We start from the raw sequence: 56,504 nt of genomic DNA, 5'->3' as shown, positions 1-56,504 counted from the left end.
TGCCGCGACGCTGCCCTCCTCTCCCATTATTTATGGTTGCATCGCTTTGTCGGTTGTCTCTCTGATAATACAAAACAAAGCAGGTGCATTCACTGAATTACTTGTCATCGCCTTCTGGCTAATGGTGATTTTTATATATCTCATAATTACGTTCACTGTGCTGCTGAACGCTACGCCAGATTTCGACGATTTGGTGTTTTACTACGAGTGTTATTTAATTCTTTTTTTCTGCGGTTCGCCGTTGTACCTCATTATGAGAATGATTTGAACAACCGCACGGTTGCGCTCCACACTCTCTCCATAAAACTGCCATTTCCGCTAAACAGGCGAGTTGTAGACTTCCTGCCAACCCTTATTGCTCAAAATACACTCACTTAAAGAGTCTGAAACCTGTTACCCAGAATGAATAACCTTAATAACAATCGTCGTTCTCCAGATACAGCTGGCGTTATGTACTCACTTAAAAAACTCGCGGTACGTCACCGGAAAAAACTGGTTGTGACTTTTTTCCTTGTCGTGGCTGAAAACGTGATGTTTTTGCTGTATCCCGTTCTGGCAGGCATCGCGATTAATGCCATTCTTGCGGGTAAGACACTTAACGCCGCACTGTACGGACTGATGGTGCTCTGTATGTGGATCATAGGTGCGACAAGACGGAGTGTTGATACACGAACGTTTGCTCGTATTTATGCCGGGCTTGCGGTCTCCGTTGTGCTTTCACAGCGGAAATACCAGCTTAACCATTCGGCTATCGCCGCCAGGGTCACACTCTCGCGCGAGTATGTGGATTTCTTTGAAATGCACTTGCCCCTGCTTATTACCTCGCTGAGTTCTCTCTTTGGTGCGGCAATCATGCTGTTATTTATCGAATTCTGGGCCGGCATCATGTGCTGTGCAATCGTCATCATTCTGATGGGATTTGTCTCGGAATATGCCCGTAAAAATGAATGGTTATTCATGCGCCTGAATAATCGTCTTGAGAAAGAAGTTGATTATGTTCATAAGGCAGGCACCGCCACCCTTCACCGCCATTACGTCACGCTTGCACGTTTACGCATTGCGTTATCGGACCGGGAGGCGTGGGGCTATTTATGGGTGGGTATACTCGTTGCCCTGCTTTTTACGCTGACCATTATCTGGATGACGCAATCGGCTGGCATCACCGCCGGACATATTTATTCCGTGATGACATACATGTGGATGTTCGCGACAAGTCTCGATGACGCCCCGCAGCTTCTTGAGAAATTTTCTCAGCTCAGGGATATCGGTAAACGCGTATCAGCCGATGACGAAATTCACGTATCTGGACGTTAATTTAATGCCTCATTTTTTTATTGAACGCCCCGTATTCGCCTGGGTAGTGGCGCTTTTTATTGTCCTGACGGGTGTCCTGTCTATACCCCGGTTGCCGGTTGCGCAGTATCCGGCGGTGGCACCGCCGGGGATCATTATTTCTGTCACTTATCCGGGGGCCAGCCCCGATATCATGAATACGTCCGTGGTGTCGCTCATCGAGCGTGAAATATCGGGCGTGGATAATTTGCTCTATTTCGAATCATCCAGCGACACAACCGGTTCTGCATCTATTACCGTGACCTTTAAGCCCGGCACAGACATTAAGCTGGCACAGATGGATCTTCAAAACCAGATCAAGATTGTAGAGCCACGTTTGCCGCAGGCGGTCAGGCAAAATGGCATCAACGTCGAGGCGGCCAATTCCGGATTTTTAATGATGGTGGGGTTGAAGTCCACAACCGGCAAATTTGAAGAGGCGGATTTAAGCGATTATTTTGCCCGCAACGTCAGCGACGAACTACGCCGTGTGCCGGGAGTCGGAAAAGTCCAGCTGTTTGGTGGCGAAAAAGCGCTGCGCATCTGGCTGGATCCCATGCAGCTGCACAGTTACGGGCTTTCGGTGAGCGATGTTCTTACCGCTGTAGGTCAGCAAAATGCCCTTGTTTCGCCGGGGAAAACGGGAGACGAACCGGCAACTGCAGGACAAGGCGTAACCTATCCCATCACAGTGAAAGGGCAACTCACTTCTGTAGAGGCTTTCAGAAACATTACCCTTAAAGCAGATGCGTCTGGCGCAAGGCTGAAACTGTCCGACGTTGCGCGGATTGAGTCTGGCCTGCAAAGTTACGCTTTCGGTATCCGTGAAAATGGGGTGCCGGCAACGGCTGCGGCAATCCAGTTGTCACCAGGCGCCAATGCGATGAGCACGGCGTCAGGCGTACGTGCACGTATCGACGAACTTTCTCAGGTGTTGCCGGAAGGAATGGCGTTTACGGTTCCCTTCGATACCGCACCGTTTGTAAAGCTGTCCATCATGAAGGTGGTGCAAACCTTTGTGGAAGCGATGGTCCTTGTCTTTCTCGTTATGCTGCTGTTTTTACATAAGATACGCTGTACGCTTATCCCCTCGATTGTGGCCCCCGTCGCGCTGCTGGGCACCTTCACAGTGATGCTATTGAGTGGATACTCGATCAATATTCTGACCATGTTCGGCATGGTGCTGGCGATAGGGATTATCGTGGATGACGCCATTGTGGTCGTGGAGAACGTTGAACGGCTGATGGAAGAAAAAAACCTTTCTCCGCGCGACGCTACCCGGGAGGCCATGGCCGAAATCACCCCGGCAATTATCGGGATCACGCTGGTACTTACCGCTGTCTTTATACCCATGGGTTTTGCTGAAGGGTCCGTAGGCATTATTTATCGACAATTTTGTATTTCCATGGCGGTATCCATACTGTTGTCGGCATTTCTTGCCCTCACGCTGACTCCCGCGCTTTGTGCGACGTTGCTTAAGCCCCACAGCGCGCAAAAACACGGTGGCGGCAGGTTCGCGGTAGGCTTTAACGCCCGTTTTCATACCCTGACGACATGGTACGAATCCGGCCTGGGCGCGGTTCTGAAACGAACCGGCCGAATGCTGCTTCTGTATGTTGCGCTTTGTGCTGCGCTATTTTTTGGATTGTCTTCGCTGCCCTCATCCTTTCTGCCGGACGAAGATCAGGGCTATTTTATGTCCTCTATTCAGCTTCCCTCTGATGCCACAATGCAGCGCACCCTGAAAGTAGTAAAAACATTTGAACAGGAAATTGCGACCCGACCGGATATTGAAAGCAACATTATGATCCTGGGTTTTGGGTTTTCAGGATCAGGACCGAATTCGGCCATGGCGTTCACCACGCTGAAGGACTGGAAAGAAAGGCACGGCTCTACAGCCGAGGATGAAGCCGACCATATGCAGGCCAGTATGGCAAACGTCTCTGATGCCGTAATGATGAGCCTGCTCCCGCCTGCCATTTCGGATATGGGCACCTCGTCGGGCTTCACCTGGTACGTGCAGGACAGAGCGGGACTGGGCTACGAGGCGTTAAAGCAGGCGGCCGATGCGCTGGTGCTGAAAGCGAATCAACGCCCTGAACTGAGTGGCGTGTATATCGACGGCCTGCCGGAAGGCACTAGCCTGGCGCTTCAGATTGACCGGGAAAAAGCGGAAGCTCTGGGCGTCTCATTTGATGAAATCAACCAGACGCTCTCCGTCACCATGGGTTCAAACTACGTTAATGACTACACGAACAATGGGCGTGTTCAGCAGGTGATTATCCAGGCCGATGCGCCTTACCGAATGCAACCTGAGCAGATCCTGAAATTATCCGTTAAAAACCGCCAGGGGCAGAGGGTGCCAGTGTCAACGTTTGCGACGCTCTCCTGGAACGTTGCACCGCAACAACTAACGCGTTATCAGGGGTATTCTGCTATCCGCATTACCGGCAGTGCGGCCACAGGTGAATCCAGCGGTACCGCAATGAAAGTTATGGAGAATTTGTCCAGGGATTTACCTCAGGGCTTGGCGGGAGAATGGGCCGGGAGCTCATTGCAGGAAATAAAATCCCAGTCGCAGCTCCCGGGTCTGATCGTCCTGTCGATTCTGGTGGTGTTTATGGTGCTCGCTGCCCTGTATGAGAGCTGGTCAATACCTTTTGCCGTCATGCTGGTGGTGCCATTGGGACTGATCGGTGCAGTCATGGCCGTGTCTGTTGCCGGCATGACGAATGATGTTTTCTTCAAGGTCGGCCTTATCACCCTGATAGGCCTGTCTGCCAAGAACGCCATATTGATTGTGGAGTTTGCCAGACAGTTGCATCGTGAAGGGAACCCTCTGGTGGCGGCAACGATACAGGCCGCAAGCCAGCGCCTGCGCCCTATTCTGATGACATCGTTAGCCTTTACGTTGGGAATGGTTCCCTTAATGCTGGCCAGTGGCGCAAGTGACAGCACACAACACGCCATCGGCACCGGTGTCTTTGGCGGCATGATTAGCGGTACGCTTCTCGCGATCTTCTTCGTCCCGGTTTTCTTTATTGTCATCGCGCGTTTCATAGAAAGCGACAGGAAAGGGTCACTATCGTGAGGGATCGCGCATCCACGCTGGTTGGATGAGGCGAAGCTGCTGCCGGGTGATATACTGGACGAATGCTGAAATTTTGAACCCACGCCTCACCTTCTGGGGCATTCGTCTTTGGCGATCGGCGAGAAATATCGTGACATAAGGGGCTGTGAGTGGGCTATAATTTCGAGCTAATTTCGAATGATTTTGAAATACTGCCTGTAACGCTATGAATTACAAGGCAAAATAAGCAATGAATATAAGGATTAAAGCTATGGGTTTTCTTTCCGGTAAGCGCATTCTGGTGACTGGCGTTGCCAGCAAACTGTCCATCGCATACGGCATCGCACAGGCAATGCATCGTGAAGGCGCTGAGCTGGCGTTCACCTACCAGAACGACAAGCTGAAAGGCCGTGTTGAAGAGTTTGCCGCGCAGCTGGGTTCCAGCATCGTTCTGGAATGTGACGTTGCACAAGATGAAAGCATCGATGGCATGTTTGCTGAGCTGGCAAAAGCATGGCCGAAATTCGACGGTTTCGTTCACTCCATCGGCTTCGCGCCTGGCGACCAGCTGGACGGTGACTATGTGAACGCGGTTACCCGTGATGGCTTTAAAATCGCTCACGACATCAGCTCCTACAGCTTCGTTGCGATGGCTAAATCTTGCCGCGCGATGCTGAACCCGGGCGCAGCGCTGTTGACCCTGTCCTACCTGGGCGCGGAACGTGCTATCCCTAACTACAACGTGATGGGTCTGGCTAAAGCGTCTCTGGAAGCCAACGTACGCTATATGGCGAACGCAATGGGTCCTGAAGGTGTGCGTGTTAACGCCATCTCCGCGGGTCCTATCCGCACCCTGGCGGCGTCCGGCATCAAAGATTTCCGTAAAATGCTGGCGCACTGCGAAGCGGTTACCCCGATTCGTCGTACTGTTACCATTGAAGATGTGGGTAACTCTGCTGCATTCCTGTGCTCTGACCTGTCCGCGGGTATCTCCGGTGAAGTGGTTCACGTTGACGGCGGCTTCAACATCGCTGCAATGAACGAGCTGGAAATTAAATAAGCTCAGACTCTCTTCCCGCACGGGAAGAGAGTTTTCCCCCGCACCATCCCCTCGTTATTCCGTTCTGCTATTTGTTATCACCTAACAATATTTTTCCCTTTATCTGCGTTACGCCAGGATATTGATCGCCATTTTGAGATCAAGGAACGCCCATGGAACAACGCCGTTTTTCCGGCAAAGGCCACTGGTATCACGAAACCCAGTCAAACCACGCGCAGTCGGATGCGCTGCCCCTGGTGCCCGAAGCCGCTAACGTTGACGATCGTTTTTTGCTCGATTTAGCCCTGCCCGATGAGATTGTCGCCGCCTGTACCGGCTGGCTTGCCCCTGCCAGAGCCTTATGCCATCAGCTGTTTCCCCTCTCACTTCCCGTCAATCGTCTGCGAACGCTCAGCGCCTATGACCGGTTAAGTACCGCGTTGACGGTTGCGCAGGCCTGTGGCGTTCAGCGGCTATGCAACCATTATGCCGCCCTTCTTGCTCCGCTGCCGGGTCCTGACTCCTCCCGCGAAAGTAACCGGCGGCTGGCGCAAATCACGCAGTATGCCCGTCAGCTCGCCAGCTCACCGGATGTCATTGATGACAAGGCGCGAAACCAGCTTGATGAGGTGGGTCTCTCTACCTATGACATTGTGGTGATTAACCAGATCATCGGCTTTATCGGTTTTCAGGCGCGCGTGGTTGCGGTCTTTCAGGCTCTGCTTGGCCATCCCGTTCGCTGGTTGCCGGGCCATCATATTCAGCCGCACGCCCTGCCAGCGTGCGCCGGTAGGTGGATAGCGCTTCTTCCCGTGGTCGAGCTTCGCTATGCTAGTGCGCATCAGCTTGAGTCCCTCTCCCGCTGGCAGGCAGAACCTGCGCTTGAGGCGCTGACACCCGTCCTGTGCCATGAACCGACCTTGCTCGACCTGACGGGAGAGATCCTGATAAACAGCCGGGAAGAGAGTGCGCTTTCCCCGCCGTCGCTTTTGGCAGCAGTCGACTTGCTGACACGCTCGCCGGACCGCTTTAGTGCCGCGCAGTTTACCCCACTCATGGAAGAAGGACTGACTGTCGCCCAGGCGATCAACCGCCTGTCTCAAAGCGCGTTTGAGGGCTGGCTTAATCGACTAAAAGTCGCGGCTGGCAAAGCGGAATAACCACACGCATTCCCCAAAGACCGCTTGCTGTAGAAGTGAGAATCGCGTAAAACTGTCAGCCGCTCAATGGCTACGAAAATAGAACATTATGTTTCAGGACAACCCGCTGCTAGCGCAGCTTAAACAGCAACTGCATTCCCAGACGCCGCGTGCAGAAGGGGTCGTGAAAGCCACGGAAAAGGGCTTTGGCTTCCTTGAAGTTGACGCGCAGAAAAGCTACTTCATTCCGCCACCGCAGATGAAGAAAGTGATGCATGGCGATCGCGTCATGGCCGTCATTCATACAGAGAAGGAACGTGAATCCGCTGAGCCGGAAGAACTGATTGAACCGTTCCTGACCCGCTTTGTCGGTAAGGTACAGCGAAAAGACGATCGTCTTTCTATCGTGCCGGATCATCCCCTGTTGAAAGATGCCATTCCCTGCCGGGCCGCCCGCGGCGTTGAGCATGATTTTAAAGAAGGTGACTGGGCCGTAGCAGAAATGCGCCGTCATCCTCTGAAAGGCGACCGTGGTTTCTATGCAGAACTGACGCAGTTCATTACCTTTGGCGATGACCATTTCGTCCCGTGGTGGGTCACGCTGGCGCGCCATAATCTTGAAAAAGAAGCGCCGAACGGCGTAGCGACTGAAATGCAGGACGAAGGTTTGACGCGCCGCGATCTCACTGCGCTGGAATTTGTCACCATCGACAGCGCCAGCACAGAAGATATGGACGATGCGCTCTACGCTGAAGAGAGCGCCGATGGCAAACTGCATCTGACCGTCGCCATTGCCGATCCTACCGCCTGGATTGCACAAGGCAGTAAACTGGACGAAACGGCCAAAATCCGTGCGTTTACCAACTACCTGCCAGGCTTTAACATCCCGATGCTGCCGCGCGAACTGTCAGACGATCTCTGCTCGCTGCGCCCAAATGAAGTGCGCCCGGCTCTCGCCTGCCGCATGACCATCGCCGCGGATGGGACGATTGAAGACGATATCGAATTCTTTGCCGCCACCATCGAATCCAAAGCCAAGCTGGCCTATGACAATGTCTCTGACTGGCTGGAAAACACCGGCAGCTGGAAACCTGAATCCGATGCCATTGCGGCGCAGATTCGTCTGCTGCACCGTATTTGCCTGAAGCGTGGCGAATGGCGTACAACCCACGCCCTGGTGTTCAAAGATCGTCCGGACTACCGTTTTGTTCTCGGTGAGAAAGGCGAAGTGCTGGATATCGTAGCCGAGCCGCGACGCATTGCTAACCGCATCGTCGAAGAAGCGATGATTTCCGCCAACATTTGCGCCGCACGCGTGCTGCGCGACAAGCTGGGCTTTGGTATTTACAACGTTCACACCGGATTCGATCCGGCCAATACCGAAGCGCTGGCAGCCCTGCTGAAGAATCACGATGTGCATGTTGATCCGGAAGAAGTCCTGACGCTGCCAGGATTCTGCAAGCTTCGCCGCGAGCTGGACGCACAGCCATCCGGTTTCCTTGATAGCCGTATTCGCCGCTTCCAGTCCTTCGCTGAAATCAGCACCGAACCAGGCCCGCACTTCGGCCTCGGTCTGGAAGCTTACGCCACCTGGACATCCCCAATTCGTAAATATGGCGACATGGTTAACCACCGTCTGCTGAAAGCGATTATCAAAGGCGAAACGATTGCACGCCCTCAGGACGACACGACCGTGCAGATGGCAGAGCGTCGCCGTCTGAACCGCATGGCGGAACGTGACGTTGGAGACTGGCTGTACGCGCGTTTCCTGCAGGATAAGGCCGGAACCGACACCCGCTTCGCTGCGGAGATTATTGATATCAGCCGCGGCGGGATGCGTGTCCGTCTGGTGGATAACGGTGCTGTCGCCTTTATCCCTGCCCCATTCCTGCATGCCGTTCGTGACGAACTGGTCTGTAGCCAGGAAAGTGGCACCGTGCAGATTAAAGGTGAAACAGTTTACAAAGTCACTGAGGTGATTGACGTAACTATCGCTGAAGTCCGCATGGAAACCCGCAGTATTATCGCGCGACCAGCTGTCTGATAACCCGCTAAATTGTCGGCCATTTCCGTTCGGGAAGGCCGACAATTTTTCTTTTTAACCCGCCCCACAAATTCATCATTTTTTCTGACTATTTTCCGATTCCCCCCGCCCAAAATGGCCATAATTATCTACAGTAAAAGAGTGCCGTCATATTCGGTCACCTGAATAGCTGGATGCTCAGTATTCTTTTTTGGCAGACTCGTTTTATTATAAGAAAGCAGGGAAAAACAATACGTTCACTTCGGTTTTACCGCTGTTTCACAACGGAAAAGTCGACTGCAAATGAATAATTTGTGCGCTAATGAGTAGCAGCGGGAGAAATCATGATCGACGATCTTGAGCAGAATTTGCTGTTTCGTTACATGGGTACTCACAGTCCGTGGTGGCGATTGTCGGCAGACAGCAACGCTCTGCACCTTGCCGCCAGCGAAAATGCCGATGCGACTCAGGTGGTGACGCTGGACGATGAACAAGCCACGTTGATCCGCCAGTTAACGGTAATTACCTCCAGCATTTCAATGAACCTCTCCCTGTATGGCGAAGAGGTTCCCGTGCATCTTGTCGGCCGCAAAATCACCCGAAACGAGTGGGCCGGCACGGCATCGGCCTGGAACGATACCCCCTCCGTAGCACGCGATCTCGCTCAAGGACTCTCCTTCGCGGAACAGGTGGTTTCGGAAGCGAATTCCGTCATTGTGATTCTCGATCAGCACGGCAATATTCAGCGTTTTAATCGCCTGAGCGAAGAGTATACCGGTCTGAAAGAGCAGGAAGTGATCGGTCAGAACGTGTTCAAATTGTTTATGAGTCGCAGCGAGGCGGCAGCCTCGAAGCGAAATATCACCGGTTTCTTCCGTAACGGCAGCTCCTACGAAGTTGAACGCTGGATCAAGACGCGGAAAGGACAACGCTTGTTTCTGTTCAGAAACAAATTCGTTCACAGCGGCAGCGGTAAAAACGAAATATTTCTTATTTGCTCCGGCACCGACATTACCGAGGAACGTCGGGCGCAGGAGCGCCTGCGCGTGCTGGCCAATACCGATACCATCACCGGTTTACCCAACCGCAATGCCATCCACGAACAGATCTCAGACGCCATCAACCATCGGGGCGAAACGCAGGTTGGCGTGGTGTATCTTGACCTGGATAACTTCAAAAAGGTCAACGATGCCTACGGGCATATGTTTGGCGATCAGCTCTTACAGGCGGTTGCACTCGCCATTCTGAGTTGCCTTGACGAGGGGCAGGTTCTGGCCCGGCTCGGCGGCGATGAGTTTATCGTGATGGCCACGAATACGTCTCAGGGCGCGCTGGAAGCTATGGCGTCGCGCATTCTGACCCGCCTGCGCCAGCCGTTCAGAATCGGGCTGATTGAGATATATACCGGCTGTTCTTTGGGGATCGCCCTCGCGCCGCAGCACGGGAACGATCGGGAAAGTGTGATTCGCAATGCCGATACGGCCATGTACACCGCCAAGGAAAATGGCAGGGGTAAGTTCTGCGTCTTCTCCCCTGAAATGAACCAGCGCGTATTTGAGTATCTTTGGCTGGACACCAATCTGCGTAAAGCGCTGGATAACGATCAGCTTCTGATTCACTACCAGCCTAAAATGACCTGGCGCGGTGAGGTCAGAAGTCTTGAGGCGCTGGTCCGCTGGCAGTCGCCGGAGCGCGGCTTGATCCCACCGCTGGAATTTATCTCTTATGCCGAAGAGTCCGGTTTGATTGTGCCGCTGGGGCGCTGGGTGATGCTCGACGTGGTTCGTCAGGTGGCGAAATGGCGTGACAAGGGGATTAACCTGCGCGTGGCCGTGAACGTCTCTGCACGTCAGCTTGCCGACCAGACGATTTTCAGCGATTTAAAGCAGGCGCTTAAGGATCTGCATTTTGAGTACTGCCCTATCGACGTCGAGTTAACAGAGAGCTGTCTCATCGAAAACGAAGAGCTGGCGCTTTCGGTGATCCAGCAATTCAGCCGACTCGGGGCACAAATACATCTGGATGACTTTGGTACGGGCTACTCTTCCCTTTCCCAGCTGGCGCGTTTTCCTATTGACGCCATTAAACTCGATCAATCTTTTGTCAGAGATATTCATAAGCAGTCCATCTCCCAGTCTCTGGTACGCGCCATTGTCGCAGTGGCACAGGCCCTGAATCTGCAGGTGATCGCCGAGGGGGTGGAGAATGCAAAAGAAGACGCCTTTCTGACTAAGAATGGCGTCAACGAACGGCAGGGTTTCCTTTTTGCTAAGCCGATGCCCGCTGCCGCATTCGAGCGATGGCTAAAACGCTATCAGGCGCGACAACAGCGCTAGCTGGCCTTGCGTAAGCCCGCCGCATGATGGCGGTTTTGCAGCATCACCAGACGCTCCATGTAGGCGATATCTTTCGGCTCAAGGCAGAATGCGGCATCGACCCAGTCTTCGGTAATATCCATCAGCTCACTGCGTGGCAACTGCAGAACGCGCGTACGAGCACGCAGCATGGCTCTTACGCCGTTCAGTTTTGGCCGCAATGTGTCGATGAAGGTCCTGACCGAGACGTAGCTTTGCCCGGGTTCATACAGCACATCCACCAACCCGTGCTGCTCGTACCATTCTGCCGTGTGGGACTCCCCTTTGTAGATGAGCTCCTCCGCCAGCTTCATGCCTGAACGTCGTGCGACCAGCGAATACCCCCCCATCCCCGGGAACAGATTAAAGGCAATTTCCGGGAAACCTAACCGGGCATCACGCTGAGCCAGGACAAAATGGTGCGCCAGCGCTGCCTCAAATCCGCCGCCTAATGCGCTGCCTTCGACCATTGCCAGCGTGATGGCCCCCGTATCAAACCCTCTTGATGCCGCATGGACGCAATCAACACAGGCGCGGGCATAGGCCCGTAACGCTTCACGCCGCCCGTTCTGAATGCACTCGACGAAGAACTGCAAGTCCCCTCCCACGTTGTACATTTCAGGAACAAGCGAGCCGGTAACCCAAAAATCGACCGCAAAACCCGACTGACGGACCAGCCAGGAAAGGTTCATGATCTCCTCAATTAAGGCATGGTTGAAGCAAGGACGCGGCTGAGCCCGCAGCATCATCCAGACGGTGCGTCGCTCCGCCTCGTAATACCCTGAGAGCTGCGTGAAACGTTCAGTATCGGTAAACAGTGTACAGGTAGGCTGATTGATAACTGTCATAGTCCAATTCCTCATATAAAAAAGCGCCTTGCGCGCAGTTTTAGACTAATCCACCGATTAAGCCTGCTATATGAGGGGGAATAAATTTATCACTTTCATTTATGTAATTTCGTTATCGCATTTTTTCCCTTCTCTTTTGACCCCATTTTCTGCATCATTGAAATTATTCACTTTTCGCTCCCGGGGAGAGATTATGTCTACTATTGATCCACAAGCTGTAGCACAACGTATTGATACCGTGCTGGATATTCTGGTGGCGGGTGATTATCACTCTGCGATCCGTAATCTCGAGATCCTGAAGTCTGAACTTCTTGCTCAGAATGGCGCTGACAACGCCCCCGAAAACAAACAGCCAAAAGCGCCGTGGGAAGTGTAATCCCACCGTTTCCGACCTCGTTTCGCTTTATTAAATGGATGCTATGAATTCCCGACAACAACTCATTTTGCAGATGGTCATCGATCAGGGGCGTGTAAGCGTGGTCGATCTCGCTAAAACCACCGGCGTCTCCGAAGTCACCATTCGTCAGGATCTTAATCTGCTGGAAAAACAGAGTTACCTGCGCCGTGCGCATGGTTATGCCGTGCCGCTGGACAGCGACGACGTTGAGACGCGCATGATGAATAACTACGCGCTTAAACGTGAACTGGCAGAGTTTGCCGCATCACTGGTAAACCCTGGCGAGACGGTCTTTATTGAAAACGGCAGCAGCAACGCCCTTCTGGCACGGACGCTCGCGGAACAAAAAGACGTGACTATCATCACTGTCAGCAGCTATATCGCCCATTTACTCAAAGAGACGCGCTGTGAGGTCATTTTGCTGGGTGGCATTTACCAAAAGAAAAGTGAAAGCATGGTGGGCCCGCTGACCCGGCAATATGTTCAGCAGGTGCATTTCAGTAAGGCCTTTATCGGCATTGACGGCTGGCAGCCGGAAACAGGTTTCACCGGCCGGGATATGATGCGCACTGACGTGGTGAATGCCGTACTGGAAAAAGAGTGTGAAGCCATTGTGCTCACTGACAGTTCCAAATTTGGCGCCGTCCATCCTTACACAATGGGTCCCGTCTCACGCTTCAGTCGCGTCATTACCGACGAACGGTTAAGTGACGAGCATCGTAATAAGCTGGAAGAAGACGGTCTGATTGTCGATATTATTAAAACTTCCGCCTGAGTCCATTTCGCGCCCGTCATTCGGGCGCATGCATATCCCTTCGTCTGAGACGATTCCTAACGCCCCTTTAAGAGTTTTTACCTGTTTAACCCGCATTAAAGTCGTAAAATTAATGTTAGCGATATAACAGGAAGTGACTATCACTTGCGTGATTACGTAACGCCTGCGCGACCAGCTTTCACGGAAAAAAGAATAATTAGGTATTCGTTTTGTCTATACTTAACGTGTACCTCTTTCCGTGAATCGATAATTCAGGAGAAAGTATTATGACCTTAACCAGCAAAAAATTAGCCGCCGCTGTTCTGGCAATCACTGTAGCAATGTCCCTGAGCGCATGCTCTAACTGGTCTAAACGTGACCGTAACACCGCCATTGGTGCCGGTGCAGGTGCACTCGGTGGTGCAGTCTTAACAGATGGTAGCACGCTGGGTACATTGGGTGGCGCTGCTGTCGGTGGTATTATCGGTCACCAGGTTGGCAAATAATTATTCTATAAGCCTTCCCGACATCGCGATTTAGCGTCGCATTTCAGGTCTGACTTACGCACGTATATATCACGAGCCACGGCATTTGCCGTGGCTCATTTATTTTAACCGCCTGCCAATTTGACTTTCATGCCCTTTGCTTCAAGCAGCGATTTAATTAAATCGCGTTTATCACCCTGAATTTCAATAATGCCGTCTTTCACGGCACCACCGCAGCCACATTTCTTTTTCAACTCAGCCGCCAGTTTTGTTAGCTCAGCATCATCCTGGTCAATTCCTGAGATAAGGCAAACCCCTTTCCCTTTTCGTCCACTGGTTTGACGCTGGATACGCACAATGCCGTCGCCCTTCGGACGTTCAACTTTGGTTTTCGGCTCATCTATGCGCCCGCCCTCCGTTGAGTAGACCAGACGACTGTTGGAATCGGTCATTACGCCCCCTTTTTCAATGATGCGTTAATTGCCTTGAGCGTCTCTGCCGGGTTAGCAGACTGCGTTACTGGCCGCCCGATAACCATATAATCCACACCAGCAGCCAGCGCCTGCTCAGGCGTCATAATACGGCGCTGATCGCCCACGTCGCTGCCAGCCGGACGAATACCCGGCGTGACCAGTTTAAAATCTTTGCCCAGTTCTGATTTGAAGCGGACCGCTTCCTGTGCGGAGCAGACGACGCCATCCAAACCGCAGTTCTGCGTCAGACGCGCAAGACGCTCGGCATGTTCGGCAGGTGACAATGTCACGCCAAGATCGCATAAATCACTTTCGTCCATACTGGTCAATACGGTCACCGCAATCAGCAATGGCGCATCTTTCCCGAACGGCAGGAGGGCTTCACGTGCGGCAGTCATCATTCTCGCTCCGCCCGACGCATGGACGTTGACCATCCATACACCCAGCTCTGCGGCGGCGGCAACGGCGTGCGCCGTGGTATTCGGGATGTCATGGAACTTGAGATCGAGGAAGACATCGAAACCACGCTGCTGCAGATCGCGGACGATTTGCGGTCCAAACAGAGTGAACATCTCTTTACCAACTTTCAGACGGCAATCGCGAGGATCGATACCGTCGACAAAGGCCAGTGCAGCGTCACGCTTATTGTAATCAAGCGCAACAACAACAGGAGAATCCGTAATAACGCGGGAAGTGGAGGAAGTAACAGACGTCATGACCAGCCCTTTTCGTCTATGGGCGCGCAGCGGCGCGGAACAGATAAACGGCCAGCATTCTACCTGCCGCCGCCGCAAATTGACAGAATCCATTTGCGCCCCTGCCAGGCTGGCACACCGCACGGTGTTAAGGAAGGGGTAAAAATCATCAGTATGTTGTAACTAAAATGGGGTGTTTTAAAAAATTACTGGCCGTCAAGACCACGGATTGGCTTGATGGTGGACCAGGCCCGGCAGGAAGGACAATGCCAGTAAAGCGTATACGCGGTAAAACCACACTTCTGGCAACGGTAGCGCGGTTTACTCCGCACCTGCTCGCCGACCATGTCGCGCAGCACCATCAGGCTCTCTTTGGCGCGCCCTTCTTCTGCGTCGTTCAGGTGGTAATCCATCAGTTTATGGAATACCCGCATCGTCGGATGACGCTGTAGCTGACGGGTAATATACACCTGTGCGGTGTCGGTCCCTTCGTACTGCTCAACCACGTCTGAGAGCATCAGCTCTGCGGTTGCGCCGGTATTCTCTTCCACGCAACGGCGCAGGAATGCTACCCACTCTTCTTGCTTACCCAGCTGTTGATAGCAGGTTTGCAGCATCTCCAGCGTTTCACTGACCAGCTCTTTGTCCTGGTCAATCACCCGAAGCAGGCTTTCAACGGCTTTGGCGTAATCGCCACTCGCCATAAAAACGCGTCCCATCATGATAGAGATACGCGCGCTATTACGATCTGCTGCTGCACCTTTCTTCAGCAACGCCATGGCTTTGTCCATGTCGTCGTTGCCCATCTGCTGAAGGGCAAGTTCACAGTAGAAATGGGCTATCTCAACACGCTGCTTATCTTTACCCAGCTTCACCAGCCGCTCGGCAGTATCAATGGCTTTTTGCCATTCGCTGGTGGCCTGATAAATTTGCAGTAATTGCTGCAACGCACCGATACGGAAATCCGTTTCATCAATCAGCTGCGAGAACATATCTTCAGCGCGGTCGTACAGCCCGGCAGCCATGTAATCGCGCCCCAGCTGCTGGACCGCGAGGAGACGTTGTTCGTAGGTCAGCGAGGCGCTTTCCATAAGGGTCTGGTGGATACGGATGGCACGGTCAACCTCGCCACGCGAGCGGAACAGGTTACCGAGCGTGAGATGGGCTTCGACGGTCCCCGTATCCTCTTTCAGCATATCGAGGAACAGGTCTACCGCTTTGTCCTGCTGATTGCTCAGGAGGAAGTTCACCCCCGCAACGTAGTCGCGAGAGAGACGGTTAGCCTCATCCTGCTTTGTTTGTTGCGCACTTCTGCGGCCCATATACCAGCCATAGGCAGCGGCTACAGGCAAAAGCAGAAACAACAACTCCAGCATCGTCGATTATTCCTTCACGACCGGCACACCAGAGCTTTCCGGAATGTCGGACGCAGGCGCAATGTTATGCTCAAGTCGTTTAATTTTACGTTCAGCGCGTGCAAGAGAAACACGGACTTTCAGCCAGAACAGACCGCAAACCAGCCAGCCAATGGCAAAGCCTGCAGCAAACAAGACCGCAAGCAGACTTGATACGCGATACTCGCCCTGCGCCAGCAGATAGTTAAACGTCACCTGTTGATCGTTTTGTGCACCCAATGTGACTGAAATGACAAAAATCGCCAATACCAGTAAGAAAATGAGTAAATATTTCACATTACTTCCCGTTATGTGGTTCAAGCGAATAAAGTGTGTTCAACTTACCGCAATCAGCCTTATAAACTACCATTTTAGCGACGGGCGCGAAACGGAAAAAGTGACGCACACGTCATGGATTTATGGGCGAAATGCGCAATATCAACCGTCAGGCGTCGCTTTGGTCCCTTTCGGCGATTTCTTCTTTCTCTTCAGGCGGTGGCGTAAGCGGGCCACAGAGTCGTTCCGCAAGCCAGGTTGCCAGCGTCACCAGCAGCCATGAGATCAGCGTAGCGACCACCAGGTCCCGTGGCCAGTGCATCCCCAGCAGCAAGCGGCTGCCCATCACTCCCGTTGCCCAGATCAGTAATATCCCGATGGTAACCGTTCGACGTCGTGGCCAAAGCAGCCCAACAGCCAACAGCGCCCAGCTGGCCGCAAACATCGTGTGGCCGGAAGGAAACGCGAAGCCCGTCTCTTTTTGCCAATGTTTACGCAAGAACTTCGGAATATCCTGCTGTTCCGTAAGCTGTTCTTTCACCAGTGCACCGCGATCTTTACGCTTTAAATTGTAGAACTCATCTACCGGAATATGGTGTGTTTTTTCCAGCCAGACGACAAACGGTCGTGGCTCCTGAACATGGTCTTTCACCCAGGACTTAACGCCCTGACCAATAACAATCGCGCCACCCAGGATAGCAAAGAGCATCAGCGCCGCGCGCAGACGAAAACGCAGGCACCACAGGAACCAGCCACAGAGAATGATATGGGTGATAATTCCCCACGGTTGCGTGACCGTCTCCGTTACCCAGTACAACGTTTTCAGCCACGTGGCATTCTGCCCGGGCTGCCACATCCAGCCGGAGACCCATACGGTCAAAGGCATAATCAGTAAAATGGCCGCGCCTGCTGCCGTACGTCTGGCGATTGAAAGCATGTCTTCTCCTTTTACGCTAAGCCTCACAATCATAACTGAAATTCATCCGATGGGTGGAGATGTCGGATCGTGCGTTTAACGTTCATATAGCATGGTGCCCATTAGGCGAACGTGCTGAGCTTGTGGCAAAATGAACAGATACAGAAAGTAAAACAGGCGCAAGACACGAAACGTGTCAGCCTACTCTGGAGAATCACATGCAGCTTAAACGTGTGGCAGAAGCCAAACTGCCAACCCCATGGGGCGATTTCCTGATGGTGGGGTTTGAAGAACTGGCAACCGGACAGGATCATGTTGCGCTGGTCTACGGCGATATTTCAGGGCAGACGCCGGTGCTGTCCCGCGTCCATTCGGAGTGTCTGACCGGCGATGCGTTGTTCAGCCTGCGCTGTGATTGCGGTTTCCAGCTGGAAGCTGCCCTTTCTCATATTGCCGAAGAAGGCCGCGGTGTGTTGCTCTATCACCGTCAGGAAGGTCGTAATATTGGCCTGCTGAATAAAATCCGCGCATACGCGCTGCAGGACCAGGGCTACGATACGGTAGAAGCCAACCATCAGCTCGGTTTTGCCGCCGATGAACGTGACTTCACCCTGTGTGCGGACATGTTCAAGCTGCTGGGCGTCGACGAGGTTCGTCTGCTGACGAACAACCCGAAAAAAGTGGAAATCCTCACCGAAGCGGGAATCAACATTGTCGAACGTGTGCCGCTGATTGTTGGCCGCAACCCGAAAAATGCCCACTATCTTGATACTAAAGCCGCCAAGATGGGCCATCTGCTGAAAGAGTGAAAGTAAAAAGCCCGGCATAAGCGCCGGGCTTTTTTATCAATCGAGCATCTTACGAATCACATAGTGTAAAATGCCGTCGTTCTGGTAGTAGGTAAATTCGGTTGCCGTATCAATACGGCACCGGCAGTCCAGTACCTCCGTCTTCCCGTCAGCTCGCGTCAGCTTCACCGGCACCGTTTTACCCGGCTGCAGGTTTTGCAGACCACTAATATCAATCTGCTCTTCTCCGGTCAGCCCCAGCGTTTTACGGGTTACGCCCTGCGGGAACTCAAGCGGCAGGATCCCCATGCCGATGAGGTTCGAGCGGTGAATACGTTCAAACGATTCGGCGATCACCACACGAACGCCCAGCAGCCGCGGCCCTTTCGCCGCCCAGTCACGGCTGGAACCGGAACCGTACTCTTTCCCGGCAATCACCGCCAGCGGCGTACCTTCCTGTTGATATTTCACGGCTGCATCGTAAATCGACACGACGTCCGTCCCCGGCAGATGGCGCGTCATCCCCCCTTCCACCCCCGGAACCATTTCATTACGAATGCGAATGTTGGCAAACGTGCCCCGCATCATGACTTCATGGTTACCGCGGCGCGAACCGTAGGAGTTAAAATCGCGGCGCTCCACTCCCCGGCTTTGCAAATAACGGCCCGCCGGGCTGTCGGCTTTGATACTCCCCGCCGGAGAGATATGGTCAGTGGTGACAGAATCCCCCAGCATGGCCAGGATGCGCGCCCCATGAATATCTTTAAGCGGCGCAGGCTCGGCGAGCATCTCATCAAAGAACGGAGACAGACGAATATAGGTCGAGTCATCCTGCCAGTCATAGGTGTCCGACCCCACGACATTGATGGTTTTCCATTCTGGCGTGCCTTCGAAGACCTCCGCATACTCTTTGCGGAACATCTCGGTAGAGACCTTTTCAACGGCCATCGCAATTTCACGCGAGGACGGCCAGATATCTTTCAGGTAGACGGGATCGTTCTTGCGGTCGTGACCAATCGGATCGGTCACCAGGTTAATGTTCATGTTCCCGGCCAGCGCATAGGCCACCACCAGCGGCGGCGAAGCAAGCCAGTTGGTTTTGACCAGTGGATGAATACGCCCTTCAAAGTTACGGTTGCCGGAAAGAACGGCGCCTACCGTCAAATCGCCCTGCTTGATCGCCGTTTCAATGGGCTCAGGCAGCGGTCCGGAGTTACCAATGCAGGTCGTACAGCCATACCCCACGAGGTTAAAGCCCAGCTCATCAAGATAAGGCGTCAGCTTAGCCTGCGCCAGGTAATCCGAAACCACTTTGGAGCCCGGCGCCAGCGAGGCTTTGACCCACGGTTGAGGTTTCAGACCCAGTTCAACCGCTTTTTTCGCCAGCAGACCGGCCGCCATTAAAACACTGGGGTTTGAGGTGTTGGTACAGGAGGTGATGGCGGCAATCACAACCGCCCCGTCCGGAAGTTGATATTGATGGCCGTTCAACACATAGTCGATGGGACGATGGTCTTTCTTCGCCACGTTGACTTCCAGCTCATTGCTGGCCGCAAAGGCTTTCGGCACGTCTGTCAACGCGACGCGATCCTGCGGACGTTTTGGCCCGGCGAGGCTTGCCTCAACGCTGCCCATATCAAGCTCAAGCGTACTGGTAAATACCGGTTCATCGCCCGGATTGCGCCACATGCCCTGCGCTTTGGTATAGGCCTCTACCAGCGCCACCTGCTCTTCGCTGCGTCCGCTCAGACGCATGTACTCCAGCGTGACGTCATCAATTGGGAAAAAGCCACAGGTTGCGCCATATTCTGGTGCCATGTTGGCAATGGTCGCGCGGTCAGCCAGGGGCAGCGAATCCAGCCCGTCCCCGTAGAACTCAACAAATTTGCCCACCACCCCATGCTTGCGCAGCATTTGCGTAACGGTAAGTACCAAATCGGTCGCGGTAATGCCTTCTGACAGTTTTCCTGTCAGCTTAAAGCCCACGACATCCGGAATCAGCATGGAGACCGGCTGACCGAGCATGGCGGCTTCCGCTTCGATTCCGCCGACACCCCAGCCCAGCACGCCGAGGCCGTTAATCATGGTGGTGTGGGAATCTGTACCCACCAGCGTATCCGGATAAGCCACCCACTCTTTGTCCTGTAATTCGCTCCAGACAGCTTTACCAAGATACTCAAGGTTAACCTGGTGGCAAATACCCGTGCCCGGTGGAACCACGCTAAAGCGGCTGAATGCCTGCTGGCCCCACTTCAGGAAAACATAACGTTCGTGGTTACGCTCCATCTCCAGACGGACGTTCTCGCCAAAGGCATCGTCATCACCGAAATGGTCAACGGTCACGGAGTGGTCAATCACGAGGTCAACGGGGGAAAGCGGGTTCACTTTGGCCGTATCGCCGCCGAGGCGTTTAACCGCCTCGCGCATCGCGGCGAGATCCACCACGGCGGGCACACCGGTAAAGTCCTGCATCAGGACCCTTGCCGGGCGGTAGGCGATTTCTCTGTCGGCATGGGCATGCTTCAGCCACCCCGCCAGCGCCTGGATATCATCGAGCGTGACGGAATCACCGTCCTGCCAGCGCAAGAGGTTTTCCATCAGAACTTTCAAGGACTTGGGTAAACGCGAAATGTCCCCAAGCGTTCTGGCAGCCAGCGGCAGGCTATAGTAATGCCAGGTTTTATTTTCTGCCTGTAATGTGTCCTTACTGGCTTCGCGTAGGGTTAACGACATAAGCTCCTCCTTAATTACAGAGATGTCCTGACAATCATCAGGGCCGTAATTAAAGATAACACAAAGATGTCGTAACGTTTTGATAACAACCCGAATTGATAAATTTAGGAATGGTCCAGAGGACGTCAAAACAAAAAACCCCGCCGCAGCGAGGTTTTATCATTTAGCGGATGGCCAGCCAGATGAGCTGACTCCAGAACAGGATCGACAGGGTAAACACGCCAATCCATGACCAGTATTTGTGAGACGTCATGTTATTCATCATAGGGACACCAGGCATTATTTATTAAACATTCCGAGGCAGGTCCTCAGTGCGATATTGCTGATGTGTATTTATTAAAGAGTACAAAGGTGCATAGTCGTTATTCAGACCCAATGCATCATTACGCAAAAAACTAAATTATTGTTTTTTGGGTTCGTCTTCCGCGAACACATCAATAAAGGCTTGCTGCTGCGGCGTCAGTTTCCAGGATGCAGGCACAACTGTCGCAGGAGCCTTACGTCCTTTGTGGACAGTGTCATGACGCTGACACATCTGTTTTACCGTTTCTGTACGTACCGTCACTGCCATATTCAACCCCAATATTTCCAGGCCAGGAGAGCAACCATCAGCCAGAACAGGGCGGAGACGAGAAAGACCGCCAGCCAGGCTTTACGCTTGAGCGCAGGATCCCTTTGCGGTTCTTCACTTCCTGAAGGCATTGCTAACCTCATACAATCGATATCGCTTATCATTTAGGACCAAACAATTGGTACAATTAATCATCTGTTGAGATAAATCCTAAAGAAACTTTAGCCGAAAAGCCAGTGAATTTACGCATCCGGAGGTATGAAATATTCATTCTTTTGACCACAAATAAATATTTGAAAAGAAAAATTTGCATAGCCGTTAATTAGTTTCTATTTTTGTCGCCAATTCACGACATTAAAACCATACAAAATAAAAGGATAATGACAATATATGGCAGGGAGAGCGCAGATGATGATAATTCTAATTTAGCTTTAAGGCGGTATTTCGGTATCTTTCCGTTAGGGAAAGATACCGGGTGTGATTATTTTGCGGGGAGTTTGATGTCTTTAAACATCTCTTCAATATCTTCATTTGAGCGTAATGCAACGGCGGTATCCACCACGTCACGCGTTAAATGCGGGGCAAAGCGCTGAATAAAATCATACATATAGCTACGCAGGAAGGTACTGCGACGGAAGCCAATTTTTGTGGTGCTGTGGCTGAAAATATCGTGTGCATCAAGACGTACCAGATCAGGGTCTGACACCGGGTCGACCGCCATGCTGGCAATAACGCCCACGCCCAGACCAAGCCGTACGTAAGTCTTGATGACGTCGGCATCGGTAGCGGTAAAGACAATGCGTGGGGTTAACCCGGCACGGTTAAAGGCGGTATCAAGCTCGGAACGTCCGGTAAAGCCAAACGTATAGGTGACTAACGGATATTGCGCCAGCTCTTCAATCGTCACCGACCCTTTCCCCGCCAGCGGGTGATCGGGAGTCACTACGATCGATCGGTTCCAGTGATAGCACGGAAGCATTACCAGATCGTCATACAGGTGGAGCGCTTCCGTCGCGATGGCAAAATCGGCATTCCCCTTCGACACCGCTTCAGCGATTTGCGTCGGTGACCCCTGATGCATATGCAAAGAGACGCGCGGATAACGCTCGATAAAGCCCTTAATGACGCCAGGTAACGCATAGCGCGCCTGGGTGTGCGTGGTGGCAATATACAGCGAGCCTTTATCTGGCCAGGTATGTTCTCCTGCAACAGATTTAATCGCATCGACTTTGGAGAGGACTTCACGCGCAATGCGAATAATTTCCTGCCCCGCTGGCGTCACCTGCGTAAGGTGCTTACCGCTACGGGCGAAAATCTGAATACCTAATTCATCCTCCAGCATGCGAACCTGCTTGCTGATGCCCGGTTGCGAGGTATATAGCCCCTCGGCAGTAGAAGAGACATTAAGGTTGTGATTCACCACCTCAACGATATAACGAAGCTGCTGTAATTTCATGCCAGACCATCCGATTTAGCGCATGCGGTCAATCGCTTAAGACGATTTGATAATAAGAAATGGGTTAACTATAACCACTATATCATTTATAGCCTGACTGTATAGTACGGAACAAAAAATAATAATAGGGTAATAAAAAAGGGCCGGAAGTCCGGCCCTTTCACAGGTAAGTGACGGTCAGGCAAGCTTATTTCTTGCCTTCAACCCATTTGCCATCGACAAAGAAGGCGGACCAGCCGGTCGCTTTGCCCTCTTTCTCTGCCGCCACGTACTGCTGCTTCGTTTTACGGCTAAAGCGAACCACCGTCTTATTGCCTTCAGGATCCTGCTGTGGCGCATCGGCCAGGTAACGCAGTTTTTCTGGCAGACGGTCACGGAAGCGGTGCAGTTCTTCAACCAGCGGCGCACGTGTTTCACGCGATTTCGGGAAGGTGTTGGCCGCCAGGAAGACACCCGCAGCACCATCACGCAGCACGAAGTACGCGTCGGATTTTTCACACGGCAGCTCTGGCAACGGAACCGGATCTTCCTTCGGCGGAGCCACTTCACCGTTGCGCAGAATTTTGCGCGTGTTTTTACACTCGTCGTTGGTGCACGCCATGTACTTCCCGAAACGCCCCATTTTCAGGTGCATTTCAGAGCCACACTTCTCGCACTCCACAATCGGGCCGTCATAGCCTTTAATGCGGAATTCACCTTCCTCAATCTCATACCCGTCACACGTTGGGTTATTACCGCAGACGTGCAGCTTACGTTTAGGATCGATCAGGTAGCTGTCCATCGCCGTGCCGCATTTTTTGCAGCGGCGTTTAGCACGCAGAGCGTTGGTTTCCGCATCCTCACCTTCCAGCACGTTGAGAACTTCGTTCTCCGGCACCAGGTTGATGGTGGTTTTGCAGCGCTCTTTTGGCGACAGCGCATAGCCGGAACAGCCAAGGAAGACGCCCGTGGTTGCCGTACGAATACCCATCTTGCGGCCGCAGGTTGGGCAGTCGATGCTGGTCAGAACCATCTGGTTAGGCAGCATGCCGCCCTCTTCAGGATCTTTCTCCGCTTTTTCAAGCTGGTTGGTAAAATCGCTGAAGAAGCTGTCGAGAACCTTCTTCCACTCCGCCTTATGGCTGGCAACCTCGTCGAGGCTGTCTTCCATTTGCGCGGTGAAATCGTAGTTCATCAACTCGCGGAAATTAGCTTCCAGACGGTCGGTGACGATCTCACCCATTTTTTCCGCATAGAAACGACGGTTTTCAACTCGAACGTAGCCGCGATCCTGGATCGTCGAGATGATTGACGCGTAGGTCGATGGACGACCAATACCGCGTTTTTCCAGCTCTTTCACCAGCGACGCTTCACTAAAGCGCGCAGGCGGCTTGGTGAAGTGCTGAGCAGGAACGAGATCAACCAGAGAGAGCTCATCTCCCTTGTTCACCGCTGGCAGCGTACGGTCTTCATCACCTTTACGCAGCGCAGGCATGACTTTTGTCCAGCCGTCGAAACGCAGGATACGACCGCGCGCTTTGAGACGGAAGTCGCCCGCACCGACGGTCAGCGTCGTGGAGTCATACTTCGCAGGCGTCATCTGACAGGCGACAAACTGACGCCAGATCAGCTGATACAGCTTCTGGGCGTCGGCTTCCATATCTTTCAGCGACTCGGCTAACACAGAGACATCAGAAGGACGAATCGCTTCGTGCGCTTCCTGAGAGTTCTCTTTGCTGGCGAATTGATTGGCGCTTTCCGGCAGGTATTTTTTACCGAAGTTATCACTGATATAACCGCGTACCATGTTTACCGCATCCTGGCTCAGATTCGTTGAGTCAGTACGCATGTAGGTGATGTAACCCGCTTCATACAAGCGCTGGGCCATCATCATGGTTTTCTTCACGCCATAGCCAAGGCGCGTACTCGCCGCCTGTTGCAGGGTAGACGTGATAAACGGCGCGCCAGGTTTACTGCTGGTCGGTTTATCTTCACGTTCCAGCACCTGATAGCGTGCTTTTTCCAGCAACGCGACGGCAGCCATGGTCTGGTCACGGTTTTCAGGACGGAAAGGCTTATCGTTCTGATGGCTCACCTGCAGTGGCAGAGCGTCACCGCCCGGCGTGGTCACATTGGCGTCAATTTCCCAGAATTCTTCCGGCACGAAGGCTTTAATTTCGCGTTCACGCTCAACGACAAGACGCACGGCGACGGATTGCACACGTCCTGCGGACAGGCCACGGGCAATCTTTTTCCACAGCAGTGGAGAGACCATATAGCCTACAACGCGGTCCATAAAGCGACGCGCCTGCTGGGCGTTGACACGGTCGATGTTCAGCTCGCCAGGCTTCTCAAACGCCTGACGAATCGCATTTTTTGTAATTTCGTTAAACACTACGCGACTGTAGCGTTTGTCATCGCCCCCGATCACTTCCCGCAGGTGCCATGCAATGGCTTCCCCTTCGCGGTCAAGGTCGGTTGCGAGATAAATGTGGTCTGCTTTTTCAGCCAGCTGCTTCAGCTCGTTAACGACTTTCTCTTTTCCGGGCAGCACTTCGTATTGTGCATCCCAGTTGTGCCATGGGTTAACACCCATGCGGTTGACAAGCGCGCTACGTTCATCCTTTTTAGGCTTTTTAGCCCCTTTGGTGGAGGTAGAGTCTGCGCTCTTTTTGCTGGCTGAGCCACTGGTCGGCAAATCGCGGATATGACCCACGCTGGACTTAACCACGTAGTCATTACCCAGATACTTATTGATCGTTTTGGCTTTTGCCGGGGACTCAACGATGACGAGAGCTTTACCCATATTCACCTTTACCTAATTTAATTCTTCCAGGAATACGCCGCACGTTGATTTCCCTTCCGCTGACGACGAGCCAATGATATTGCGGCTGCGTCAGGAGATATCAACCCCTTTGTCCTACCGGGTGTCTGAGGAAAGACGCCCAGGTGATTGAGTTATCGGGTATTTTTCTAACACCTCGTATAATTCGTGACGAGTTCCCGGTCGAATGTCAAGCAATTCTGTTGCCAGAATGACGAAAGCGCACACTCTACCTGATAAAATTCGTTACGCAACTTTATTAGCATGCAAAAGCAAATCCCGCCAACCTGCCCCCTGTATCTTATCCCCTCACAAAACAGGGAAAATTTGCCCCCAAAGCGCCCCCGGCGTAGACTATTGTCACTGTTTAAGGAGTGGATTATGCAGAATACGACCCAACCTATTGACCGAGCCTCTCTGCTTATCGAAGCAAATAAGCTTATCCGTGACCACGAAGATACCCTGGCGGGCATCGAAGCCACCGGTGTAGAGCAGCGTAATGGCGTGCTGGTTTTCAGCGGCGAATACTTCCTTGACGAACAGGGATTACCTACCCCAAAAAGCACCGCTGTGTTTAATATGTTTAAATACCTGGCGCATACGCTTTCTGAAAAATATCACCTGGTCGATTAATGCAAAACGCGAGGCATATGCCTCGCGTTTTTGCTTACAGCAGCGGTTTTTGTCCGCGCTGTAGCCAGCGAAGCAGCAGGCGATCTGCGCTTTCCGCTGCACTGTTGGTAAAGCGGTCCATCAGGCGCTTACGCTGGGTGAACCGCACGCCTATCAGCTCCCTTCCGTCCATCAGGTTGAGCAGCAGATCGTCGCTGGTCCCCACTTCATCTACCAGCCCTTTTTCCTGCGCCTGAATACCGTACCAGTGTTCGCCTGTAGCGACCTGCTCAATATCCAGCGTTGGGCGCATACGGTGTACGAAATCTTTAAACAGGTGGTGCGTTTCGTTGAGATCCTCACGGAATTTTTGGCGCCCTTCTTCCGTATTTTCCCCCAGCAGCGTCAGGGTACGTTTGTACTGACCCGCCGTGTGCAGTTCGATATCAATCTCTTTATTCTTCAGAAAACGGTTAAAGTTTGGGATCTGTGCGACCACGCCGATAGAGCCAATGATGGAGAACGGTGCCGCAACAATTTTGTCCGCTACGCAGGCCATCATATAGCCACCACTTGCCGCGACTTTATCTACCGCCACGGTAAGCAGGATCTGCTTTTCTCGCAGACGCTGTAGCTGAGAAGCGGCCAGTCCGTAGCCGTGCACAACGCCGCCTGGGCTTTCAAGACGCACCACCACTTGATCCTGCGGAGTGGCCACGGCCAGAACGGCAGTCACATCTTCCCGTAGCGAAGCGACTTCATGCGCATCCATACTGCCTTTAAAATCGAGTACATAGACGCGAGGCTTCGCGTCAGACTGTGGCGTTGCAAGCTTAGCTTTCGCCTTTGCGGCTTTGGCTTCCTGCTTGTGCTTTTTCTTCTGGGCCTTCAGCCATGCCTTCTGTTGATGGCTATCAAGCAGTGAGAGGGACATGTCTTCCTGCATCTCTTTGTACTGCTCGCTCAGACGGGTAATGCGTAACTCCCCACGCTGACGTTTGCGCTGCGTGAGATTGACAATCAGAACGGCAACGACCGCAATGGCAATCACCACCGTCGCGATTTTAGCCAAAAACAACCCATATTGAGAAAGTAATTCCACGCGTTCCACCTTGATTTAACCACGAATCTTTCACGGCAGTGTACAACAGCCCTGCCTTTGCGTCTCGCCCGTGACATTACCTGTGCGAGCCATCTTCAGGAATCCCCGGCCGACGGTTTAAATATTTGCAAATTGTTAATTTTACAGTAATACGTCCTGTAGACTGATTGAATTCTCACGCTAATTCGGGCATAAAGCCGAAAAGTCATTATGAAGGCGCCATTGAGTCACCGTGCGCCTGAGGAGTCACCGTGCACTATCAACCGCAAAAAAACCTGCTGCAGAACCGGATCATTCTTGTCACCGGTGCCAGCGCGGGTATTGGTCGCGAAGCGGCCCTGACGTATGCTGAATATGGCGCGAGCGTTATTCTGATCGGTCGCAACGAAGAAAAACTCAAAGGTGTCGCTCAGGAAATTGAAGCGGCAGGTGGCATACCGGCCCCCTGGTATACTCTTGATTTACTGACCTGTACGCCAGCGGTATGTCAGGAATTAGCCCAACGTATCAGCACCCATTATCCACGTCTGGACGGTGTGCTGCATAACGCCGGGTTGTTAGGCGAAGTTCGTCCAATGGATGAGCAGGATCCTGATATCTGGCAGCAGGTCATGCAGGTTAACGTCAACGGCACCTTTTTCCTCACCCAGGCCTTGCTTCCTTTATTACTCAAATCCGAGTCAGGCTCTCTGGTCTTTACCTCTTCCAGCGTAGGCCGTGAGGGGCGCGCAAACTGGGGGGCATATGCTGTCTCTAAATTTGCGACCGAAGGTATGATGCAGGTGCTGGCGGAGGAATATCAGAGCCGCCATCTGCGCGTAAACTGCATTAATCCGGGCGGAACACGCACCAAAATGCGCGCCAGCGCGTTCCCGACAGAAGATCCGCAGAAGCTGAAAACCCCGGCCGATATTATGCCACTCTATCTCTGGCTAATGGGCGACGACAGCCGTCGCAAAACCGGAATGACTTTTGATGCCCAACCGGGCCGTAAACCGGGGATTTCGCAATGAGTGAAGAACGTCACCAGCAGCGCCAGCAGCGTCTGAAAGAACAGGTTGATGCGCGCATTGCGTCAGCCCAGGACGAGCGAGGGATCGTCATCGTATTTACCGGCAACGGCAAAGGCAAAACCACCGCCGCGTTCGGCACCGCCACCCGCGCCGTCGGACACGGGCAAAAAGTGGGCGTAATCCAGTTTATCAAAGGCGAATGGCCCAATGGGGAGCGCAATTTGCTGGAACCTCACGGCGTTGAGTTTCAGGTGATGGCAACCGGTTTTACGTGGGACACGCAGAACCGGGAAACCGACACCGCAGCCTGCCTTGCTGTCTGGGAGCACGCCAAAAGAATGCTGGCCGATCCGACGCTCAATATGGTGCTACTGGACGAGATCACCTATATGGTCGCCTACGACTACCTGCCGCTGAATGCCGTGCTGGATGCACTGAAAAACCGCCCTGCACATCAGACGGTAATCGTCACGGGTCGTGGGTGTCATCGGGATATTCTGGAACTGGCAGATACCGTCAGCGAGCTGCGTCCGGTCAAGCATGCATTTGATGCAGGTATCAAAGCGCAGCCTGGGATTGATTACTAAAGAAAAAAGCCCGGTGCGTTCACCGGGCTTTTAGATTAACCGTTGTTATTCCGGCTGCCAGAGCGACGGTTGCTGCTGTTCACCTGGCTATGGCGTTTCACCGCACGACGGATCTGGTTCGCCTTCATACGACGACGATCTTTCTCTACCGCCACTTTTGAGGTGGTTTCCGGCGTTAGCCCCACCAGCTCGCGCAGGTAGTTGGTCTGGGTCAGATCCAGTTCGGTATAGCCGCCACGCGGCAGACCTTTTGGCAGCAGAATGTCGCCGTAACGAACGCGAATCAGGCGGCTAACCTGAACCCCTACCGCTTCCCACAGACGACGCACCTCGCGGTTGCGCCCCTCTGTCAGGGTGACGTTGTACCACTGGTTAATCCCTTCACCACCGGTAAATTTGATGGTTTTGAATGCTGCAGGACCGTCTTCCAGCTGAACGCCACGCGACAGGTCGCGCAGTTTATTTTCATCAACCTGGCCGAAGACACGCACAGCATATTCACGTTCCACTTCACGGCTTGGGTGCATCAGACGGTTTGCCAGCTCACCGTCGGTGGTAAATAGCAGCAGGCCGCAGGTGTTAACGTCCAGACGACCCACGGCAATCCAGCGCGCACCTCGCAGTTTAGGCAGACGGTCAAACACCGTCGGGCGACCTTCCGGGTCGTTGCGGGTACACAGCTCGCCTTCCGGCTTATAGTAAGCCAGCACGCGGCAAATCTGTTCAGCAGACTCTTTCACGGAGATAAGATGACCGTCGATGCGGATCTTAAGCCCCGGTACGATTTCTACGCGGTCACCCAGCGTGGCGATTTTACCGTCCACACTCACGCGGCCCGCTTCAATAATGGCTTCGATTTCACGGCGCGAACCGTGGCCGGCGCGCGCCAGCACTTTCTGTAACTTCTCGCTCATTGAGCTTCCTCAGGTGTCGCCTTCACAGGCGTCGAATCAGGTCAAAAGAGGGCCTGGCCCTGCTTTGATGGCCGCGTAGTATATCTGCTTACACCTCTACAAGAAAGGCTTAACATCGCCCACGCCTTCACGAATCACTTCTGGCGCATCTTCGGTTAAGTCGACCACGGTGGTCGGTTGCTGACCAAGATAGCCGCCGTGAATAATCAGCTCAACCACCTTCTCCAGACGATCTTTGATCTCTTCCGGGTCGGACTCGGTAAACTCACTTCCCGGCAGCATCAGCGAAGTCGAGAGCATCGGTTCGCCGAGGGTTTCCAGCAGCGCCTGCGCAATCGGGTTGGAGGGCACGCGCATCCCGATGGTTTTCCGTTTTTCCTGCAACAGGCGGCGCGGAACCTCTTTCGTCCCTTTCAGGATGAAGGTGTAGTTACCCGGCGTGTTGTTTTTAATCAGGCGAAACGCCACGTTATCAACATACGCATAGGTCGACAGCTCAGAGAGATCGCGACACATCAGCGTAAAGTTATGGCCGTCCGGAAGCTGGCGAATACGGCAGATACGCTCCATCGCCCCTTTGTCTTCAATTTTGCAGCCCAGCGCGTAGCCAGAATCGGTCGGGTAAACAATCACGCCGCCTTTGCGGACGATCTCCACGGCCTGATTGATCAGACGTGGCTGCGGGTTATCCGGATGAATATAGAAAAACTGACTCATACTTCCCTCTCTTCAATTTGCTGCGGCTGTTCCCAGAGCTGCCAGACCGGCTCAACGCCTGCCGGTAACCAAAGCTTGCGCCCCAGTTCAATCCAGGCGCAGGGCTGATGGAAATCAGAGCCCTGCGACCCTGACAGGCCGAACTGGCGAGCATAAGTCGCAAGCTGCGCACGCTCATTGGGTGCCTGCTGACACTGGGCGACTTCCATCGCCTCGCCACCGCATTCAGCAAAGTATGCCAGCAGTCTTTTCAGCCATTTAGCAGAAAGATTATACCGCCCCGGATGGGCCAGCACGGCCTTACCGCCTGAATGATGAATCACATCAATAGCTTGTTTTATTGTACACCACTGTGGCGGAACGTATCCGGTTTTCCCGCGCGCCAGATACTTTTTAAAAACATCCGCCATGGTCGTTGCCTTGCCCGCTTCAACCAGAAAACGGGCGAAATGACCGCGCGTGACTGCCCCACCGTTCGCGAGCGCTTGTGCCCCTTCCAGCGCGCCCGGAATATGCGCCTTTTCCAGACGCTCGCCGATCATCTCCGCTCGCTGGTTGCGGCGCGTTTTTTGTTCTTGCAAAAACGTTACAAGTGCCGGATGTTCTATATCGATGTTCAGACCAACGATATGAATTTCATGGTTTTCCCAGACGGTTGAGATCTCAACCCCGGCGACCAGATTCAGCGCCAGCCCGCTGCGGGCAATCTCAGCGCGCGCTGCCGGAATGGCATCAGTGGTATCGTGATCGGTTATCGCCAGCGTGCCGACGCGCATCTCAACCGCGCGATGAACCAGGGCTTCGGGTGTCAGCAGACCATCAGAAGCCTGCGTATGGCTGTGTAAATCATAAATAATGGCGTAGGTGGTATCGCTCAAAGCACTTCCCATAACAGGTTGGAGACATCCGAAACCGCCATGATACCGACTTAACGCGAAATTCTGAAATCAAGGGTTGACAACTCGCCACTGAACCAGTTAACTAGTACGCAAGTTCACACGAGAAAGGTATCTGAAAATGACAGCACATTTCACTCTGCACGGTTGGTGGCGCACTTCCTGATTTTCGGGCAGTGTCACGCGTCTGCGAAATGCAAACAGATACCCAGCCCGCTACCCAGCGGGCTTTTTTTTGAACAAAATAAATGAGAACAACAACATGCAAACAGCCAAACCCCATCTCGACCTGCTGACCTGCGAGGCGGCCTATCGCCACAACCCGACCGCGCTGTTTCATCAGGTGTGCGGCGCACGTCCGGCAACGCTGCTGCTGGAGTCTGCAGATATCGACAGCAAAGACGATCTTAAAAGCCTGTTGCTGGTCGACAGCGCGCTGCGCATTACCGCTTTAGGTGACACTGTCACCATCAAGGCGCTTTCTGACAATGGCGCATCGCTGCTGCCGCTGCTCGATGCTGCCCTGCCTGCGGGCATCGAGAATAAACGTCACCCGGACCAGCGAATTCTGCATTTTCCTCCGGTAAGCCAGCTGCTGGACGAAGATGCCCGCCTTTGCTCGCTGTCCGTTTTCGACGCTTTCCGCCTGCTGCAAAATCTGGTCACCGTGCCGGAAGATGAGCGTGAAGCGATGTTCTTCGGCGGACTGTTTGCATATGACCTGGTCGCCGGGTTTGAAGATTTGCCGGAAACCGAGCAGGGTAACCGCTGCCCGGATTACTGCTTCTATCTGGCCGAGACCCTGCTGGTGATCGACCATCAGAAAAAATACACCCGCATCCAGGCCAGCCTGTTCACGCCGTCCGCGGCTGAGAAAGAGCGCCTCGAAAATCGCATCGCTCAACTCCAGCAGCAAATGACGGAGGCGCCCCCTGCGCTGCCGGTACAGCGCGTCGAGCAGATGACGTGTGAGGTTAACCAGACCGACGATCAGTACGGGGCCGTGGTTCGCCAGATGCAAAAAGCGATTCGCGCCGGGGAAATTTTCCAGGTGGTGCCTTCCCGTCGTTTCTCTCTGCCCTGCCCGTCGCCGCTGGCGGCTTACGATGTGCTGAAAAAGAGTAATCCGAGCCCTTACATGTTCTTCATGCAGGACAATGATTTCACTCTGTTTGGTGCGTCACCGGAAAGCTCACTGAAATACGACGCTACCAGCCGCCAGATTGAGATCTACCCAATTGCAGGCACCCGCCCCCGCGGCCGTCGTGCCGACGGTTCACTGGATCGCGATCTCGACAGCCGCATCGAACTGGAAATGCGTACTGACCACAAAGAGCTCTCCGAGCATCTGATGCTGGTTGACCTGGCGCGTAACGACCTTGCGCGTATTTGCACGCCGGGTAGCCGTTACGTGGCCGATCTGACCAAAGTCGACCGTTATTCCTTCGTCATGCATCTGGTCTCCCGCGTGGTGGGTGAACTGCGCAGCGACCTCGATGTGCTGCACGCCTACCGGGCCTGCATGAACATGGGCACCCTGAGCGGCGCGCCGAAAGTGCGTGCGATGCAGTTGATTGCCGCTGCCGAAGGTCGTCGTCGCGGCAGCTACGGCGGCGCGGTGGGTTACTTCACCGCCCACGGCGATCTCGATACCTGCATCGTGATCCGCTCTGCCTACGTTGAAGACGGAATTGCCACCGTCCAGGCCGGCGCCGGGATTGTTCTCGACTCTGTTCCGCAGTCTGAAGCTGACGAAACCCGCAGTAAGGCTCGCGCGGTATTGCGCGCCATTGCTACCGCACATCATGCACAGGAGATTTTCTGATGGCTGACATTCTGCTGCTCGATAATATCGACTCCTTTACCTATAACCTGGCAGATCAGCTGCGTGCGAATGGCCATAACGTCGTTATTTACCGCAACCACGTACCGGCGCAGACCCTGATTGACCGTCTGGCGACCATGCAAAACCCGGTGCTGATGCTCTCCCCGGGTCCGGGCGCGCCAAGTGAAGCAGGCTGTATGCCGGAGCTGCTGACCCGCATGCGCGGCAAGCTACCGATTATCGGCATCTGCCTCGGTCACCAGGCGATCGTTGAAGCCTACGGCGGCTATGTCGGCCAGGCGGGCGAGATCCTGCACGGTAAAGCCTCCAGCATTGAACATGACGGCCAGGCGATGTTTGCCGGGTTACCGAATCCACTTCCGGTTGCGCGCTATCACTCGCTGGTCGGGAGTAATATTCCCGCCGGGCTGACGATTAATGCCTCGTTTGAAGGGATGGTGATGGCGGTACGTCACGATGCGGATCGCGTCTGCGGCATGCAGTTCCACCCGGAATCGATCCTGACGTCACACGGTGCCCGTCTGCTGGAGCAGACCCTCGACTGGGCGCTACAGAAGCTGGAGCAGACCAATACCCTGCAACCGATTCTGGAGAAACTGTACCAGGCGCAGACCCTTAGCCAGCAGGAGAGCCACCAGCTCTTCTCCGCCGTAGTGCGCGGCGAGCTGAAGCCTGAACAGCTGGCCGCAGCGCTGGTGAGCATGAAAGTGCGCGGCGAAAGCCCGCAGGAGATCGCCGGTGCCGCCACGGCCCTGCTGGAAAATGCCGCCCCGTTCCCGCGCCCGGACTATCCGTTTGCCGATATCGTCGGTACCGGTGGTGACGGCAGCAACAGTATCAATATTTCGACTGCCAGCGCCTTTGTGGCGGCGGCATGCGGGATGAAGGTGGCGAAACACGGTAATCGCAGCGTTTCCAGTCGGTCTGGCTCCTCCGATCTGCTGGCCGCGTTCGGTATTAACCTCGACATGAATGCCGAACGTTCCCGAGAAGCGCTGGATGACCTGGGCGTCTGCTTCCTGTTCGCGCCGAAGTACCACACCGGTTTCCGCCATGCGATGCCGGTGCGCCAGCAGCTTAAAACCCGCACGCTCTTTAACGTGCTCGGTCCGCTGATTAACCCGGCCCATCCGCCGCTGGCATTGATTGGCGTATACAGCCCTGAACTGGTCCTGCCGATTGCCGAGACGCTACGCGTCCTGGGTTACCAGCGTGCCGCCGTGGTACACAGCGGCGGTATGGATGAAGTTTCTCTCCACGCACCGACGCTTGTGGCCGAGCTGAACAACGGCGAAGTGCTTAGCTATCAGCTGGAGGCGTCTGATTTCGGCTTAACACCCTATCATCAGGACGCGCTGGCGGGCGGCACGCCGGAAGAAAACCGTGACATTCTGACGCGCTTACTACAAGGTAAAGGTGAGGCCGCGCATGAGGCCGCCGTGGCAGCCAACGTCGCCATGCTGATGCGTTTGCACGGTGAGGAAGACCTGAAGGCTAACGCCCAAAAAGTTCTGGATGTACTGCACTCCGGTGCAGCTTACGATCGCGTTACCGCACTTGCGGCAAGAGGGTAAAGAATGCAGACCGTTTTAGCGAAAATCGTTGCCGATAAGGCCATCTGGGTGGAAGCCCGCAAAGCAGAGCAGCCGCTTGCCAGTTTCCAGAATGATGTTGTTCCCAGCAGCCGTCGTTTCTATGACGCCCTGCAGGGCGCACGCACCGCCTTTATTCTGGAGTGCAAAAAGGCCTCTCCGTCAAAAGGCGTTATTCGTGACGATTTCGACCCGGCGCGTATCGCCGGTATTTATAAGCATCATGCGTCCGCCATCTCCGTGCTGACGGATGAGAAATATTTCCAGGGCAGCTTCGATTTTCTGCCCATCGTCAGCGGCATCGCGCCGCAGCCGATCCTGTGCAAAGACTTTATTATCGACCCGTATCAGATCTGGCTTGCGCGTTTTTACCAGGCTGACGCCTGCCTGCTAATGCTCTCGGTACTCGACGACGAGCAGTATCGCCAGCTGTCTGCCGTAGCGCACAGTCTGAACATGGGCGTGCTGACCGAAGTAAGTAATGAAGAAGAACTGGATCGCGCCATCGCGCTGGAAGCCAAAGTGGTCGGCATTAACAACCGCGATCTTCGCGACCTGTCGATTGACCTGAACCGTACGCGCCAGCTTGCGCCGCGTCTGGGTTCTGGCGTCACGGTAATCAGCGAATCCGGCATTAACAGCTACGCTCAGGTGCGCGAGCTGAGCCACTTCGCCAACGGTTTCCTGATTGGTTCCGCCATGATGGAACATGACGACCTTAACGCCGCGGTACGTCGCGTCCTGCTCGGTGAAAACAAAGTGTGTGGCTTAACTCGCGAACAGGATGCCCTGGCCGCGTATGACGCGGGGGCCATTTACGGCGGCCTAATCTTTGTTGACGCCTCGCCTCGTGCCGTCAGTGAGGAACAGGCGCGCAATGTGATCGCAGCAGCGCCACTTAGCTATGTGGGCGTGTTCCGTAATGCGGATATCGCAGACGTCGTGGCAAAAGCCGAAACGTTATCCCTGAGTGCGGTGCAACTGCATGGCGATGAGGATCAAGCCTACATCGATAAGCTGCGTGCAGACCTCGCCCCTCAGGTGCAGATCTGGAAAGCACAAAGCGTGGGTACCACCCTGCCCGCACGTAACCTGAATCATGTTGATAAATATGTGCTCGACAACGGCCAGGGCGGTACGGGTCAGCGTTTTGACTGGTCACTGCTAAATGGCGAAAAGCTGGACAACGTCCTGCTGGCGGGTGGATTAAGCCCGGATAACTGCGTGGAAGCCGCCAAAGCGGGCTGCGCAGGCCTCGATTTCAATTCAGGCGTAGAGTCACAACCGGGTATTAAAGATGCCAGCAAACTGGCCTCGGTTTTTAACACTCTGCGTGCATATTAAGGAAGAGAAGATGACGACATTACTTAACCCGTATTTTGGTGAGTTCGGCGGGATGTACGTCCCGCAAATCCTGATGCCCGCCCTGCGCCAGCTGGAAGAGGCGTTCGTCAGTGCGCAGAAAGATCCGGCATTTCAGGCGGAATTTACCGACCTGCTGAAAAACTATGCGGGCCGTCCGACAGCGCTGACGAAATGTCGCAACCTGACCGAAGGCACAAACACGACGTTGTATCTCAAGCGTGAGGATCTGCTGCACGGTGGCGCACATAAAACTAACCAGGTTCTCGGCCAGGCGCTGCTCGCGAAGCGTATGGGGAAAACCGAAATTATTGCTGAAACCGGTGCAGGCCAGCACGGCGTAGCCTCTGCGCTCGCCAGCGCCCTGCTCGGCCTGAAATGTCGCATTTACATGGGTGCGAAAGACGTTGAGCGTCAGTCTCCGAACGTGTTCCGTATGCGCCTGATGGGGGCGGAAGTGATCCCAGTGCACAGCGGCTCCGCGACGCTGAAAGATGCCTGTAACGAAGCGCTGCGCGACTGGTCTGGCAGCTACGAAACCGCGCACTACATGCTCGGTACCGCGGCGGGTCCGCACCCGTTCCCGACCATCGTGCGCGAATTCCAGCGCATGATCGGTGAAGAGACCAAAGCGCAAATCCTTGAAAAAGAAGGTCGTCTGCCGGATGCGGTGATCGCCTGCGTCGGCGGCGGGTCTAACGCCATCGGCATGTTTGCTGATTTCATCGACGACACCCGCGTGGGTTTGATTGGCGTCGAGCCTGCCGGTCACGGCATTGAATCGGGTGAACATGGCGCACCGTTGAAGCATGGCCGCGTGGGGATCTACTTCGGTATGAAATCGCCGATGATGCAAACCGAGGAAGGCCAGATTGAAGAGTCCTACTCTATCTCTGCGGGCCTGGATTTTCCGTCAGTTGGACCCCAGCATGCGTATCTGAACAGCACGGGTCGCGCGGATTACGTTTCTATTACCGATGACGAAGCGCTGGAAGCCTTCAAAACGCTGTGCCGCAGCGAAGGGATTATCCCGGCGCTGGAGTCTTCCCACGCCCTGGCGCACGCGCTGAAAATGATGAAAGAGAACCCGGAAAAAGAGCAACTGCTGGTCGTTAACCTGTCCGGTCGCGGTGACAAAGACATCTTCACCGTTCACGATATTCTGAAAGCACGAGGGGAAATCTGATGGAACGCTACGATAATGCATTTGCCGAACTGAAATCCCGCCAGGAAGGCGCGTTCGTTCCCTTCGTTACGCTGGGCGACCCTGGTCCGAAGCAGTCGCTGAAGATTATCGACGCCCTGATTGAAGCGGGTGCCGACGCGCTGGAGTTGGGTATTCCGTTCTCTGACCCGCTGGCGGATGGCCCGACCATCCAGAACGCCACCCTGCGCGCGTTTGCCGCAGGCGTGACGCCCACTCAGTGCTTCGAGATGCTGGCGGCGATCCGCCAGAAGCATCCGACGATCCCGATTGGCCTGCTGATGTACGCCAACCTGGTGTTTAACCGTGGTATTGATGAGTTTTACGCCGAGTGCGCGCGCGTGGGTGTCGACTCCGTTCTGGTGGCAGACGTACCGGTAGAAGAGTCTGCGCCGTTCCGTCAGGCGGCGATGCGCCATAACGTGGCACCTATCTTCATCTGCCCGCCAAACGCCGATGATGAACTGCTGCGCCAGATTGCCTCCTATGGTCGCGGGTATACCTACCTGCTCTCCCGTGCGGGTGTAACCGGCGCGGAGAACAAAGCGGCGCTGCCTCTGCATCATCTGGTCGAAAAGCTGGCTGAGTACCATGCTGCGCCTCCACTGCAGGGCTTTGGGATTTCATCTCCCGACCAGATCACCGCGGCGATTGACGCTAACGCAGCCGGTGCAATCTCAGGCTCCGCTATCGTTAAAATCATTGAGAAGAACGTGGACAAGCCAGAGCAAATGCTGGCTGAGCTGAAAACCTTTGTCAGCGCAATGAAAGCGGCAACGCGCAAAGCGTAACCTCTCCACCGTCTGGCTTCGCCGCCAGACGGTGTTTCTTTAGCGCCGCCATTCCGGGCACTGCCACGCACATTCGCCTGCTTTTATCGCCTGGAACGAATTTGAAAATAAAGTTACTGACCGCAACAAAATAGCTCGGTGCGGCTTACGATTCAGGTCGTGGACTTGCCTGTGCCGGATATGCCATTATATGATTTGGTTAAATCTTTGTATTTATCTCCTGAATGAGGTTAATACAAAATGGCATACGATTCAGGCGATAAGCGGTGGTGTACTTGGATTATTTATTAACATTCATAGAAAGCAATCCGGCTCTGGCCATTGGATTTAATCTTATTCTGCTGGTCATCTCTGGTTTCTTTGCGCACCTGATGTGCAAATTCCTGCTCATAAAAATCGTTCGTAAGGTCTTCTTTTCCAGCCATAAACAGGATGTCCCTCTGGAAAAAGATCGTCGTATTGCCGAGAAGCTGTCGAATTTCATTCCGGTTATTATCGTTTATTACGTCCTGCAGTTTATGCCCAATATGCCGGCATCGCTGGTGACGGCAATAAATACCATCTGTGGGATTTTATTCTTTATTTTTCTGTCGGTTTTCTTCAATGAGATGCTGGATATTGTCAACAGCTCTTATTTACGCAAGACGAAGCGTAAAAATCACTCTATCAAAGGCTATATTCAGATAGGGAAAATATTTATCCACATCATCGCTGCGATCATGATCCTTGCCGTCATGTCGAATAAATCCCCCGCGATCATTATTTCCAGCCTCGGGGCCGTAGCAGCCGTACTGATGTTAGTCTTTCAGCACACCCTGCTTTCGCTCGTGGCCAATATCCAGCTTTCGTCAAATGATGTCCTGCAGTTGGGGGACTGGATTGAAATGCCCGATAAGAACCTGAGTGGCGAAGTGACCGACATAGCGCTGCACACCATTACCATCCGTAACTGGGATAACACAATCTCGCGTATCCCGACCAAAAACTTCCTGACCGAAACGTATACCAACTGGCAGGCCATGTTTTCGTCAGGGGCGCGCCGGATTATGCGCAGCACCACTATCGATCAGCACTCCGTTAAATTCCTCACTCAGGAAACGCTGGCCCCGATGCTGGCCCTGCGCGGCACGAATGAACCGCTGGCAAAGCTCATCGACGGGCGTGATCCCATGGGCGTACCGGACAGTTGGTTTATGGATAATGGCCTGACAAATTTAACGCTTTTTCGGCACTACCTGATGGCATGGCTCGCCGATCGGCCTGATATTATCAAAGAAATGTATATTGTCGTGCGAACGCTAAAGCCTACGCCGTCGGGTATTCCCCTGGAAATTTATTGTTTTACCTCATCCGTACTGTGGATGGAGTATGAAAATACCCAGTCAGCGATATTTGAATACATCACCGCTGTCGCCGGTCAATTCTCGCTCCGCTTATATCAGCATCCGGCTGGTCATGATTTCTGGCGTTTATCACAGGAATACAGCCTTCGGGACCGCATCCCGCCTCCGGGTGAAGGATAATTGTCTCTGAAAACAGGTCGGCAAAACAGAATAACAATTTTCCTGGAGCCATAAAAAAACCCGCACTCGGCGGGTTTTTTTGTTATCAGTGAAGCTTAACTGCTCAGACTCGCGTCTTCATCGCTATCGTAAGGGTCATTGATAACAGGCGCGACTTACAGCGGAGAAACATTACCCGCTGCCGGGCCTTTAGCGCCATTTTCAATGGTGAAGGACACTTTCTGGCCTTCATCAAGCGATTTGAAGCTGTCGCTCTGAATAGCAGAGAAATGTACGAATACATCTTTGCTGCCGTCGTCAGGCGTGATAAAGCCAAAACCTTTATCAGCGTTAAACCATTTTACTAAACCAGTCATTTTATTAGACATAGATAATTCCTTATTTTTTGAGCCACTAAGCGCGGCGATGATGGCCTGTATTTAGAGAGTAACTTATTTGGCACTTAGGAGGAGGCTCACGAAGAAGAGTATCTATTGATAACACCTGAACTGAGGACTGCTTTACTAAACTGCTTTTATAAGGTCTGTATTCCAAACCGATGACGCTATTTAGGCACAGAAAATTTTTTTAAGCAAAGTTTTTATTTTTTATTATAACCGCTTAAACACCCGGACGGCTGAATGGCTATGAAAACTAAAGCCGCTGGGGCCATGTATTCGCATCCTGTGATAGCCAAAGCATATTGCCTCTTTAGTGACGGAGAGCTCCATGAAAGGGGGGATCTTATCGGCACAGAGTGAACGCACCCTCGCTAAGTAGCTCAATATGCTTAAAATTCATGCCTATAGCGCACAAAGTGAAATAGATTTTCGTTCGAAGCCACTTATCATAGGTGTTTTGAATGAAAGTGGTGGTGTTAATGTCTGTGCTCAAAAGCTTTTTCTTCTTTCTTTTCGCGTCAGCAGCCTGCTCCTTGCCCGTACTTTGTCTGTGGGCGGATATCTCTTTATTTAATCTGGATATACCGGAGATATCGCTGACCGAAATTGTGCAGGAATCGGTTTTAGTGAGCATCGTATTTATTCACTTCCTCCTGGCGAAGAAATGGGAATTCATGCGCTATTGCAACATCCTGATCGGTGGCTTTTTCCTCTCCATGCTGATTCGCGAACTGGATGCATTTTTTGATCTTCTGGCTCATGGAAGTTGGGTGTGGTTTGCACTACTTTCCGCCATTTGCGCTTTGCTTTATCCCGTTATCCATTTCCGACTTACTCTTACGCAACTGACCCACTATACCCGTACCCCGTGGTACGGCATGATGCTCAGTGGTCTGCTGGCAGTCCTGGTTTTCTCCCGGCTGTTTGGAATGCACGAATTATGGTACGCGATACTCGATCAAAGCTACGTCAGGGTGGTCAAGAATGTCGTGGAGGAAGGCAGCGAATCATTCGGGTATATGCTCTGCCTTATCGCATCTGCAGGGTACTACTGCTCTTTCCGTTCCCTCTCCCGCCAGAAATGATTCGGGCATTCGAACAGGTGATAAACGAAGCTCCGGTGTGTAAAACCGGAAGCCTCGTTTTGGCTACGCAAGCTTTGCCAGCGCCTCGCCGATGCTTTTTGCTCCACCGTAGAGATCGTGGCCGCTGATAATGTGCTCAGTGCTGTCAACCGTAACCAACAGCAGCGGAACCCCCCTGAAACCTTTTTGATTCATAAGACGCTTTACGTCAGCGATCCTGTCGTCCGTCAGGCTGCGAAGCGCGTTATCGGCATCAAGCCGGCCGGCAAAGTCATTAGGGTTGAGGTCAACGTTATTTTCCCGAGCCCAGGCGATACCGATCTCTTCCACCACATCACTTTGCGCGGTATCACGCCCCAGTACATAGCGGGCATGTTGCAGTGCACGAAGCAGCCCTGCCTCTGCCGCCGGGCTGATTTCATGAAAAGCCGTAAGTGCCCGGTTCATAAACGTCGAATCAAAGCGTGCACCTGAGTTCAGGAGCTGGTGATAGCTCTCACTGAATGGCTGACCGGTCAGCGAAGCGATACGCCGATCGTTTGTCCACGCATATTCTGCCCATTGGGCGGTGATGTGCCGGGCCCCCTCATCACAAAAAAGACCGCTGGGCATTAACGTGAGTTTTTCGATGTAATGTTGTGCCAGATAATTCAGGGCGGGCGAGCTGGCATAACACCAGCCGCAAAGTGGGTCAAAAAAATACTGTAGATTGTCAATGCGCATGTGGTATCCCCTGGGAATCATTAGCCCTCATCATAATGAGATTCCTCAATGCGAAAAACAGCCCTCCAGTAAATTCAGTGTTTCATAGAGCGTACGAATGGACAGTATGTCTCTGCCCGAATGACCCCATCAGGCCAGGTCATTGGCGTCCGGTTTCTGCGCGCGGTGGATCTTGTCACGGATCTTATCGACTGATGCTTTGATGTCAGCAATGATGTCGGCGTCCATCCCCAGGGTATCCACAATACAGCGCGTGATAGTGCTGGTCTCGCTTTTCAGCGCCTCCCCCTTCTCCGTCAGGTGGATAAGCACTTCGCGCTCATCCTTCGGATTACGTGTCCGGGTGATCAACCCCGCAGTCTCCAGCCGCTTCAGTAAAGGGGTCAACGTGCTGGACTCAAGAAAAAGAATTCCACTCAGTTCCTTCACTGTTCGCCCATCCTGATTCCACAAGGTAACCATCACCAGATACTGGGGATAGGTCAGGCCAAGCTTATCAAGCATGGGACGATAGAGCTGAGTAAAAGCATGTCCCGCAGAGTAAAGAGAGAAACAGAGCATACCGTGCACATCTGGCAGGGAATCCTCGGAATTAGTGTGTTTAGTCATATGTCCTCCAGTCCCCTTAAAATAATTTGCATACGATTTAATTGCAAGCGATTGACAAAGGCAAAAAGGGCTGCCATATTCATTTGCACACAAACAAATCGCACACAAACAAATAACGCAACACATAACAGGAGTACAAAATGACAACTTTCATCACCAAAGACGGAACAGGCATTTTTTACAAAGACTGGGGTTCAGGTCAGCCTATCCTCTTCGCTCACGGATGGCCGTTATCGTTTGATGCCTGGGACCAGCAAATGCTGTTTTTCAGCCAGAATGGTTTCCGGGTCATCGCGCATGACCGTCGCAGCCATGGGCGTTCAGACCAGACTTTCCACGGCAACAATATGGATCAGTATGCGGACGATCTCGCTGAGCTGATTGAGTCGCTGGATCTGAAGGATCTGATTTTAGTGGGTCACTCCACAGGGGGCGGCGAAGTTGCACATTATATCGGCCGTCATGGTACCTCACGCGTGGCTAAAGTCGTTCTGGTCGGCGCAGTCCCTCCTCTTATGCTCCGGACGGATGCCAATCCAGACGGTACTTCGATTGAGGTGTTTGATGCTATCCGCGAAGGCACGGCCAAAAACCGCTCACAGTTTTACTTTGACCTGACAATTCCGTTCTATGGCTTTAACCGTGACCATGTCCCCACCAATGACGGGTTACGGGAAAACTTCCGCAGAATTGGCCTGCAGGGCGGCATTAAAGGGCAATATGACTGCATCCATGAGTTCTCTGAAGTCGATTACACACGCGACCTGCAGCAGATTGATCGCCCTACGCTGATTATTCATGGCGACGATGACCAGATTGTCCCCATTAAGGCATCCGCACACCGCGCCGCTGAGATCGTTGCGAATGCGACGCTGACGATATATGCCGGCGGTTCACATGGACTGGCGGAGACAGAGGCCGATCGCTTTAACGCTGACGTACTGGCCTTTATTCGCGGCTAACCAGGTGGCCTGTTTCAGACAGGCCACAATCCCCCCTACGCATACCCTTTAAACTGTATTGAAAAGAGGAATGATCATGTCCAAATTTGCTGCCTCCCTTGCCGTTGCCGCCGTTCTGCTGTCTGCCAGCGCAATCGCCGAAACCGCTAAGCCGACCGTTGTCCTGGTTCATGGTGCCTTTGCCGACTCTTCTAGCTGGAATGGCGTTACCCGGATCCTGCAAAAGGATGGATACAATGTCGTTGCTGCCGCGAATCCGCTGCGCAGTGTTTCGGGTGATGCGGCTTACGTCTCTTCTGTGGTGAACAACATTAAGGGGCCGGTCGTCCTTGTCGGGCATTCCTATGGTGGCCAGGTTATTACGAACGCGGCCCGTGATACAAACAATGTCAAATCGCTGGTTTATGTCGCCGCATTTGCTCCGGACGCGGGTGAAGCCGCGGCCGACCTGGCAGGGAAATTCCCTGGCGGCACGCTTGGCCAGGCGCTTGCCACACCGGTGAAGCTAGCTGATGGTAGCGTCGATCTCTCCATCGTTCGGGCGAAGTTCCACCAGCAATTCGCGCATGACGTTTCAGCTGAAGAGGCGGCGCTGATGGCCGCAGGGCAAAGACCGATTACCGAAGCGGCTTTAACTGAAAAATCGGGTGTGCCAGCCTGGAAAAAACTGCCCTCTTACTTCATTTACGGTGACGGCGACAAGAATATCCCCGCCCAGGGTTTGCGATTCATGGCTGAACGCGCGGGATCAAAACACACCGTTGTGATTAAAGGCGCATCCCATGTCGTGATGGTTTCACATCCACAGGATGTCGCCACACTTATCGAGGAAGCGGCGAAGTAAACATCACTCTCCCGCCCCGAAAGCCACCCCTCGCCTGAGGGGTGGCCATATCCGTAATGCCCAGGTTTTAATCCCGCGCAAAGTACAACGTATATTGGGTTCATCCTTCCCCCGACTCACCAAAACGTAGCGAAATATCCACGCCTTCAGTAACAAGGTCCGGCAGCATAGGGGGCGGCAATGCGCAGGGTTCCACTCAGCGCATCACCATTATCTGCGGTCCGCCGCTGCAACGGCGCTCAAGCCTTCGTAGCTATCACCCATGAACTTTAACGACGACTTTCCCCTTTGCATGCCCGCGAGCCAGATAGGTGAAGGCGTCGCTCGTTTCGGCAAAGGGGTAAACCTTGTCGATTACGGGCTTGATGAGTTCAGCGTCCATGAGTTCACCGATTTGGCTGAGCTGGCTGCCATCAGGGCGAACAAAGAGAAACGAATAGGTCAAACCTCGCTTTTTTGTCAGCCGCATGATTTTGCGGCTCATCAGCCCTAATACGAAACGCAGGAAAACATTAAGGTGTCGTTCCCGCGCGAAAGCAGCATCTAACGGCCCGATCAGGGAAATAATTTTCCCTCCCGGCTTAAGGATTTGCGTGGATTTCTCAATCGCGTCACCTCTGATAGTACCGAGGACAATATCGTAGCCGCTCAGCACTTTTTCGAATTCCTGCTTTCTATAGTCAACGACGTCATCTGCACCAAGGCGGCTCACCCAGTCAATGTTGGCTGCGCTGGTGGTCGTCCCAACCGTTGCGCCAAAGTGTTTCGCCAGCTGAATAGCAAAACTGCCGATTCCACCGGATCCGGCAGGGATAAATACTTTCTGCCCCGCTCGCAGCATCGCGCGTTCTGTCAGCGCTTGCCAGGAGGTGAGACTGACCATAGGAAGTGACGCGGCCTGTACGAAATCCAGACTGGCGGGTTTTAACGCCGCAAGGCTTTCTGGCACCCGGACAAATTCGGCCAGCGACCCCGTTCCCCTGTCAAAAATACTGGCGAAAATCTCGTCGCCTGCCTTGAATCGCGTTACGCGACGTCCTGTGGCAACGACAACGCCGGACACATCACTGCCCAAGGTCGCGGGGAGACTGAAATGCAGAACGCGTTTGAACATGCCGGTCGGGATCATGTTATCGATTGGGTTCAGACCTACTGCATACACTTTGACCAGAATTTCATCATCACCGGGGGACGGAAAATCGACGTCATCGATCCCCAGTCCCGGGGATTTACCATAGCGTTTAAACGTAAACGCTTTCATCGTCTTCTTATTCATTTGTCTTTTACTCTGCCGGGTTTGCCTGTGGCATGTTTCTTAACAACGCTGTTGCTGAGTGAAAAAACGATACTCAGTCCTATGCCGAATCCCCCCTGACTACACTTTGTAGCGCTCTGCCACGTTAGCCTGGTTGATGTCCGCAAGCAGAGCCTGACGCGTCCTCTCCAGGTCATCCCAGTGGGCAGCGTGTTGTAAAGGAGGGATGGTGACGAGTTCGCGACGGTCAAAGCCCGCCAGGGCTGCGTCAACTAACTGATCCACTTCCATCATCTCGGGCGCCTTACTGATATCAATACCGGCACGTTCCCAGATTTCGGTGTAAGTGCCGGCCGGAAGTACCGCCTGGACGTAAACGCCTGCGGAGGACAGCTCAAGATGCAATCCCTGCGACAAGAAAAGCACAAAGGCTTTGGTTGCACCGTAAATCGACATGCCAAATTCCGGGGCAAGCCCAACGACTGAACTGATATTGACGATCGCACCTTCTCCGGCGTTGACAAACCTTGGTGCCGCGGCACTGGCAAGTCTCGTCAGCGCGGTGACATTCAGGGCGATAAGACGCTCAATTGCCTCGGACGTCTGGCCGATAAAATGGCCCGACTGTGCGATGCCGGCGTTATTGATCAGCACCCCTATTTTTTCGTCTTCACGAAGACGCGTTTCCACCGTCGCTAACTCCGCTGCCTGAGTGAGATCGGCAGGCAGGACATCTACAGAAACGCCCTTCTCCTGTCTCAGACGTTCGGCAAGTGCGTCTAATTTTGTTTTATCCCGGGCAACCAGAATCAGGTTATGTCCACGGCTTGCAAACCTTTCCGCATAAACAGCACCAATACCCGTCGATGCGCCTGTAATGAGAACTGAAGTTTTCGTCATGTGTGATCTTCTTTATCAAATGTTAAACAGAATCTGCACCGTTCGATGCAGGTAAATCCGGGAGATATCCGGCTCTCTTTGCTGATCTCAGCCAGACTGACAGAGCGTGCCTTTCTCTGCGAAGCGCTGTCGGAGACACGAATTTAATGATGATGATCATAATCTATAAAGTCAATTGGTTTGATTATGATCATCATCAATGTATAATTGAGCCTTGTTTTATAGGGGGTGGGCAGCATGAAAGTGTCAAAAGAGCAGGTCCGGGAGAACCGGATGCGCATAGTTGAAACGGCATCCGAACTTTTTCGTGAACGCGGCTATGACGGCGTGGGCGTGGCGGAGCTGATGTCTGCTGCGGGTTTAACCCACGGCGGATTTTATAAGCACTTTGGTTCGAAGGCCGACCTGATGTCAGAGGCCATGAATTGCGGGTTTGTGCATGCCGCTGAAAACCTGGCGGGTGTAGATCGAGACAAATTCATTGAATATTACCTCTCCCGGCAGCATCGCGATGATATGGCCGGAGGTTGCGTGATGTCTGCCCTGGGCACGGACACCGCACGCCAGTCCGAGTCCATCAAAGAGACATTTGCAGCCGGGGTTGAACGTCAGCTGGCAATGTTAAGCGACGAAAATGTCTCACGTGCTGACCTGATAAATACCTTTGCACATCTTGTCGGGGCTCTGGTGTTGTCCCGTGCCTGCCCGGATAATTCCGCGCTGGCTGACGAAATTCTGGATGTCTGCCGCTCTCGCATTATGAGTAAGGCTCCGCGAAAGGAATGAATATTTTGCAGCCGGGGGTGTGATTGTCGGGAAATAACCGGAAGATTTAATGACGGAGGTCATAAAAAATGACGCTATCCCGGAGAGTAGGTTTGGAGAGGTTTTAGAGTAAGCCAAAAAGTTATATATTCCGGCCCGTTAAACCCAAATACACCTTCTGAGTTCAGAGGCTTACTCATGTCATGGCAATACTTCAAACAGACTTATTTAGTTAAGTTCTGGTCACCTGTTCCGGCCGTTATCGCGGCAGGCATTCTCTCTACTTATTATTTCGGCATTACCGGTACCTTCTGGGCCGTGACCGGCGAGTTTACCCGCTGGGGTGGTCAACTTCTGCAACTCGCTGGCGTGCATGCCGAAGAGTGGGGCTACTTTAAACTCATTCACCTGGACGGTACTCCGCTTACCCGCATCGACGGAATGATGATCATCGGAATGTTCGGCGGCTGTTTCGCTGCGGCGCTGTGGGCAAATAACGTCAAGTTGCGCATGCCCAAAAGCCGCATCCGCATTATGCAGGCGGTCGTCGGCGGGATTATTGCCGGATTTGGTGCTCGCCTGGCGATGGGCTGTAACCTTGCCGCGTTCTTCACGGGTATTCCGCAATTTTCACTGCATGCCTGGTTCTTTGCCGTCGCCACCGCGATTGGCTCTTACTTCGGTGCAAAATTCACCCTGCTGCCGCTGTTCCGTATTCCGGTAAAAATGACCAAAGTTAGCGCGGCGTCGCCGCTGACCCAGAAGCCGGACCAGGCGAAACGCCGTTTTCGCCTCGGTATGCTGGTCTTTTTTGCCATGATCGCGTGGGCAATCTGCACAGCGCAGAATCAACCGAAACTCGGCCTGGCGATGTTGTTCGGCGTAGGGTTCGGTCTGCTGATCGAACGCGCGCAGATCTGCTTTACCTCTGCGTTTCGCGATATGTGGATCACCGGACGAACCATGATGGCAAAAGCGATCATTGCCGGTATGGCGGTGAGTGCCATCGGCATTTTCAGCTATGTACAACTCGGTGTTGAACCGAAAATCATGTGGGCCGGTCCTAACGCGGTGATTGGTGGCCTGCTGTTTGGCTTCGGAATTGTGCTGGCAGGCGGGTGTGAAACCGGCTGGATGTATCGCGCCGTCGAAGGCCAGGTGCATTACTGGTGGGTCGGCCTTGGTAATGTCATTGGTTCAACCATTCTGGCGTACTACTGGGATGATGTCTCACCTGTACTCGCAACAAACTGGGATAAGGTCAATCTGTTGAGCACCTTCGGTCCGCTCGGCGGCCTGCTGGTAACCTATGCCTTGCTGCTGGTCGCTTTTTTACTGGTTGTCGCGCAGGAGAAACGTTTCTTCCGTCGCACCACCGCTAAACCTGAAACGCAGGAGAACGCTGCATGAAAGAGATCGTGCCTGATTATCGACTGGATATGATCGGCGAACCTTGCCCTTATCCGGCAGTGGCTACCCTTGAAGCGCTACCGCAGCTCAAAAAAGGGGAAATTCTGGAGGTGGTGAGCGACTGCCCGCAATCCATTAACAACATTCCGCTGGATGCTAAAAACCATGGCTACACGGTGCTGGATATTCAGCAGGACGGGCCAACAATCCGCTATTTGATTCAAAAATGAACGTTCAGGCCTCGTCAGAGGCCTTTATCGCATTGAATTATAAGACCTCTTGATCGAGGGCAAAGCCGCCGCATCTGACTTAAGTAAAATCTCATATCCATTTTGAAGGAGGTTTTCGCAGTTTGATGTATTTACGAGCTTTACTGGTTTTCGCCTTATTGATTCCCTTTCACGTGCTGCCCCTGAATTTCTCTTCCACCTTCCTGCGCCTTAACTGTCCGGAAAGAGGACTTGTCGAGGTTATTCTGCACGTTTACGACCATACGCAGGAACGCTGGCGAGATCATTTTGAAACCGGGGCGGGGCACAAGCGCGCGGGTGACACGGAAATTATCCCGTTTGCCAACGGTGATATTCTGTTCCATTCGGTGTCCAGCGATGCATTCAGCTATTTATATGATGGGGAAACGCGCCTCAGGCACTGCCTTAAGCTGGACGAACGACCGGTTTATCCGTCGTTTTAAGAGTGCGATGCAAACTGGCCACCGCGTGGCCAGTTTAACCGGGGGATTAGAAACGATACCCCGCAGAGAACATAAACACCCACGGGTCCAGTCTCGTGTTGATACTTTGCTGCTCACCGCCCGCTTTAAAGCGTACGTCTGTATCAATGTCCATGTACCAGACTGAGGCGTTGATCAGCCAGTCACGGTTAATCAGGTAATCCAGCCCCACCTGTCCCGCCATACCCCATGAATCTTTCAGGCTGAGGTCAGTCAGACCGGCCTCTTTACCGGTATCGTTAAATTTCTCATCGAAGAAGGTGGTGTAGTTTACACCGGCGCCAATATACGGACGCACCTTGCTGCTGGCATCGCCAAAGTACCATTGCGCCATCAGCGTTGGCGGTAAATGGTGAACGGTGGCGATATCACCGGTTGCCCCCAGACCGACGCGATGACGGAACGGCGTTGCCGCCAGAAGCTCGACACCAATGTTATCCGTCGCCATATAAGTGAACGTTAAGCCTAACTGGGTGTTATTACTGACGTTAAAACCGCCCATACCCAGCACGTTATCAGAGCCCTCAGTTGGGCGAACCGTGGCCGAACCGGCACGAATAAAGAATTCACCTGCTTCGTGCGCATACGCGCCGCCAGAGAGACTGCTTAATACAAGGGCTGCCACCGCTAATTTTTTCATATCCGCTCCATCGTTGTGGTTTTAATAGCGGGTGAGAATATACTCACAAAAGAGTAATAAGTGATCTGCCACAGATCACATTAAAACCAGTAAGTTAACATTCATTGATCTGGGTTAATTTTTTGTGGCACTTTGAAAAACATTAAGTTGTTTCCATGTCAATTTTTGGCATTTCACAGTTACAAAATTTTCTCTTTTCCCCCTCTTGCTCTTGCTCAGGCGGCTGGCTAATTTATCGCTCTCACAAATTGATTTGATGCGTTCTTTTTTGCAGGTGTGCCATGAGTGAAGTTAACCCGTGCATGACGTGCGGAGCCTGTTGTGCGTATTTTCGAGTCTCTTTCTACTGGGCCGAGGCCAGCGATGGCGGCGGTACCGTTCCGGTTCATCTCACTGAGCCGTTGACCCCTTTTCTGCGCTGTATGCGCGGCACGAACCAAAAACAAGCCCGCTGCGTCGCGCTACAGGGTGAACCCGGGGTCTCAACCCGGTGTTCCATCTATGAGGATCGCCCCAGCCCCTGCCGGGAATTTGCTATGTCAGGGGAAGACGGGCAGGTCAACGACGCCTGTAATCGCGCCCGCGCACGGGTCGGATTACCGCCGCTTTACAAAGATATGCTTTTCCATACAAGCCTTGATGCTGCCACAGCAGGTGCATCCGGTGTACAATTGCCGGCTAATTAACACCTGCAATACTCAAGGAGAGTGCATGTCTATCACGGCGAAGTCTGTCTACCGTGACACGGGAAACTTTTTCCGCAATCAGTTCATAACTTTTTTACTGATCGCGTTGCTTTGCGCCTTTATCACCGTGGTGCTGGGCCATGCCTTCTCACCGAGTGATGAACAGATTGCCAGCCTGAGCCAGGGTGACAATCTGGCAGGAAGCGTCGGGTTGTTTGAACTGGTGCAAAACATGACGCCAGAGCAGCAGCAAATCCTGCTGCGGGCTTCAGCCGCATCGACGTTCTCTGGTCTCATTGGTAATGCGATTCTGGCGGGCGGCGTTCTCCTGATGATTCAGCTGGTGTCAGCGGGCCATCGGGTCAGTGCCTTACGCGCGATTGGCGCCAGTGCTCCCGTTTTGCCGAAGCTGTTTATCCTGATCTTCTTAACCACCCTGCTGGTGCAGATGGGGATTATGCTGGTCGTGGTACCGGGCGTGTTGCTGGCTATCGTGCTCTCTTTTGCCCCGATCATGATCGTGCAGGACAAAATGGGGATTTTTACCGCAATGCGCAGCAGCATCAGGCTCGCATGGGCGAATATGCGCCTGGTGGCCCCTGCCGTGATCGGCTGGCTGCTTGCGAAAACGCTTCTGCTCCTGTTTGCGCCAAATTTTGCGGTTTTAACACCTAATGTTGGCGCGGTAGTCGCGAATACGCTGAGCAACCTGATTTCAGCGGTACTGCTGGTCTATCTGTTCCGCCTGTATATGTTAATTCGTCAGTAATCCTGATGCCGGGAGCATGACCCGCTTCCCGGCTCAACAGAGAGATGGAATCACAGAATGAAGCAGTTTCTTGATTTTTTACCGCTCGTGGTCTTTTTCGCGTTTTATAAGCTGTATGACATCTATGCTGCGACCACTGCGCTGATTATCGCGACCGCGGTTGTGCTGATCTACAGCTGGGTACGTTACCGTAAAGTTGAAAAAATGGCGCTGGTCACGTTCGTGCTGGTCGCTGTTTTCGGCGGGCTGACCCTGTTCTTCCACAATGATGAATTCATCAAGTGGAAGGTCACGGTGATATACGCGCTGTTTGCAGGCGCATTGTTAATCAGCCAGTGGGTTATGAAAAAACCGCTTATCCAGCGCATGCTGGGTAAAGAGCTGACGCTGCCGCAGCAGGTCTGGTCCCGACTGAATATCGCCTGGGCGGTGTTCTTTATTCTTTGCGGTCTTGCCAATATCTACATTGCCTTCTGGTTGCCGCAAAACATTTGGGTCAACTTTAAGGTCTTTGGCCTGACCGCCCTGACGCTGATTTTCACCCTGCTCAGCGGCGTTTACATCTATCGCCATATGCCGCAGGACGATAAGCACTAACTGCTGGTTGACCAGAACGTGTTCGACAGGCGTTCTGGTCTATTCTCTCCGCTGTGAAATCATAGTAGCATCCCGCCTGAAGTCTTCCGTTACGAGTTAAAACAATGACAACAACTAACGCCCCTCAGGGCGAACTGGTTTTACGCACACTGGCAATGCCCGCTGACACCAATGCCAATGGCGATATTTTTGGCGGCTGGCTGATGTCGCAAATGGATATGGGCGGCGCAATTCTGGCAAAAGAGATAGCTCATGGACGCGTGGTAACCGTGAGGGTCGATGGGATGACCTTCCTGCGCCCGGTGGCGGTAGGTGACGTGGTGTGCTGTTACGCGCGCTGCGTCAAACGCGGCAATACCTCCATCTCTATCAACATTGAAGTCTGGGTGAAGAAGGTCTCTTCAGAACCGATTGGACAGCGCTATAAAGCTACTGAAGCACTGTTTATTTATGTGGCAGTGGATAGCGAGGGTAAACCTCGTCAGCTTCCGCAGGCCTGATTATCTGACAAAAAAGCCTCCATCCGGAGGCTTTTTTTATTCCATCTGCGCCCCGCCGTTCAGGCGGAAGACAATGTTCACGATCAGTCCGCTACCCGGTTTACCGGCTTCGTAGCGCCATCTGCGCATCGCCGATTTCACTTCGCGTTCAAACATATTAGAAGGCTGAGCGGACAAGATTTGCACGTTATCAACGCGGCCATCTGCGGTAACGTCAAATTTCACCCGCACGCGGCCTTCAATGCGTAAAGCCTGCGCTCGCGCCGGATACTGAGGCTGGTTTCGGCTCAGTGCTCGCGGGCCCGCTGGCGCGGCAACCGTTGGTTTTGGCGCCGGTGCGGAGTTGTTCATTACCGGACGTGAAGGTGCGGCATTCTCAACCGTCTGGGTCGCGCGTGGCTCAACCGGACGTTCTTCGCGTTTCGGACGCTCCTCGACCTTCTTCACCGGCTTTGGCTTCGGCTTAGGTTTGGGCTTCGGTTCAAGTTTATGGATCACCACCGGGGCTTCCTTCGGTGGCGCCGGAACAGGCTCGGGCTCTGGCTCCGGTTCAGCAACCGGCTGTGGCGGTGGCGGTGCGACCTGCGGCGGCTCGAGATCCGCAGGCGATACCATGGTCACCGAAATCGGCTGCGCGGGTGCGGGCATTTCAATAACCTGATGAACCGAGGTATAGAGCAAACCCGCCACGACAGCACCGTGAATCACGACGGAGAGCAGCGTCGGCCAGGGAAAGCGGCGAGGTAAATCAAGGGTCATCGAAGTCATAGTCATCAACGTTAAAAAATCGAACCCTGATTTTAAATGCAAATAGCAATCATATTCAATAAGACACTTTGTTCTGGCGCAATTTAAGCGTCAATGTGGCCAAAAAAGGGGCATTCAGATCAGGGTATTAACATTGTTTTTATCTTTACATTGCAGTCAGTTGCCCTTTCACATAACGTAACTGACACTTTAAAACGCTTAAGGAGCTTCACCGTGCTTTACGTGATTTACTCTGAAGATGTCGCTGATTCACTTGAGAAACGCCAGTCTGTCCGCCCTGCTCACCTGGCACGCTTACAATTGCTACAGGATGAAGGTCGTTTGCTGACCGCTGGTCCAATGCCTGCTGTCGACAGCAACGACCCGGGTGCAGCCGGTTTTTCGGGCTCCACGGTTATTGCAGAGTTTGAATCTCTGGAAGCGGCGCAGGCCTGGGCTGACGCAGACCCGTACGTTGCGGCGGGCGTGTATGCGAAGGTAACGGTGCGACCGTATAAGAAAGTGTTCTGATATAACTAAGGCTCCCTCAGGAGCCTTTCTTCACATCAATGCAGTGACGCTAACCGCGCCGCAAATCCGACAAACAGCAGCCCTATCAGCCCGTTCCCCAGCTTTGCCAGTTTCTTTTTGGTTTTCAAATAACGCGTGACAAACGCACCGGAGAAGATCAGGAAGCTCATGTACATAAAGCTAATCAACTCAAGCGTGGTGGCGAGAATCAGAAAAGAGGTCCCGGTATTTTGTGCATTCACGTCAATAAACTGCACAAAGAACGAAACGTAGAACAGAATCGCTTTTGGATTCGTCAGGCTCAGTACCAGGGCGCGTTTCATGATCATACTGGCAGGTTCAGTTCCGCTCTCATGAGCATGATTCTGACGGTTAATCACCGACCAGAGCATTTTGCCGCCCAGCCAGAGTAAATAGAAAGCACCCAGATAGCGTACGATATTAAACAGTACAGGCGTGGTCTGGATTAAAGCCGCGACACCTGCCCAGGCGAGAAACATCAGAACCGCATCGCCGATAAACACACCTGTGGCGGCAAGATATCCTTTTTTAACGCCGTGACCGATCCCGGTCTTCAGCACAAACAGGGTATTCGGGCCCGGCACCAGCACAATAAAAAATGCGCCAACAACATACGTCCAGAAATTCAGTACGCCAAACTCCGCAAACACCTCTCCCTCCTTTTGCTAAACATCACCGGAATATCGCAGCAATAACGATATTCTCTAAATAAGACACTATAAAATCAGCGGGCACCTTGCGGTGCCCTCAGGGTTTTCAGATATCCTGGACGGCGAACAGCAACGCGTTGCGGTGCCTGTTCAATCCACATTTTCTGATGGCGTGGATACGCATATTGCGGCGGGATTGTGCTTCCAGCCAACGAGCCTTACGACGACTCACCTGTCGCAACATGCGCCAGCGCCCTACTTCTGTTCTACTGCGCTTCATGTCTACAACTCTTTCTCAAACAGAGCCGCCATTATAAACCCAACCCGGCAGCAAACCAGCGCTTTTACCTGGCGTTTTTATTTGCCAGATGAATCCTGATGCGTACACTCATAACAATACGCTTTCAAAAGGATTTTTTAACCATGACAACCTTCTACACCGTGGTGAGTTGGCTGGTCATTTTGGGATACTGGCTGTTAATCGCGGGTGTGACATTACGCATCCTGATGAAGCGCAGAGCCGTACCCTCTGCCATGGCCTGGCTTCTGATCATTTACATCCTCCCGCTGGTGGGAATTATTGCCTATCTCTCTTTCGGTGAGCTTCATCTGGGTAAACGCCGGGCCGAGCGGGCGCGTGCCATGTGGCCTTCCACCGCGAAGTGGCTTAACGATCTTAAAGCCTGCAAACATATCTTTGCCGAGGAGAACAGCAGCGTAGCCTCCTCGCTGTTTAAGCTCTGCGAACGGCGTCAGGGGATTGGCGGCGTTAAGGGGAACCAGCTCCAGCTTCTGACCTCCTCCGATGACGTGATGCAGGCGTTGATCCGCGATATCCAGCTTGCTCGCCATAACATTGAGATGGTGTTCTATATCTGGCAGCCCGGCGGCATGGCCGACCAGGTCGCTGAATCCCTGATGGCGGCCGCGCGTCGGGGGATCCACTGCCGTCTGATGCTGGACTCCGCAGGCAGCGTGGCGTTTTTCCGCAGCCCTTGGGCAGGCATGATGCGTAATGCCGGTATCGAAGTGGTTGAGGCGCTAAAGGTAAATCTCCTGCGCGTCTTTCTGCGTCGGATGGACCTTCGCCAACACCGTAAAATGATCATGATTGATAATTATATTGCCTATACCGGCAGTATGAACATGGTTGACCCGCGCTTCTTTAAACAGGACTCCGGCGTCGGGCAATGGGTGGATCTGATGGCACGAATGGAGGGGCCGATTGCCACCTCGATGGGTATCGTTTACTCCTGCGACTGGGAGATAGAGACCGGCAAGCGTATTCTGCCCCCACCGCCAGATGGCAACATCATGCCGTTTGAAGAGGCCAGCGGTCATACTATTCATACCATTGCCTCCGGGCCGGGATTCCCGGAGGACTTAATTCATCAGGCGCTGCTGACGGCTACCTACTCAGCGCGTGAATATTTGATCATGACGACGCCCTACTTCGTCCCCAGCGATGACCTGCTGCACGCGATCTGTACCGCAGCGCAGCGTGGTGTCGATGTGAGTATCATTTTGCCCCGCAAAAATGACTCGCTTCTGGTGGGCTGGGCCAGCCGCGCCTTCTTTAGCGAACTGCTGGCCGCCGGGGTGAAAATCTACCAGTTTGAAGGCGGGCTGCTGCACACCAAGAGCGTGCTTGTCGACGGCGAGTTAAGCCTGGTGGGCACGGTAAACCTCGATATGCGCAGCCTGTGGCTGAACTTTGAAATCACCCTGGTGATTGATGACGCCGGATTTGGCGGTGACCTGGCGGCGGTGCAGGATGATTATATCTCCCGCTCGCGGCTGCTGGATGCCAGGCTGTGGGTAAAACGCCCGCTGTGGCAGAGAATAGCTGAACGACTGTTTTACTTCTTTAGTCCGTTGCTGTAAAACGTGCCCAACGATGTTAAACAGGTAGTCATCATGGAAATGGATCTGAACAATCGCCTGACCGAAGACGAAACGCTCGAGCAGGCCTATGACATTTTTCTCGAACTG

The 56,504-nt window shown here is 53.3% G+C and carries 59 protein-coding genes and 1 other annotated feature (2 of these 60 running past the window's edge); of the genes, 35 read left to right on the top strand and 24 right to left on the bottom strand.

All coding sequences use genetic code 11. The annotated features are described in order from the left end of the window. The 7 genes from crrC to pdeR form a co-directional block, all read left to right on the top strand. A protein-coding gene (gene crrC, locus O1723_RS09790) for a colistin resistant protein CrrC (RefSeq protein ID WP_170934344.1) crosses the window boundary here: on the top strand, positions 1 to 268 show its 3' portion. 125 nt of this gene lie to the left of the window's left edge; only the last 268 of its 393 coding nucleotides appear in the window; the start codon falls outside the window, past its left edge; the stop codon is at positions 266 to 268. 134 nt (positions 269 to 402) lie between these two features. Next, positions 403 to 1,314: an ABC transporter six-transmembrane domain-containing protein gene (locus O1723_RS09785; RefSeq protein ID WP_032629001.1), complete on the top strand. Its 912-nt coding sequence runs from the start codon at positions 403 to 405 to the stop codon at positions 1,312 to 1,314. Positions 1,315 to 1,318: 4 nt separating this feature from the next. Then, complete coding sequence (locus tag O1723_RS09780; protein WP_248191193.1) at positions 1,319 to 4,423, top strand: multidrug efflux RND transporter permease subunit; 3,105 nt, start codon at positions 1,319 to 1,321, stop codon at positions 4,421 to 4,423. A 250-nt stretch (positions 4,424 to 4,673) separates the two neighbouring features. Beyond that, on the top strand, positions 4,674 to 5,462 hold the full coding sequence (gene fabI, locus O1723_RS09775; RefSeq protein WP_003856831.1) for an enoyl-ACP reductase FabI: 789 nt from the start codon (positions 4,674 to 4,676) through the stop codon (positions 5,460 to 5,462). A gap of 152 nt (positions 5,463 to 5,614) precedes the next feature. Further along, positions 5,615 to 6,601, top strand: a complete 987-nt coding sequence (locus O1723_RS09770) for a CMD domain-containing protein (RefSeq protein WP_023337373.1) — start codon at positions 5,615 to 5,617, stop codon at positions 6,599 to 6,601. An 88-nt stretch (positions 6,602 to 6,689) separates the two neighbouring features. Next, positions 6,690 to 8,624 carry an exoribonuclease II gene (locus O1723_RS09765; RefSeq protein ID WP_023337374.1) on the top strand — a complete coding sequence of 645 codons (1,935 nt, stop codon included), beginning with the start codon at positions 6,690 to 6,692 and terminating at the stop codon, positions 8,622 to 8,624. Between the two features lie 323 nt (positions 8,625 to 8,947). After that, the gene (gene pdeR, locus O1723_RS09760) at positions 8,948 to 10,939 is read left to right on the top strand and encodes a cyclic di-GMP phosphodiesterase (RefSeq protein ID WP_023337375.1); all 1,992 of its coding nucleotides are present in this window, start codon (positions 8,948 to 8,950) and stop codon (positions 10,937 to 10,939) included. On the opposite strand, the gene O1723_RS09755 is transcribed toward pdeR, so the two are convergent. Beyond that, positions 10,936 to 11,805: a crotonase/enoyl-CoA hydratase family protein gene (locus O1723_RS09755; RefSeq protein ID WP_014884079.1), complete on the bottom strand. Its 870-nt coding sequence runs from the start codon at positions 11,803 to 11,805 to the stop codon at positions 10,936 to 10,938. The two genes, pdeR and O1723_RS09755, sit on opposite strands and share 4 nt — an antisense overlap. A 193-nt stretch (positions 11,806 to 11,998) precedes the next feature. Here O1723_RS09755 and O1723_RS09750 point away from each other — a divergent pair, with 193 nt between their 5' ends. The 3 genes from O1723_RS09750 (at position 11,999) to osmB (ending at position 13,462) form a co-directional block, all read left to right on the top strand. After that, entirely contained in the window at positions 11,999 to 12,181 is a 183-nt protein-coding gene (locus O1723_RS09750; protein WP_014884080.1) for a YciZ family protein, read from the top strand. A 43-nt stretch (positions 12,182 to 12,224) separates the two neighbouring features. Beyond that, positions 12,225 to 12,977 (top strand): DNA-binding transcriptional regulator YciT, encoded by a 753-nt coding sequence (yciT, locus tag O1723_RS09745; RefSeq protein ID WP_014884081.1) that lies wholly within the window; start codon positions 12,225 to 12,227, stop codon positions 12,975 to 12,977. Between the two features lie 266 nt (positions 12,978 to 13,243). After that, the gene (osmB, locus tag O1723_RS09740; protein WP_008501216.1) at positions 13,244 to 13,462 is read left to right on the top strand and encodes an osmotically-inducible lipoprotein OsmB; all 219 of its coding nucleotides are present in this window, start codon (positions 13,244 to 13,246) and stop codon (positions 13,460 to 13,462) included. Positions 13,463 to 13,566: 104 nt separating this feature from the next. Here the strand turns inward: osmB and yciH are convergent, their stop codons facing one another. The 5 genes from yciH to pgpB all read right to left on the bottom strand — a co-directional run bounded on the left by yciH (position 13,567) and on the right by pgpB (position 17,216). Beyond that, positions 13,567 to 13,893 (bottom strand): stress response translation initiation inhibitor YciH, encoded by a 327-nt coding sequence (gene yciH / locus O1723_RS09735; protein WP_023337376.1) that lies wholly within the window; start codon positions 13,891 to 13,893, stop codon positions 13,567 to 13,569. Continuing rightward, positions 13,893 to 14,630, bottom strand: a complete 738-nt coding sequence (pyrF, locus tag O1723_RS09730; RefSeq protein WP_023337377.1) for an orotidine-5'-phosphate decarboxylase — start codon at positions 14,628 to 14,630, stop codon at positions 13,893 to 13,895. Before pyrF ends, yciH begins: the two co-directional genes overlap by 1 nt. Positions 14,631 to 14,815: 185 nt before the next feature. After that, positions 14,816 to 15,985, bottom strand: coding sequence for a lipopolysaccharide assembly protein LapB (lapB, locus tag O1723_RS09725; protein WP_023330547.1), 1,170 nt, complete (start codon positions 15,983 to 15,985; stop codon positions 14,816 to 14,818). A gap of 6 nt (positions 15,986 to 15,991) precedes the next feature. Beyond that, on the bottom strand, positions 15,992 to 16,300 hold the full coding sequence (locus O1723_RS09720) for a LapA family protein (RefSeq protein ID WP_014884085.1): 309 nt from the start codon (positions 16,298 to 16,300) through the stop codon (positions 15,992 to 15,994). A gap of 148 nt (positions 16,301 to 16,448) precedes the next feature. Next, positions 16,449 to 17,216 carry a phosphatidylglycerophosphatase B gene (pgpB, locus tag O1723_RS09715; RefSeq protein ID WP_023337378.1) on the bottom strand — a complete coding sequence of 256 codons (768 nt, stop codon included), beginning with the start codon at positions 17,214 to 17,216 and terminating at the stop codon, positions 16,449 to 16,451. Between the two features lie 197 nt (positions 17,217 to 17,413). Here pgpB and ribA point away from each other — a divergent pair, with 197 nt between their 5' ends. After that, positions 17,414 to 18,004: a GTP cyclohydrolase II gene (gene ribA, locus O1723_RS09710; RefSeq protein WP_008501210.1), complete on the top strand. Its 591-nt coding sequence runs from the start codon at positions 17,414 to 17,416 to the stop codon at positions 18,002 to 18,004. 36 nt (positions 18,005 to 18,040) lie between these two features. On the opposite strand, the gene acnA is transcribed toward ribA, so the two are convergent. From acnA to topA, 5 genes are all read right to left on the bottom strand, one after another. After that, complete coding sequence (gene acnA, locus O1723_RS09705) at positions 18,041 to 20,716, bottom strand: aconitate hydratase AcnA (RefSeq protein ID WP_023337379.1); 2,676 nt, start codon at positions 20,714 to 20,716, stop codon at positions 18,041 to 18,043. A 163-nt stretch (positions 20,717 to 20,879) separates the two neighbouring features. Then, positions 20,880 to 20,978 carry a small membrane protein YmiC gene (gene ymiC / locus O1723_RS09700; RefSeq protein WP_014884088.1) on the bottom strand — a complete coding sequence of 33 codons (99 nt, stop codon included), beginning with the start codon at positions 20,976 to 20,978 and terminating at the stop codon, positions 20,880 to 20,882. Between the two features lie 311 nt (positions 20,979 to 21,289). Next, positions 21,290 to 21,430 carry a YmiA family putative membrane protein gene (locus tag O1723_RS09695; protein ID WP_213391151.1) on the bottom strand — a complete coding sequence of 47 codons (141 nt, stop codon included), beginning with the start codon at positions 21,428 to 21,430 and terminating at the stop codon, positions 21,290 to 21,292. A gap of 338 nt (positions 21,431 to 21,768) precedes the next feature. Next, positions 21,769 to 22,743 (bottom strand): HTH-type transcriptional regulator CysB, encoded by a 975-nt coding sequence (cysB, locus tag O1723_RS09690; RefSeq protein WP_006175683.1) that lies wholly within the window; start codon positions 22,741 to 22,743, stop codon positions 21,769 to 21,771. 187 nt (positions 22,744 to 22,930) lie between these two features. Continuing rightward, positions 22,931 to 25,528 carry a type I DNA topoisomerase gene (gene topA / locus O1723_RS09685; protein WP_023330550.1) on the bottom strand — a complete coding sequence of 866 codons (2,598 nt, stop codon included), beginning with the start codon at positions 25,526 to 25,528 and terminating at the stop codon, positions 22,931 to 22,933. Positions 25,529 to 25,927: 399 nt separating this feature from the next. Here topA and O1723_RS09680 point away from each other — a divergent pair, with 399 nt between their 5' ends. Further along, on the top strand, positions 25,928 to 26,179 hold the full coding sequence (locus O1723_RS09680) for a YciN family protein (RefSeq protein ID WP_003856804.1): 252 nt from the start codon (positions 25,928 to 25,930) through the stop codon (positions 26,177 to 26,179). A 34-nt stretch (positions 26,180 to 26,213) separates the two neighbouring features. Here O1723_RS09680 and sohB read toward each other — a convergent pair whose 3' ends face one another. After that, positions 26,214 to 27,260, bottom strand: coding sequence for a protease SohB (gene sohB, locus O1723_RS09675; protein ID WP_479983873.1), 1,047 nt, complete (start codon positions 27,258 to 27,260; stop codon positions 26,214 to 26,216). A gap of 251 nt (positions 27,261 to 27,511) precedes the next feature. On the opposite strand from sohB, the gene O1723_RS09670 reads away from it, so the two are divergent. After that, entirely contained in the window at positions 27,512 to 28,273 is a 762-nt protein-coding gene (locus tag O1723_RS09670; protein ID WP_014884093.1) for a YciK family oxidoreductase, read from the top strand. Beyond that, on the top strand, positions 28,270 to 28,860 hold the full coding sequence (cobO, locus tag O1723_RS09665; protein ID WP_023337380.1) for a cob(I)yrinic acid a,c-diamide adenosyltransferase: 591 nt from the start codon (positions 28,270 to 28,272) through the stop codon (positions 28,858 to 28,860). The genes O1723_RS09670 and cobO overlap by 4 nt, the downstream gene beginning before the upstream one ends. A gap of 35 nt (positions 28,861 to 28,895) precedes the next feature. On the opposite strand, the gene rluB is transcribed toward cobO, so the two are convergent. The 3 genes from rluB to rnm form a co-directional block, all read right to left on the bottom strand. Continuing rightward, the gene (rluB, locus tag O1723_RS09660; protein ID WP_014884095.1) at positions 28,896 to 29,774 is read right to left on the bottom strand and encodes a 23S rRNA pseudouridine(2605) synthase RluB; all 879 of its coding nucleotides are present in this window, start codon (positions 29,772 to 29,774) and stop codon (positions 28,896 to 28,898) included. Positions 29,775 to 29,870: 96 nt separating this feature from the next. After that, a complete protein-coding gene (locus O1723_RS09655) occupies positions 29,871 to 30,491 on the bottom strand; it encodes an L-threonylcarbamoyladenylate synthase (RefSeq protein ID WP_003856793.1) in 621 nt (206 codons plus the stop codon). Next, on the bottom strand, positions 30,488 to 31,369 hold the full coding sequence (rnm, locus tag O1723_RS09650; RefSeq protein WP_032645259.1) for an RNase RNM: 882 nt from the start codon (positions 31,367 to 31,369) through the stop codon (positions 30,488 to 30,490). The genes O1723_RS09655 and rnm overlap by 4 nt, the downstream gene beginning before the upstream one ends. Before the next feature lie 139 nt (positions 31,370 to 31,508). Between rnm and trpL the strand changes: the two genes are divergently transcribed. The 7 genes from trpL to O1723_RS09615 all read left to right on the top strand — a co-directional run bounded on the left by trpL (position 31,509) and on the right by O1723_RS09615 (position 39,705). Next, positions 31,509 to 31,553: a trp operon leader peptide gene (gene trpL, locus O1723_RS09645; RefSeq protein WP_106993556.1), complete on the top strand. Its 45-nt coding sequence runs from the start codon at positions 31,509 to 31,511 to the stop codon at positions 31,551 to 31,553. After that, positions 31,530 to 31,624 (top strand) — a sequence feature (Trp leader region). Its footprint overlaps the gene before it by 24 nt. A gap of 25 nt (positions 31,625 to 31,649) precedes the next feature. Then, positions 31,650 to 33,212 carry an anthranilate synthase component 1 gene (locus O1723_RS09640; RefSeq protein WP_023330555.1) on the top strand — a complete coding sequence of 521 codons (1,563 nt, stop codon included), beginning with the start codon at positions 31,650 to 31,652 and terminating at the stop codon, positions 33,210 to 33,212. After that, a complete protein-coding gene (gene trpD / locus O1723_RS09635) occupies positions 33,212 to 34,807 on the top strand; it encodes a bifunctional anthranilate synthase glutamate amidotransferase component TrpG/anthranilate phosphoribosyltransferase TrpD (RefSeq protein ID WP_023330556.1) in 1,596 nt (531 codons plus the stop codon). The genes O1723_RS09640 and trpD overlap by 1 nt, the downstream gene beginning before the upstream one ends. A 3-nt stretch (positions 34,808 to 34,810) precedes the next feature. Then, entirely contained in the window at positions 34,811 to 36,169 is a 1,359-nt protein-coding gene (gene trpCF, locus O1723_RS09630) for a bifunctional indole-3-glycerol-phosphate synthase TrpC/phosphoribosylanthranilate isomerase TrpF (RefSeq protein ID WP_023337383.1), read from the top strand. Between the two features lie 10 nt (positions 36,170 to 36,179). After that, a complete protein-coding gene (trpB, locus tag O1723_RS09625; protein ID WP_014884100.1) occupies positions 36,180 to 37,373 on the top strand; it encodes a tryptophan synthase subunit beta in 1,194 nt (397 codons plus the stop codon). Then, positions 37,373 to 38,182 carry a tryptophan synthase subunit alpha gene (trpA, locus tag O1723_RS09620; RefSeq protein WP_248191198.1) on the top strand — a complete coding sequence of 270 codons (810 nt, stop codon included), beginning with the start codon at positions 37,373 to 37,375 and terminating at the stop codon, positions 38,180 to 38,182. Before trpB ends, trpA begins: the two co-directional genes overlap by 1 nt. Before the next feature lie 266 nt (positions 38,183 to 38,448). Further along, positions 38,449 to 39,705, top strand: coding sequence for a mechanosensitive ion channel family protein (locus tag O1723_RS09615; RefSeq protein WP_014884102.1), 1,257 nt, complete (start codon positions 38,449 to 38,451; stop codon positions 39,703 to 39,705). A 155-nt stretch (positions 39,706 to 39,860) separates the two neighbouring features. Here O1723_RS09615 and cspE read toward each other — a convergent pair whose 3' ends face one another. Further along, positions 39,861 to 40,073: a transcription antiterminator/RNA stability regulator CspE gene (gene cspE / locus O1723_RS09610; protein WP_014884103.1), complete on the bottom strand. Its 213-nt coding sequence runs from the start codon at positions 40,071 to 40,073 to the stop codon at positions 39,861 to 39,863. A gap of 491 nt (positions 40,074 to 40,564) precedes the next feature. On the opposite strand from cspE, the gene O1723_RS09605 reads away from it, so the two are divergent. Continuing rightward, positions 40,565 to 41,170 (top strand): hypothetical protein, encoded by a 606-nt coding sequence (locus O1723_RS09605; protein WP_032629007.1) that lies wholly within the window; start codon positions 40,565 to 40,567, stop codon positions 41,168 to 41,170. 63 nt (positions 41,171 to 41,233) lie between these two features. Here the strand turns inward: O1723_RS09605 and O1723_RS09600 are convergent, their stop codons facing one another. Both O1723_RS09600 and O1723_RS09595 read right to left on the bottom strand, forming a co-directional pair. After that, on the bottom strand, positions 41,234 to 41,893 hold the full coding sequence (locus O1723_RS09600; RefSeq protein ID WP_014884106.1) for a DsbA family protein: 660 nt from the start codon (positions 41,891 to 41,893) through the stop codon (positions 41,234 to 41,236). Positions 41,894 to 42,022: 129 nt separating this feature from the next. Then, positions 42,023 to 42,502, bottom strand: a complete 480-nt coding sequence (locus O1723_RS09595; RefSeq protein ID WP_014884107.1) for a MarR family winged helix-turn-helix transcriptional regulator — start codon at positions 42,500 to 42,502, stop codon at positions 42,023 to 42,025. A 140-nt stretch (positions 42,503 to 42,642) separates the two neighbouring features. Between O1723_RS09595 and O1723_RS09590 the strand changes: the two genes are divergently transcribed. Next, positions 42,643 to 43,464 (top strand): alpha/beta fold hydrolase, encoded by an 822-nt coding sequence (locus O1723_RS09590; RefSeq protein WP_248191200.1) that lies wholly within the window; start codon positions 42,643 to 42,645, stop codon positions 43,462 to 43,464. 76 nt (positions 43,465 to 43,540) lie between these two features. Then, on the top strand, positions 43,541 to 44,308 hold the full coding sequence (locus O1723_RS09585) for an alpha/beta fold hydrolase (RefSeq protein WP_014884109.1): 768 nt from the start codon (positions 43,541 to 43,543) through the stop codon (positions 44,306 to 44,308). 256 nt (positions 44,309 to 44,564) lie between these two features. Here O1723_RS09585 and O1723_RS09580 read toward each other — a convergent pair whose 3' ends face one another. Next, positions 44,565 to 45,584 carry an NADP-dependent oxidoreductase gene (locus O1723_RS09580; RefSeq protein WP_023337386.1) on the bottom strand — a complete coding sequence of 340 codons (1,020 nt, stop codon included), beginning with the start codon at positions 45,582 to 45,584 and terminating at the stop codon, positions 44,565 to 44,567. 99 nt (positions 45,585 to 45,683) lie between these two features. Beyond that, positions 45,684 to 46,463: an SDR family NAD(P)-dependent oxidoreductase gene (locus O1723_RS09575; protein ID WP_023337387.1), complete on the bottom strand. Its 780-nt coding sequence runs from the start codon at positions 46,461 to 46,463 to the stop codon at positions 45,684 to 45,686. A gap of 237 nt (positions 46,464 to 46,700) precedes the next feature. Between O1723_RS09575 and O1723_RS09570 the strand changes: the two genes are divergently transcribed. The 4 genes from O1723_RS09570 to O1723_RS09555 all read left to right on the top strand — a co-directional run bounded on the left by O1723_RS09570 (position 46,701) and on the right by O1723_RS09555 (position 49,332). Next, positions 46,701 to 47,249: a TetR/AcrR family transcriptional regulator gene (locus O1723_RS09570; RefSeq protein WP_023337388.1), complete on the top strand. Its 549-nt coding sequence runs from the start codon at positions 46,701 to 46,703 to the stop codon at positions 47,247 to 47,249. 177 nt (positions 47,250 to 47,426) lie between these two features. After that, positions 47,427 to 48,638: a selenium metabolism membrane protein YedE/FdhT gene (gene yedE, locus O1723_RS09565; protein ID WP_023337389.1), complete on the top strand. Its 1,212-nt coding sequence runs from the start codon at positions 47,427 to 47,429 to the stop codon at positions 48,636 to 48,638. After that, entirely contained in the window at positions 48,635 to 48,868 is a 234-nt protein-coding gene (yedF, locus tag O1723_RS09560) for a sulfurtransferase-like selenium metabolism protein YedF (protein WP_014884113.1), read from the top strand. The genes yedE and yedF overlap by 4 nt, the downstream gene beginning before the upstream one ends. 125 nt (positions 48,869 to 48,993) lie before the next feature. Then, a complete protein-coding gene (locus tag O1723_RS09555; RefSeq protein WP_014884114.1) occupies positions 48,994 to 49,332 on the top strand; it encodes a hypothetical protein in 339 nt (112 codons plus the stop codon). 46 nt (positions 49,333 to 49,378) lie between these two features. Here the strand turns inward: O1723_RS09555 and ompW are convergent, their stop codons facing one another. Beyond that, complete coding sequence (ompW, locus tag O1723_RS09550) at positions 49,379 to 50,011, bottom strand: outer membrane protein OmpW (RefSeq protein ID WP_014884115.1); 633 nt, start codon at positions 50,009 to 50,011, stop codon at positions 49,379 to 49,381. Positions 50,012 to 50,292: 281 nt separating this feature from the next. Here ompW and O1723_RS09545 point away from each other — a divergent pair, with 281 nt between their 5' ends. The 4 genes from O1723_RS09545 to yciA all read left to right on the top strand — a co-directional run bounded on the left by O1723_RS09545 (position 50,293) and on the right by yciA (position 52,563). Next, complete coding sequence (locus O1723_RS09545; RefSeq protein WP_014884116.1) at positions 50,293 to 50,697, top strand: YkgJ family cysteine cluster protein; 405 nt, start codon at positions 50,293 to 50,295, stop codon at positions 50,695 to 50,697. A 25-nt stretch (positions 50,698 to 50,722) separates the two neighbouring features. Beyond that, positions 50,723 to 51,466, top strand: coding sequence for a YciC family protein (locus O1723_RS09540; RefSeq protein WP_014884117.1), 744 nt, complete (start codon positions 50,723 to 50,725; stop codon positions 51,464 to 51,466). Positions 51,467 to 51,523: 57 nt separating this feature from the next. After that, positions 51,524 to 52,063, top strand: coding sequence for a septation protein A (locus O1723_RS09535; RefSeq protein ID WP_014884118.1), 540 nt, complete (start codon positions 51,524 to 51,526; stop codon positions 52,061 to 52,063). Positions 52,064 to 52,167: 104 nt separating this feature from the next. Then, positions 52,168 to 52,563 (top strand): acyl-CoA thioester hydrolase YciA, encoded by a 396-nt coding sequence (gene yciA, locus O1723_RS09530; protein WP_008502796.1) that lies wholly within the window; start codon positions 52,168 to 52,170, stop codon positions 52,561 to 52,563. Positions 52,564 to 52,599: 36 nt separating this feature from the next. On the opposite strand, the gene tonB is transcribed toward yciA, so the two are convergent. Then, entirely contained in the window at positions 52,600 to 53,322 is a 723-nt protein-coding gene (gene tonB, locus O1723_RS09525; RefSeq protein WP_479983878.1) for a TonB system transport protein TonB, read from the bottom strand. Positions 53,323 to 53,544: 222 nt separating this feature from the next. On the opposite strand from tonB, the gene O1723_RS09520 reads away from it, so the two are divergent. Further along, positions 53,545 to 53,841, top strand: coding sequence for a YciI family protein (locus tag O1723_RS09520; RefSeq protein ID WP_023330569.1), 297 nt, complete (start codon positions 53,545 to 53,547; stop codon positions 53,839 to 53,841). A 35-nt stretch (positions 53,842 to 53,876) separates the two neighbouring features. Here O1723_RS09520 and leuE read toward each other — a convergent pair whose 3' ends face one another. Beyond that, entirely contained in the window at positions 53,877 to 54,512 is a 636-nt protein-coding gene (gene leuE / locus O1723_RS09515) for a leucine efflux protein LeuE (protein WP_014884157.1), read from the bottom strand. Positions 54,513 to 54,618: 106 nt separating this feature from the next. Continuing rightward, positions 54,619 to 54,792: a YciY family protein gene (locus O1723_RS09510; protein WP_017384232.1), complete on the bottom strand. Its 174-nt coding sequence runs from the start codon at positions 54,790 to 54,792 to the stop codon at positions 54,619 to 54,621. Positions 54,793 to 54,935: 143 nt separating this feature from the next. Here O1723_RS09510 and cls point away from each other — a divergent pair, with 143 nt between their 5' ends. Further along, positions 54,936 to 56,396 carry a cardiolipin synthase gene (gene cls / locus O1723_RS09505; RefSeq protein WP_008502791.1) on the top strand — a complete coding sequence of 487 codons (1,461 nt, stop codon included), beginning with the start codon at positions 54,936 to 54,938 and terminating at the stop codon, positions 56,394 to 56,396. Between the two features lie 33 nt (positions 56,397 to 56,429). Beyond that, positions 56,430 to 56,504, top strand: partial view of an HI1450 family dsDNA-mimic protein gene (locus tag O1723_RS09500; protein WP_003856748.1) — the beginning only. Its footprint extends 255 nt past the window's final position; 75 of the gene's 330 nt are visible here — the first part of the coding sequence; the start codon lies at positions 56,430 to 56,432; the stop codon falls past the right edge of the window.

This window comes from Enterobacter cloacae complex sp. HYC080_NIDB, assembly GCF_056673325.1.
The sequence above is the reverse complement of the archived record's forward strand: the minus strand, read 5'-3'. Positions and strand labels throughout refer to the sequence as shown.

Bases quoted from the DNA above. Each gene is read 5' to 3' on its own strand.
- yedF (WP_014884113.1), top strand. From the start codon at position 48,635: ATGAAAGAGATCGTGCCTGATTATCGACTGGATATGATCGGCGAACCT.
- O1723_RS09750 (WP_014884080.1), top strand. From the start codon at position 11,999: ATGTCTACTATTGATCCACAAGCTGTAGCACAACGTATTGATACCGTG.
- O1723_RS09595 (WP_014884107.1), bottom strand. From the start codon at position 42,502: ATGACTAAACACACTAATTCCGAGGATTCCCTGCCAGATGTGCACGGT.
- O1723_RS09540 (WP_014884117.1), top strand. From the start codon at position 50,723: ATGTCTATCACGGCGAAGTCTGTCTACCGTGACACGGGAAACTTTTTC.
- O1723_RS09510 (WP_017384232.1), bottom strand. From the start codon at position 54,792: ATGAAGCGCAGTAGAACAGAAGTAGGGCGCTGGCGCATGTTGCGACAG.
- O1723_RS09545 (WP_014884116.1), top strand. From the start codon at position 50,293: ATGAGTGAAGTTAACCCGTGCATGACGTGCGGAGCCTGTTGTGCGTAT.
- O1723_RS09765 (WP_023337374.1), top strand. From the start codon at position 6,690: ATGTTTCAGGACAACCCGCTGCTAGCGCAGCTTAAACAGCAACTGCAT.
- trpA (WP_248191198.1), top strand. From the start codon at position 37,373: ATGGAACGCTACGATAATGCATTTGCCGAACTGAAATCCCGCCAGGAA.
- O1723_RS09580 (WP_023337386.1), bottom strand. From the start codon at position 45,584: ATGAATAAGAAGACGATGAAAGCGTTTACGTTTAAACGCTATGGTAAA.
- cysB (WP_006175683.1), bottom strand. From the start codon at position 22,743: ATGAAATTACAGCAGCTTCGTTATATCGTTGAGGTGGTGAATCACAAC.
- O1723_RS09590 (WP_248191200.1), top strand. From the start codon at position 42,643: ATGACAACTTTCATCACCAAAGACGGAACAGGCATTTTTTACAAAGAC.
- O1723_RS09575 (WP_023337387.1), bottom strand. From the start codon at position 46,463: ATGACGAAAACTTCAGTTCTCATTACAGGCGCATCGACGGGTATTGGT.
- O1723_RS09570 (WP_023337388.1), top strand. From the start codon at position 46,701: ATGAAAGTGTCAAAAGAGCAGGTCCGGGAGAACCGGATGCGCATAGTT.
- acnA (WP_023337379.1), bottom strand. From the start codon at position 20,716: ATGTCGTTAACCCTACGCGAAGCCAGTAAGGACACATTACAGGCAGAA.
- cls (WP_008502791.1), top strand. From the start codon at position 54,936: ATGACAACCTTCTACACCGTGGTGAGTTGGCTGGTCATTTTGGGATAC.
- ribA (WP_008501210.1), top strand. From the start codon at position 17,414: ATGCAGCTTAAACGTGTGGCAGAAGCCAAACTGCCAACCCCATGGGGC.
- pyrF (WP_023337377.1), bottom strand. From the start codon at position 14,630: ATGACGTCTGTTACTTCCTCCACTTCCCGCGTTATTACGGATTCTCCT.
- O1723_RS09770 (WP_023337373.1), top strand. From the start codon at position 5,615: ATGGAACAACGCCGTTTTTCCGGCAAAGGCCACTGGTATCACGAAACC.
- trpB (WP_014884100.1), top strand. From the start codon at position 36,180: ATGACGACATTACTTAACCCGTATTTTGGTGAGTTCGGCGGGATGTAC.
- pgpB (WP_023337378.1), bottom strand. From the start codon at position 17,216: ATGCTTTCAATCGCCAGACGTACGGCAGCAGGCGCGGCCATTTTACTG.
- ymiC (WP_014884088.1), bottom strand. From the start codon at position 20,978: ATGAATAACATGACGTCTCACAAATACTGGTCATGGATTGGCGTGTTT.
- yciA (WP_008502796.1), top strand. From the start codon at position 52,168: ATGACAACAACTAACGCCCCTCAGGGCGAACTGGTTTTACGCACACTG.
- yedE (WP_023337389.1), top strand. From the start codon at position 47,427: ATGTCATGGCAATACTTCAAACAGACTTATTTAGTTAAGTTCTGGTCA.
- lapB (WP_023330547.1), bottom strand. From the start codon at position 15,985: ATGCTGGAGTTGTTGTTTCTGCTTTTGCCTGTAGCCGCTGCCTATGGC.
- trpCF (WP_023337383.1), top strand. From the start codon at position 34,811: ATGCAGACCGTTTTAGCGAAAATCGTTGCCGATAAGGCCATCTGGGTG.
- osmB (WP_008501216.1), top strand. From the start codon at position 13,244: ATGACCTTAACCAGCAAAAAATTAGCCGCCGCTGTTCTGGCAATCACT.
- yciT (WP_014884081.1), top strand. From the start codon at position 12,225: ATGAATTCCCGACAACAACTCATTTTGCAGATGGTCATCGATCAGGGG.
- tonB (WP_479983878.1), bottom strand. From the start codon at position 53,322: ATGACCCTTGATTTACCTCGCCGCTTTCCCTGGCCGACGCTGCTCTCC.
- O1723_RS09600 (WP_014884106.1), bottom strand. From the start codon at position 41,893: ATGCGCATTGACAATCTACAGTATTTTTTTGACCCACTTTGCGGCTGG.
- O1723_RS09755 (WP_014884079.1), bottom strand. From the start codon at position 11,805: ATGACAGTTATCAATCAGCCTACCTGTACACTGTTTACCGATACTGAA.
- O1723_RS09680 (WP_003856804.1), top strand. From the start codon at position 25,928: ATGCAGAATACGACCCAACCTATTGACCGAGCCTCTCTGCTTATCGAA.
- fabI (WP_003856831.1), top strand. From the start codon at position 4,674: ATGGGTTTTCTTTCCGGTAAGCGCATTCTGGTGACTGGCGTTGCCAGC.
- rluB (WP_014884095.1), bottom strand. From the start codon at position 29,774: ATGAGCGAGAAGTTACAGAAAGTGCTGGCGCGCGCCGGCCACGGTTCG.
- O1723_RS09555 (WP_014884114.1), top strand. From the start codon at position 48,994: ATGTATTTACGAGCTTTACTGGTTTTCGCCTTATTGATTCCCTTTCAC.
- O1723_RS09780 (WP_248191193.1), top strand. From the start codon at position 1,319: ATGCCTCATTTTTTTATTGAACGCCCCGTATTCGCCTGGGTAGTGGCG.
- O1723_RS09605 (WP_032629007.1), top strand. From the start codon at position 40,565: ATGTCTGTGCTCAAAAGCTTTTTCTTCTTTCTTTTCGCGTCAGCAGCC.
- cspE (WP_014884103.1), bottom strand. From the start codon at position 40,073: ATGTCTAATAAAATGACTGGTTTAGTAAAATGGTTTAACGCTGATAAA.
- ompW (WP_014884115.1), bottom strand. From the start codon at position 50,011: ATGAAAAAATTAGCGGTGGCAGCCCTTGTATTAAGCAGTCTCTCTGGC.
- O1723_RS09640 (WP_023330555.1), top strand. From the start codon at position 31,650: ATGCAAACAGCCAAACCCCATCTCGACCTGCTGACCTGCGAGGCGGCC.
- topA (WP_023330550.1), bottom strand. From the start codon at position 25,528: ATGGGTAAAGCTCTCGTCATCGTTGAGTCCCCGGCAAAAGCCAAAACG.
- pdeR (WP_023337375.1), top strand. From the start codon at position 8,948: ATGATCGACGATCTTGAGCAGAATTTGCTGTTTCGTTACATGGGTACT.
- O1723_RS09785 (WP_032629001.1), top strand. From the start codon at position 403: ATGAATAACCTTAATAACAATCGTCGTTCTCCAGATACAGCTGGCGTT.
- yciH (WP_023337376.1), bottom strand. From the start codon at position 13,893: ATGACCGATTCCAACAGTCGTCTGGTCTACTCAACGGAGGGCGGGCGC.
- O1723_RS09655 (WP_003856793.1), bottom strand. From the start codon at position 30,491: ATGAGTCAGTTTTTCTATATTCATCCGGATAACCCGCAGCCACGTCTG.
- O1723_RS09695 (WP_213391151.1), bottom strand. From the start codon at position 21,430: ATGAGGTTAGCAATGCCTTCAGGAAGTGAAGAACCGCAAAGGGATCCT.
- cobO (WP_023337380.1), top strand. From the start codon at position 28,270: ATGAGTGAAGAACGTCACCAGCAGCGCCAGCAGCGTCTGAAAGAACAG.
- O1723_RS09585 (WP_014884109.1), top strand. From the start codon at position 43,541: ATGTCCAAATTTGCTGCCTCCCTTGCCGTTGCCGCCGTTCTGCTGTCT.
- trpD (WP_023330556.1), top strand. From the start codon at position 33,212: ATGGCTGACATTCTGCTGCTCGATAATATCGACTCCTTTACCTATAAC.
- O1723_RS09535 (WP_014884118.1), top strand. From the start codon at position 51,524: ATGAAGCAGTTTCTTGATTTTTTACCGCTCGTGGTCTTTTTCGCGTTT.